At 46.4% G+C, this 46,007-nt stretch carries 52 protein-coding genes and 1 other annotated feature (1 of these 53 running past the window's edge); of the genes, 48 read left to right on the top strand and 4 right to left on the bottom strand.

Going from position 1 to position 46,007, the window contains the following annotated elements:
* Positions 1–965 precede the first annotated feature (965 nt).
* Positions 966–1,742: a BclA C-terminal domain-containing protein gene (locus CS562_RS33580; RefSeq protein ID WP_257219591.1), complete on the top strand. Its 777-nt coding sequence runs from the start codon at positions 966–968 to the stop codon at positions 1,740–1,742.
* 106 nt (positions 1,743–1,848) lie between these two features.
* Here CS562_RS33580 and serA read toward each other — a convergent pair whose 3' ends face one another.
* Positions 1,849–3,444, bottom strand: coding sequence for a phosphoglycerate dehydrogenase (serA, locus tag CS562_RS23855; RefSeq protein ID WP_099858410.1), 1,596 nt, complete (start codon positions 3,442–3,444; stop codon positions 1,849–1,851).
* 200 nt (positions 3,445–3,644) lie between these two features.
* Positions 3,645–3,875, bottom strand: a binding site (T-box leader).
* A 346-nt stretch (positions 3,876–4,221) separates the two neighbouring features.
* On the opposite strand from serA, the gene CS562_RS23850 reads away from it, so the two are divergent.
* From CS562_RS23850 to CS562_RS23840, 3 genes are read left to right on the top strand one after another with little or no spacing between them, the layout of a single operon-like run.
* Positions 4,222–4,815, top strand: a complete 594-nt coding sequence (locus CS562_RS23850) for a CPBP family intramembrane glutamic endopeptidase (protein WP_076288915.1) — start codon at positions 4,222–4,224, stop codon at positions 4,813–4,815.
* Positions 4,812–5,264, top strand: coding sequence for a hypothetical protein (locus CS562_RS23845; RefSeq protein WP_076288916.1), 453 nt, complete (start codon positions 4,812–4,814; stop codon positions 5,262–5,264). The genes CS562_RS23850 and CS562_RS23845 overlap by 4 nt, the downstream gene beginning before the upstream one ends.
* The gene (locus tag CS562_RS23840) at positions 5,252–6,076 is read left to right on the top strand and encodes a metallophosphoesterase (protein WP_099858409.1); all 825 of its coding nucleotides are present in this window, start codon (positions 5,252–5,254) and stop codon (positions 6,074–6,076) included. Before CS562_RS23845 ends, CS562_RS23840 begins: the two co-directional genes overlap by 13 nt.
* A gap of 106 nt (positions 6,077–6,182) precedes the next feature.
* Here CS562_RS23840 and CS562_RS23835 read toward each other — a convergent pair whose 3' ends face one another.
* Positions 6,183–7,124, bottom strand: coding sequence for a polysaccharide deacetylase family protein (locus CS562_RS23835; protein ID WP_099858408.1), 942 nt, complete (start codon positions 7,122–7,124; stop codon positions 6,183–6,185).
* Between the two features lie 94 nt (positions 7,125–7,218).
* Between CS562_RS23835 and CS562_RS23830 the strand changes: the two genes are divergently transcribed.
* The 18 genes from CS562_RS23830 to CS562_RS23750 all read left to right on the top strand — a co-directional run bounded on the left by CS562_RS23830 (position 7,219) and on the right by CS562_RS23750 (position 20,510).
* A complete protein-coding gene (locus CS562_RS23830) occupies positions 7,219–7,575 on the top strand; it encodes a hypothetical protein (RefSeq protein ID WP_076288918.1) in 357 nt (118 codons plus the stop codon).
* 187 nt (positions 7,576–7,762) lie between these two features.
* Positions 7,763–8,377: a genetic competence negative regulator gene (locus tag CS562_RS23825; protein WP_091000230.1), complete on the top strand. Its 615-nt coding sequence runs from the start codon at positions 7,763–7,765 to the stop codon at positions 8,375–8,377.
* A gap of 43 nt (positions 8,378–8,420) precedes the next feature.
* Positions 8,421–9,116: a glutamic-type intramembrane protease PrsW gene (gene prsW, locus CS562_RS23820; RefSeq protein WP_076288920.1), complete on the top strand. Its 696-nt coding sequence runs from the start codon at positions 8,421–8,423 to the stop codon at positions 9,114–9,116.
* Positions 9,117–9,234: 118 nt separating this feature from the next.
* A complete protein-coding gene (locus tag CS562_RS33070) occupies positions 9,235–9,405 on the top strand; it encodes a hypothetical protein (RefSeq protein WP_167666101.1) in 171 nt (56 codons plus the stop codon).
* 122 nt (positions 9,406–9,527) lie between these two features.
* Complete coding sequence (ypeB, locus tag CS562_RS23815; protein ID WP_076288921.1) at positions 9,528–10,874, top strand: germination protein YpeB; 1,347 nt, start codon at positions 9,528–9,530, stop codon at positions 10,872–10,874.
* Positions 10,875–11,029: 155 nt separating this feature from the next.
* The gene (locus tag CS562_RS23810; protein WP_076288922.1) at positions 11,030–11,683 is read left to right on the top strand and encodes a flagellar brake protein; all 654 of its coding nucleotides are present in this window, start codon (positions 11,030–11,032) and stop codon (positions 11,681–11,683) included.
* Positions 11,684–11,752: 69 nt separating this feature from the next.
* Positions 11,753–11,968 (top strand): hypothetical protein, encoded by a 216-nt coding sequence (locus tag CS562_RS23805; protein WP_076288923.1) that lies wholly within the window; start codon positions 11,753–11,755, stop codon positions 11,966–11,968.
* Between the two features lie 112 nt (positions 11,969–12,080).
* Entirely contained in the window at positions 12,081–12,785 is a 705-nt protein-coding gene (gene cmk / locus CS562_RS23800; protein ID WP_063566751.1) for a (d)CMP kinase, read from the top strand.
* Positions 12,782–13,369, top strand: coding sequence for a lysophospholipid acyltransferase family protein (locus CS562_RS23795; RefSeq protein ID WP_063566752.1), 588 nt, complete (start codon positions 12,782–12,784; stop codon positions 13,367–13,369). The genes cmk and CS562_RS23795 overlap by 4 nt, the downstream gene beginning before the upstream one ends.
* A 144-nt stretch (positions 13,370–13,513) precedes the next feature.
* Complete coding sequence (gene rpsA, locus CS562_RS23790) at positions 13,514–14,728, top strand: 30S ribosomal protein S1 (RefSeq protein ID WP_076288924.1); 1,215 nt, start codon at positions 13,514–13,516, stop codon at positions 14,726–14,728.
* A 184-nt stretch (positions 14,729–14,912) separates the two neighbouring features.
* Entirely contained in the window at positions 14,913–16,235 is a 1,323-nt protein-coding gene (gene der, locus CS562_RS23785) for a ribosome biogenesis GTPase Der (RefSeq protein WP_024630683.1), read from the top strand.
* A gap of 11 nt (positions 16,236–16,246) precedes the next feature.
* Complete coding sequence (plsY, locus tag CS562_RS23780) at positions 16,247–16,870, top strand: glycerol-3-phosphate 1-O-acyltransferase PlsY (RefSeq protein WP_076288925.1); 624 nt, start codon at positions 16,247–16,249, stop codon at positions 16,868–16,870.
* The gene (locus tag CS562_RS23775) at positions 16,863–17,903 is read left to right on the top strand and encodes an NAD(P)H-dependent glycerol-3-phosphate dehydrogenase (RefSeq protein WP_076288926.1); all 1,041 of its coding nucleotides are present in this window, start codon (positions 16,863–16,865) and stop codon (positions 17,901–17,903) included. The genes plsY and CS562_RS23775 overlap by 8 nt, the downstream gene beginning before the upstream one ends.
* Before the next feature lie 99 nt (positions 17,904–18,002).
* On the top strand, positions 18,003–18,278 hold the full coding sequence (locus CS562_RS23770) for a stage VI sporulation protein F (protein WP_024630680.1): 276 nt from the start codon (positions 18,003–18,005) through the stop codon (positions 18,276–18,278).
* 171 nt (positions 18,279–18,449) lie between these two features.
* The gene (locus CS562_RS23765) at positions 18,450–18,629 is read left to right on the top strand and encodes a DUF2768 family protein (RefSeq protein WP_053780676.1); all 180 of its coding nucleotides are present in this window, start codon (positions 18,450–18,452) and stop codon (positions 18,627–18,629) included.
* A gap of 83 nt (positions 18,630–18,712) precedes the next feature.
* Positions 18,713–19,330, top strand: coding sequence for a hypothetical protein (locus CS562_RS23760; protein ID WP_099858406.1), 618 nt, complete (start codon positions 18,713–18,715; stop codon positions 19,328–19,330).
* 16 nt (positions 19,331–19,346) lie between these two features.
* On the top strand, positions 19,347–19,700 hold the full coding sequence (locus CS562_RS23755) for a 2Fe-2S iron-sulfur cluster-binding protein (protein WP_099858405.1): 354 nt from the start codon (positions 19,347–19,349) through the stop codon (positions 19,698–19,700).
* Positions 19,701–19,736: 36 nt separating this feature from the next.
* On the top strand, positions 19,737–20,510 hold the full coding sequence (locus CS562_RS23750; RefSeq protein WP_257219590.1) for a hypothetical protein: 774 nt from the start codon (positions 19,737–19,739) through the stop codon (positions 20,508–20,510).
* A gap of 151 nt (positions 20,511–20,661) precedes the next feature.
* Here the strand turns inward: CS562_RS23750 and CS562_RS23745 are convergent, their stop codons facing one another.
* A complete protein-coding gene (locus CS562_RS23745; RefSeq protein ID WP_099858404.1) occupies positions 20,662–21,051 on the bottom strand; it encodes a tautomerase family protein in 390 nt (129 codons plus the stop codon).
* Between the two features lie 451 nt (positions 21,052–21,502).
* Here CS562_RS23745 and spoIVA point away from each other — a divergent pair, with 451 nt between their 5' ends.
* The 5 genes from spoIVA to CS562_RS23720 all read left to right on the top strand — a co-directional run bounded on the left by spoIVA (position 21,503) and on the right by CS562_RS23720 (position 27,403).
* Positions 21,503–22,981 (top strand): stage IV sporulation protein A, encoded by a 1,479-nt coding sequence (gene spoIVA, locus CS562_RS23740; protein WP_076288931.1) that lies wholly within the window; start codon positions 21,503–21,505, stop codon positions 22,979–22,981.
* Between the two features lie 217 nt (positions 22,982–23,198).
* Positions 23,199–24,296, top strand: coding sequence for a sugar ABC transporter substrate-binding protein (locus tag CS562_RS23735; RefSeq protein WP_076288932.1), 1,098 nt, complete (start codon positions 23,199–23,201; stop codon positions 24,294–24,296).
* Positions 24,297–24,409: 113 nt separating this feature from the next.
* Complete coding sequence (locus CS562_RS23730) at positions 24,410–25,927, top strand: sugar ABC transporter ATP-binding protein (RefSeq protein ID WP_099858403.1); 1,518 nt, start codon at positions 24,410–24,412, stop codon at positions 25,925–25,927.
* Positions 25,924–26,910 (top strand): ABC transporter permease, encoded by a 987-nt coding sequence (locus CS562_RS23725; protein WP_063566763.1) that lies wholly within the window; start codon positions 25,924–25,926, stop codon positions 26,908–26,910. Before CS562_RS23730 ends, CS562_RS23725 begins: the two co-directional genes overlap by 4 nt.
* Positions 26,911–27,130: 220 nt before the next feature.
* Positions 27,131–27,403: an HU family DNA-binding protein gene (locus CS562_RS23720; protein WP_024630670.1), complete on the top strand. Its 273-nt coding sequence runs from the start codon at positions 27,131–27,133 to the stop codon at positions 27,401–27,403.
* A gap of 66 nt (positions 27,404–27,469) precedes the next feature.
* On the opposite strand, the gene CS562_RS33065 is transcribed toward CS562_RS23720, so the two are convergent.
* Positions 27,470–27,631 carry a hypothetical protein gene (locus CS562_RS33065; protein WP_175382481.1) on the bottom strand — a complete coding sequence of 54 codons (162 nt, stop codon included), beginning with the start codon at positions 27,629–27,631 and terminating at the stop codon, positions 27,470–27,472.
* 147 nt (positions 27,632–27,778) lie between these two features.
* On the opposite strand from CS562_RS33065, the gene mtrB reads away from it, so the two are divergent.
* From mtrB to CS562_RS23620, 21 genes are all read left to right on the top strand, one after another.
* Positions 27,779–28,000, top strand: coding sequence for a trp RNA-binding attenuation protein MtrB (gene mtrB / locus CS562_RS23715; protein WP_024630669.1), 222 nt, complete (start codon positions 27,779–27,781; stop codon positions 27,998–28,000).
* Between the two features lie 98 nt (positions 28,001–28,098).
* On the top strand, positions 28,099–28,650 hold the full coding sequence (locus CS562_RS23710) for a hypothetical protein (RefSeq protein ID WP_099858402.1): 552 nt from the start codon (positions 28,099–28,101) through the stop codon (positions 28,648–28,650).
* Positions 28,651–28,751: 101 nt separating this feature from the next.
* A complete protein-coding gene (locus tag CS562_RS23705; RefSeq protein WP_099858401.1) occupies positions 28,752–29,615 on the top strand; it encodes a heptaprenyl diphosphate synthase component 1 in 864 nt (287 codons plus the stop codon).
* Positions 29,616–29,630: 15 nt separating this feature from the next.
* On the top strand, positions 29,631–30,359 hold the full coding sequence (locus CS562_RS23700; protein WP_076288936.1) for a demethylmenaquinone methyltransferase: 729 nt from the start codon (positions 29,631–29,633) through the stop codon (positions 30,357–30,359).
* Positions 30,352–31,218, top strand: coding sequence for a UbiA-like polyprenyltransferase (locus tag CS562_RS23695; RefSeq protein WP_063566766.1), 867 nt, complete (start codon positions 30,352–30,354; stop codon positions 31,216–31,218). The genes CS562_RS23700 and CS562_RS23695 overlap by 8 nt, the downstream gene beginning before the upstream one ends.
* A 2-nt stretch (positions 31,219–31,220) precedes the next feature.
* Complete coding sequence (locus CS562_RS23690; RefSeq protein WP_063566767.1) at positions 31,221–31,838, top strand: UbiX family flavin prenyltransferase; 618 nt, start codon at positions 31,221–31,223, stop codon at positions 31,836–31,838.
* 339 nt (positions 31,839–32,177) lie between these two features.
* Positions 32,178–33,152 carry a polyprenyl synthetase family protein gene (locus CS562_RS23685; RefSeq protein WP_053780687.1) on the top strand — a complete coding sequence of 325 codons (975 nt, stop codon included), beginning with the start codon at positions 32,178–32,180 and terminating at the stop codon, positions 33,150–33,152.
* Positions 33,153–33,343: 191 nt separating this feature from the next.
* Positions 33,344–33,787: a nucleoside-diphosphate kinase gene (ndk, locus tag CS562_RS23680; RefSeq protein WP_063566769.1), complete on the top strand. Its 444-nt coding sequence runs from the start codon at positions 33,344–33,346 to the stop codon at positions 33,785–33,787.
* 24 nt (positions 33,788–33,811) lie between these two features.
* Positions 33,812–34,606, top strand: a complete 795-nt coding sequence (locus CS562_RS23675; protein WP_076288938.1) for a CheR family methyltransferase — start codon at positions 33,812–33,814, stop codon at positions 34,604–34,606.
* Between the two features lie 246 nt (positions 34,607–34,852).
* Positions 34,853–36,022 carry a chorismate synthase gene (gene aroC, locus CS562_RS23670; protein WP_063566771.1) on the top strand — a complete coding sequence of 390 codons (1,170 nt, stop codon included), beginning with the start codon at positions 34,853–34,855 and terminating at the stop codon, positions 36,020–36,022.
* Between the two features lies 1 nt (position 36,023).
* A complete protein-coding gene (aroB, locus tag CS562_RS23665; RefSeq protein WP_099858400.1) occupies positions 36,024–37,118 on the top strand; it encodes a 3-dehydroquinate synthase in 1,095 nt (364 codons plus the stop codon).
* A 5-nt stretch (positions 37,119–37,123) separates the two neighbouring features.
* Positions 37,124–37,501 carry a chorismate mutase gene (aroH, locus tag CS562_RS23660; RefSeq protein WP_063566773.1) on the top strand — a complete coding sequence of 126 codons (378 nt, stop codon included), beginning with the start codon at positions 37,124–37,126 and terminating at the stop codon, positions 37,499–37,501.
* A gap of 49 nt (positions 37,502–37,550) precedes the next feature.
* Positions 37,551–37,712: a hypothetical protein gene (locus CS562_RS32660; protein WP_170867816.1), complete on the top strand. Its 162-nt coding sequence runs from the start codon at positions 37,551–37,553 to the stop codon at positions 37,710–37,712.
* A 485-nt stretch (positions 37,713–38,197) separates the two neighbouring features.
* Entirely contained in the window at positions 38,198–39,769 is a 1,572-nt protein-coding gene (gene trpE / locus CS562_RS23655) for an anthranilate synthase component I (RefSeq protein WP_099858399.1), read from the top strand.
* An 86-nt stretch (positions 39,770–39,855) separates the two neighbouring features.
* Positions 39,856–40,878: an anthranilate phosphoribosyltransferase gene (gene trpD, locus CS562_RS23650; protein WP_373561760.1), complete on the top strand. Its 1,023-nt coding sequence runs from the start codon at positions 39,856–39,858 to the stop codon at positions 40,876–40,878.
* On the top strand, positions 40,868–41,659 hold the full coding sequence (gene trpC, locus CS562_RS23645; RefSeq protein WP_076288940.1) for an indole-3-glycerol phosphate synthase TrpC: 792 nt from the start codon (positions 40,868–40,870) through the stop codon (positions 41,657–41,659). Before trpD ends, trpC begins: the two co-directional genes overlap by 11 nt.
* The gene (locus CS562_RS23640) at positions 41,656–42,393 is read left to right on the top strand and encodes a phosphoribosylanthranilate isomerase (protein WP_099858398.1); all 738 of its coding nucleotides are present in this window, start codon (positions 41,656–41,658) and stop codon (positions 42,391–42,393) included. The genes trpC and CS562_RS23640 overlap by 4 nt, the downstream gene beginning before the upstream one ends.
* Positions 42,390–43,589 (top strand): tryptophan synthase subunit beta, encoded by a 1,200-nt coding sequence (gene trpB, locus CS562_RS23635; RefSeq protein ID WP_099858397.1) that lies wholly within the window; start codon positions 42,390–42,392, stop codon positions 43,587–43,589. The genes CS562_RS23640 and trpB overlap by 4 nt, the downstream gene beginning before the upstream one ends.
* A complete protein-coding gene (trpA, locus tag CS562_RS23630) occupies positions 43,586–44,392 on the top strand; it encodes a tryptophan synthase subunit alpha (RefSeq protein WP_099858396.1) in 807 nt (268 codons plus the stop codon). The genes trpB and trpA overlap by 4 nt, the downstream gene beginning before the upstream one ends.
* Before the next feature lie 86 nt (positions 44,393–44,478).
* Entirely contained in the window at positions 44,479–45,579 is a 1,101-nt protein-coding gene (gene hisC, locus CS562_RS23625) for a histidinol-phosphate transaminase (protein ID WP_099858395.1), read from the top strand.
* 27 nt (positions 45,580–45,606) lie between these two features.
* Positions 45,607–46,007: the beginning of a prephenate dehydrogenase gene (locus CS562_RS23620; RefSeq protein WP_099858394.1), read on the top strand. It continues 694 nt past the right edge of the window; only the first 401 of its 1,095 coding nucleotides appear in the window; it begins with the start codon at positions 45,607–45,609; its stop codon lies off the right edge, out of view.

Below are 46,007 nucleotides of genomic sequence, written 5' to 3'. Positions count from 1 at the left end.
GGAAGTACTGGAGCCACGGGAGATATAGGAGTAACCGGGGCGACTGGAGTTACCGGCGATACAGGGGCTGCGGGAGTAACTGGAGCCACAGGTGTCAGTGTAACGGGAAGTACTGGAGCCACGGGAGATACAGGTGTAACCGGGGCGACTGGAGTTACCGGCGATACAGGGGCTGCGGGAGTAACTGGAGCTACAGGTGTCAGTGTAACGGGAAGTACTGGAGCCACAGGAGATACAGGAGTCACCGGAGCGACTGGAGTTACCGGCAATACAGGGGCTGCGGGAGTAACTGGAGCTACAGGTGTCAGCGTAACGGGAAGTACTGGAGCCACGGGAGATACGGGAGTAACCGGAGCGACTGGGGTTACCGGCAATACAGGGGCTGCGGGGGTAACGGGTGCTACCGGTGTTAGTGTAACGGGAGTCACTGGAGCGACGGGATTAACCGGGGCCACCGGGGTTACAGGCTTAACGGGTGCAACAGGAATCGGAATCACTGGTGCAACAGGAGGAAACGGAATAACCGGAGTTACGGGNATACAGGGGCTGCGGGAGTAACTGGAGCCACAGGTGTCAGTGTAACGGGAAGTACTGGAGCCACGGGAGATACAGGTGTAACCGGGGCGACTGGAGTTACCGGCGATACAGGGGCTGCGGGAGTAACTGGAGCTACAGGTGTCAGCGTAACGGGAAGTACTGGAGCCACGGGAGATACGGGAGTAACCGGAGCGACTGGGGTTACCGGCAATACAGGGGCTGCGGGGGTAACGGGTGCTACCGGTGTTAGTGTAACGGGAGTCACTGGAGCGACGGGATTAACCGGGGCCACCGGGGTTACAGGCTTAACGGGTGCAACAGGAATCGGAATCACTGGTGCAACAGGAGGAAACGGAATAACCGGAGTTACGGGAGAGACAGGGATAACCGGAACCACTGGGGGTACAGGAATAACCGGAGCGACGGGAGTGGGTGTCACTGGATCGACAGGAGTCACCGGATCGACGGGAATAACCGGGGCCACCGGGGTTACAGGCTTAACGGGTGCAACAGGAATCGGCGTCACTGGCGCAACAGGAGCAAGTGGAACAACTGGGGTTACCGGAGCAACAGGGGCTAGTGTAACCGGAGGCACGGGCGCTACTGGAGTCACCGGAGTTACTGGGGGAACAGGGGCTACCGGAGCTACAGGAGCCAGTGTAACTGGAAGCACCGGAGCGACAGGCGTTACGGGTGCTACAGGGTCGACTGGAATAACAGGTGCTACTGGAGTGAGCGTCACAGGAGCAACTGGGGCCACCGGGGGTACAGGAGCGACGGGTGCAACCGGAGCCACAGGAACCTCTGTAACATCTAATTCAGCTTTTGGTGAAAACACAAATGGAACCATCGTTGTCATTTTGGGTGGAACACTAATACCATTACCAAACAACCAAAATATAGGCACTGGCATAACCATCAATGGAGCGAATGATACTTTCACTCTTGCCAATGCAGGGCGTTACTATATCTCTTACAAAATAAATCTGACAGCCGCACTTGCTATTCAATCCCGTATATTACTTAACGGGGCAGCAATTCCAGCGAGTGTAGTTTCACCATTGCTTTCCCTGAGTCAGTTACAGTCTGACTTTATTGTGACGGTAACTGCCGGATCTACAATACAGTTCCAACTATTTGGTCTTGTTGGTACCGCTGTCCTCTCTCCACCAGGAGCTACATTAAACATTATTCAATTAAGTTAATGCATGAATTACGCTTTAAAAAAAGAAGTTTGAGTTTATAAAAAGAGGCGAACCCAATAAGGGTTCGCCTCTTTTTTTATCTTATAAGTGAATAGTCCGACAATAATTAATTCAGAACGATTTCAACGGCAGTATTGATTTCCTGAAGAGCTGCAAGTTGCACAAGTACATCTTTTGGAACTTCTTTATCTACAGTCAGAATCATGATAGCCGCCCCACCGATGATTTTACGTCCGACCTGCATGGAGGCGATGTTAACTTCGTTCTCTCCAAGCAAAGTTCCAACACGTCCGATAATACCCGGTTTATCATTATGAGAAATCAGAACTTGGTGACTTTCTGGAGCAATATCCACTGGGAATTTGTCCAGACGCACGATACGCTCTCCATAACCTGCAAGCAGTGTGCCCGCAACACGACGCTCCTCAGCATCCTGATTCGTCACAAGTGTGACGGTAATCAGATTAGTAAATCCTTTCGTCGCCGAAGTTTGGCTAACCACTACATTGAGATCCCGCACTTTAGCCAAATGCATGGAGTTGACAATATTGGCTTCTCCGCCTAAATGCCTTGCGAGAATACCTTTTACAATGTAACGAGTCAAAGGCGAAGTATCCACTTCCGACAGATCTCCAGCGTAGTCAATCCGGATTTCCTGAACTGCATTTTGAGTGATCTGAGCTGCAAAGCTGCCCAGTGTTTCACCAAGTTTAAAGTACGGCTGCAGTTTGTTCATTACAGTTGGAGCTACAGCAGGCATGTTAACTGCGTTTTTGAACGGTTCATTGCGCAGAATATGCAGGACTTGCTCGGATACGTCGATCGCTACATTTTCTTGTGCTTCGACTGTAGATGCACCAAGATGAGGCGTCACAATAATGCTAGGATGATTCAGGAACGGATGGTCAGCAGCTGGTGGTTCGCTCTCGAATACGTCGAATGCTGCACCAGCAACGATACCTTCATCAATTGCTTCTACAAGTGCCATTTCATCAACAACTCCGCCACGGGCACAGTTGATAATACGCATCCCTTTTTTCATCACTTCGAATTGAGGGCGGGAAATCATATGACGTGTCTCAGGTGTTAATGGTGTGTGAACGGTCATGAAGTCGGCATTGCGAATGATGTCATCTACACTAGCCAGCTTAACCTGAAGTTTCTCTGCGCGATCTTGAGTGAGGAACGGGTCGTAAGCCAGAATATCCATTCCGAATGCTTTTGCACGTTTAGCTACTTCGCTACCGATTCGTCCCATACCGAGCACACCCAGCGTTTTATTTCTTAACTCCACACCCAGGAAGGTTTTACGATCCCAAGTACCTTGAATGGTTTTGGCATATGCCTGAGGAATATGTCGTGCCAGTGCCATCATCATGGCAAATGTATGCTCACATGTCGTAATCGTGTTACCGTCAGGGGCGTTAATAACAATGATACCGCGTTGGGTAGCAGCTTCCAAATCAATGTTATCTACACCTACGCCAGCACGTCCGATGACTTTAAGGTTTGTACCAGCTGTCATAATACGATCCGTTACACGAGTCTGACTTCGAACTAAAAGGGCATCATAATCGCCGATAATTGCAACAAGCTCATCTTCGCTAAGACCTGTTTTCTTCTCAACTACAACATCATTTGCATCCACCAGTTGCTGGATACCCAGATCACTAATGGGGTCCGACACTAACACTTTGTACATGGTTTCTTCCTCCTTAGGTATGTGTATCTATATCGTCAAGGTCTCACCTCACGAAAGAGGCATTCCTTAAAACCATTGAAACTCTTCCTTCCAACAACGCGGTGTCGCAGTAGAGGGGGAGGGTGTAGCAAATAGGGCGATTCCCACGTCTGTACTCTAAAATAAATCAAAAAACTCTCAATCCACATACTGCTTGCGCAATAAGGGACGAGAGTTGTCGTGGTACCACCCTAATTCACCGCCGTTTCGCAACGACAGTCTTAGCGGTCAATGAAGACCGAAGAGGATAACGGGTCTAAACCGATTGCACCTACTCCAATTTCAATGCAATAACTCAGGAGCGCTCAAGATCATCTGCCTGCCACCGATTTACACCATCCATCGGCTCTCTGTAAGACAAAGCAACGTCTTTTTTCCATCATCGTGTTTAACGTGACTAATTTTTTCATAATGTATCATGGCTGACATGAGCATGTCAATAGGCTTAAATGTTTTAATTCGATTTGCTAATGTAATTTTCTTCAGTGGGGGAGAAGGCGTACAGATGATAAAAATTGACTTCATTAATCGATTGATATAGCTCGATTACAAGCTGTTTTGTGAATCGGATTTTAACACATTAATGAACTAATTCATTGGATAAAACTCTGTTGAAAAACCGGGACTTGGGGCAGGCCTTGAACCTATTTGGTTTTTTGGCTATCATTTAGTATACTATCCGATTGGACAACGAAATTGTTATCCATCAAATATAAGTCAAGAGGACAGACATAGGCGATGAAAAAATTAAAGTTTCCCAAGTTCAAGATTCAGAAGGCTGAACCACAGCAGCTTACCGAGCGTTTGCTTCTGATCAATCTATACTTTACACAAGGGTTAACTTTGATCATTGGGGTTGTATGGATTTTATTGCAGAAGAGAAATCTTTTTGATGTGCTTGCGTGGCCAGACAGTTACCAGTTTATATGGTGGGGACTTGGTCTTGCTGGCATTATGCTTGTTATGGACTTGGTTCTTTCTTATGTTATTCCTCAAGAAAGCATGGACGATGGTGGAATTAACGAGATGCTGTTTCGCAAGCGTCCAATCTGGCACATTGTATGCATAGCAGCTATAGTTGCTGTTTGTGAGGAATTATTATTTCGTGGAGCCATTCAACATGCGATAGGTCCTTACTGGACAAGTATTTTATTTGCGGTCATCCATATACGCTATTTGCGGCACTGGATTCCGACTGGTTGGGTATTTGTTTCGAGCTATGGATTGGGTTGGATTTATATGCAATCCGGCACATTATGGGCGCCTATATTATGTCATTTTATTATTGATTTGGTGTCTGGATTAGCGATACGTTTTCGGAGGGAATCATGAATCAGCAATTAAGTAGAATGAAGACATACGGCAGTCAGCGCCATCGTCACTCGGATAAGACAGAGACATCTGAGCGTCCTGAAGTTTCTCAAGTTAATCTGGTTGTTGAACCAGCTGCTGCCTCAGAGGTGGGAGGACTCACACCAATTACCTCAGTCTCCATACCAAGATCACAACGTAAGTCTTATACATCATCGCTGGAAAGTCCGGTACTTCCCCGGCGGGCGCCAGCGCGTGCCAACAAAGCAGAAAAACCATCAGAAGAATCCGTTTCCGAAGCGGGCACACTTCCTACGCGGACTGAACTTCATCCGTCTCGTCGTTTGCGCCTCAGTAAACGATTTGTTAATTCGCTCATTTTTATATTTGTTTTGCTTACAATCAGTCTGGTTTGGTGGGGGATTAAAGGAGCGCCTTCATTGGATACTTTCCTTCCATGGCCATGGTAATACTGGCCTGGTTCGTTGCCGTTATTTTGGCCGGGATTGCTTTGATGGTTCATATGTGGCGTGAGGCGCATCTTCATCACATCGTTTCAGAAGAGGTTGAAGTTCCGAATTTGCCCTCTTCTTTTGATGGCAGCAAAATCCTGTATTTATCTGATATCCATAAACGCAAGCTGAAAAAGAATGATCTGGAACATCTTCGCAATCAGGTGGACTGGGTTATCATCGGGGGAGATGTGGCGGAAAAAGGAATTTCATGGCCACTCGTCAGACATAATATGAGCTTGTTATCTTATATTGCCCCTGTTTTTACAGTGTATGGGAACCATGACAAAAGAGCAGGAACTGTGCATCTCGAACGTATATTCCGAGATACGGGTGTTCAACTCTTACAGGATTCTACCACTTACCTTCGTAAAGGCAAAAGCAAACTCTGCCTGGTCGGAGTTGATTATCGTTCACGGCGAGGCGATTCGCTGCTTGCAGAATTGGACACCAAAGATTGCAAGATTGCCATCGTGCATGATCCCTTAGAGGCTCTTCACTTGAATGGACCTGTTGATCTGATATTGAGTGGTCACACTCACGGTGGGCAATTAGTATTTCCAGGCTTTGGCCCCGTCTTTCTTAACAAAGCATACCGCTCCGTATCTAGTGGGTGGTTCTCTCTAAAAAAGGATGGTAATGACACCGAGCAAGAAGGAAAATTGCTGGTTAGCAAAGGATACGGAACCAATCATTTGCCGTTCAGACTTTGTTGTCCCGCAGAAATGCATATTATTACTTTGCGAATGGTCTCAAACAAACAGCCTTGATCCGCATAGGACCAAGGCTGTTTGTTATAACTTTTCAGTTCCTTCGTGTGAGTTTTGGTTCATCAATTAATGATATTAAGCCGAATGCTGGGCAAATAATCGAAGCTCAGCGGGCTTCGAGTTCAATGGAGCGAGGGTCGACAAAAGTGTAGCCTTTCTGTTCAAGTTTGGTTAACAACTCATCCAACGCTTCAACCGTCCATGGCAACTCATGCATCAAAATATTACTGCCGGGATTTAATTGATCCAGTACATTCTGGATAACTTTCTCCGGTTTGTTTTTGGTGCTCTTATCCCAATCTAGTGAACCATTGGACCATGTCATGTATAACATGCCGTTTTTCTTGACTGTGGCCTTTAGTGCATCATTTCCAGAACCGAACGGCGGGCGGAAAAACTGAGGTTCCACGCCAATCGTATCTTTCACAATCTTTTGCACATCGGTTACCTGTTTGGCTGCTGCTGTTGTGGACATTTTTTTCAGGTCTTCATGATCCCACGCATGATTTCCTATTACTTGCCCACGTTTATGAATGATCTCGAGCAACTCGGGATGACTTTTCACTCGGTATCCGTTAACAAAAAATATTGCTTTCGCATTATGTTTATCCAATGTGTCGATTAATCCATTAATCATTTTTTCTTCTTTGGGCCCATCATCAAATGTCAATAATACAACCTTGCTTTCGCTCGTCTTATCGTTGGGTTTGATGTAGTAATTGGCGTTCATGTGATACGTTTTTTCAATATTAACTTCGGCTACTTGTGAATCGGGAGCATTATCAGTTCCTTCTTTTTCTGTCAAAGATGTTTCGTCATTACTTGGTGATGCTTGATCCGTATTCGAGTCCGAGTCCGTTGAGGACGGGGAATCCGTGGTTTGCTTTTCGCTTGTGCCAGTGGAAGTTGGCTCATTCTGCTGCTCCTGCGTTGAAGTAACCGAATCATCATTGGGCTTCGTGGATTCAGGTGTTGTTTCGACTTTGGTTCCACAAGCTGACAACAGCATGCATGCGATCATAATTAAGGCGATGGTGTGTCTAATCATGCTTTCAACTCGCTTTCCTGTATTTATGCGGAATGAGATGAGGCACTCCCGCAAACACTAGTTGTGATTTTAACATTAAAAGGAGGTTGGTGTAATGAAGGCGTCATCCTTTTTCTGGGGTGTTGTAATTGGCGTAGCAGCCAGTTCTTGGCTGTCCAAAGGTAAAATGTCAATGCTGTCTTCCGGTTCATCCCGCAACATGATGAATCAGGCCAAACACAAAATGATGGAGATGACATTCCCGGGCATGGACGGTTTCAGCTCCAAGCCAAACGAACAGAGCGGAGATGCCCACAAAAGCACGCATAAAAAAAGTGCAAATCCGATAACTCCGCAAGAAAAAGAAGAGAACATGAACATGCTCAAAGATTTTATTCGCACCAATCCGGATGTTAAACAAGAAGTTGAGCAAATTTTAACTCAAACAAACACAACAGTACCGGGTTTATAAACACAAACCTCCCATTAGAATCATCCACAGTCCTGTTTTGATGTGGAATGATTCTTTTTTTGTCGATTTTACTTCGTGCATTTGCAGGTATAAAATGATAACATAACTACATAGATTTATTTTCAGCACATATTGTTTTGTGCTTCATAATCTGTTATAAGACTTGCTTATAAAGGGGAGATCCTGTATGAAAATAGAACGATTAAGTCACGATAAGATACGGATTTTCCTGACCTTTGACGATCTGAGCGAGCGCGGAATACAAAAAGAAGATATGTGGCAGGAAATACCTAAAGTTCATGAACTGTTCACTGAAATGATGGACCAGGCCTATTCCGAACTTGGATTTGATGCTACAGGTCCACTTGCTGTCGAAGTATTCGCACTTCCCGCTCAAGGGATGGTTGTCATTGTCACCCGGGGGAAATATGATCCGCAACAATATGGTTCAGGTAATGAGGATGATTTGCCTGAAGAAGTATATGAGATGGAAGTTACACTTGAGCAAAGCGATTCCATCGTCTATGCATTCAAAGATTTTGAAGTGCTGATTGAGGCTGCACATATGTTGCATCAGCACGTAACGGATGCTGGAAGACTTTATTCTTATAAAGACAAATGGTTTTTGCATTTTGAACCGGATGACTTGGATTCCACTAAACATGCAGCATTGATTGCCTTGCTTGCTGAATTCGGTGAAGGATCTTCCGTTACCCCTGCCGTCATGGAAGAGTACGGAAAGGTTGTTATGCCTGAACAAGCGGTTGAGGTTATTTGCACCCACTTCAAGCGTCAGGAGTAAGCTCTCGTTGTAATCGCGTCTTTAGTCAGAGGAGGGAATTTCGGTGCTTTTGTTTTCGGTTTTAGCGGCAGCAGTAGCTCCGGGTCTCGCCTTGTTAACATACTTTTATCTGAAAGACCGTTATGACTCAGAACCTCTTCACATGGTATTTCGAGTCTTTCTCATGGGGATTCTGATGGTATTGCCTGTGATGATTATTCAGCGTGGCATGATGATCTGGCTTGGAGATAATCCTTATGTTGAAGCTATCCTGATTTCAGGTGGTGTTGAAGAGTTCGTCAAATGGTTTGTGATATACCATATTATTTATAACCATACCGAATTTGACGAGCCTTATGATGGGATTCTATACTCCGTTGCTGTTTCACTCGGATTTGCTACAGTTGAGAATGTGTTGTATGCCTTTGCGGGGAATGCTTCCGTCTCAGCTATGTTCATTCGTGCATTGCTCCCTGTATCGGGTCACGCCATGTTTGCAGTAATTATGGGTTATTACATGGGGCGGGCCAAGTTCTCGGATGGTAAGAAAAAACGTTGGTTTCTTATGCTCTCACTCGTTTTACCGTTCTTCTGGCATGCGCTTTACGATGTCATTATGAATACGATGGTGAATCATTGGTTATGGTTCATTGCGCCACTGATGGCGGGTCTATGGTACGGTGCGATGGGCAAGATTACAAGGGCCAACAATCGTTCTCCTTTTCGTTTTGTGAAGCGTGAGGAAGAGATTAAATTATAAAAATACGGACACACTGGTGGACATGGAGCGCAACCTGCGCCTGATGCCCCGGTGTGTTTTTTGTTGCAATAAAATAAAAATTCCCGGGGAAAGACAAATAGAAACGGGGATAAGCGTGATGAGAATCAAAATTAAAATCAGATGCAAGCAATGTGGAGAACGTTTTACGCTGCGAGGCAAGAAGGAACGAGGAAGAATTGAGACTGGTTTTAAACAGTGTTTGTGTGATAATCGCGATCAGTTCGAAATTGAGGAAGATGGCGGCACAACATGGGTACAATTGAATTAAACAGAACGTTTGAGACCACGCGTGATAAGCCCGTCATTGGACAGACTGGAAATCGCATGCATAAGAGGTCTTTCTTCGATCCACAATAGAGGTAGTGGCTTAGAAGAAAGGAGACTCTACCGATGTATAAACGTTTAAGTTCAGTTATGTTTCCGATATTTGCAGTTCTGTTAATCGGTGCTCTCGTATGGGGTTACCAAGAGAACCAGGAGAAAAATGCCATTCTGATCAAGGCAGAGAATCAATATCAGCGTGCCTTTCACGATTTATCTTTTCATATGGACAAATTGCACTCCGAGATTGGGAATACACTGGCAGTTCATGCTACGTCCCAAGGGATGCATCGTAAAGGTCTGATGAACGTATGGCGACTCACCAGTGAAGCGCAGAATGAGATTAACCAATTGCCGCTTACAATGTTGCCATTCAGTGAGACGGAGGAGTTTCTCTCCCGCATCTCTAACTTTGCTTATCAGGCTTCCATGCGTGATCTGACCAATGAACCTTTAAGTGAAAAAGAAATGGGCAACTTGAAAAAGCTGTATGCGAATTCATCCGAGATCACTAAAAATCTGCAGGATGTACAGCAAAAAGTCATTTCTGACCGTTTACGCTGGATGGATGCCGAGTCGGCTATGGCAACCGAAGAGCAAACGATGGACAACACCATCGTGGATGGATTCCGGACAGTCAACAAAAAGGTACAGGAATACCCTGAACTTGACTGGGGTCCTTCAGTCTCCAGCATTTATGCCAAACGTTCGGTGAAAAAGCTGGATGGCTTACCGATGACCAAAGAGCAGATCCAAACTAAAGCTGCAAAGTTCTCCAATGCCGAACACGGCAAGATTCAAATACAGGAGAATGGTAAGGGTACAGACTGGGAATCGTACACAGCTACAATTGATCAATCCAAAGACAGTAAATTGAGTATGGACTTCACGCGTAATGGCGGTCTGCTCATCTCTTACAGTGACACTCGTCCAATCGGAACAAAGAAAGTCACACGTAAGGAAGCTATGGCCAAAGCAGATCATTTCCTTTCCAATAAGGGTTACAAAGATATGAAGGCAGTCAATTATGACGAGTTTGGCAATCTCGGTAATCTGACCTATGTTCGCAAACAAGGCGATACACTGATTTATCCTGAAAAAATGTCTGTTAGGGTTGGCCTTGATAATGGGGATGTTACAGGCTTCCAGGCAAGTGATTTTGTATATGAACATCAGAAAAAGCGGGAGATTCCAAAAGCCACACTCACGGTTGAACAGGCCCGCAAAAAACTGAATCCGGAATTCAAGGAGAGCTATGCTCGCAAATCACTCATTAAGAATGATTACAGCAAAGAAGTTCTGTGTTACGAATTCGGTGGACGCATCAATGGTGCAAAATATAAAATTTACATCAACGCTGATACAGGTATGGAAGAAGCTGTTGAGGAAATCAAACCGGTGAATGAGACCACATAACATCAAGAAACCGGTAGGCTGTTAAATTGCAAATAGATAACTGAACAGGCCACGCAGTGGTCTGTTTTTTGTTGTCCACTATGAGAAAGGTCATGGTATAATAGTCCTTGTACATACGATTACGAAGATAAAAAGCTAAGGTGGCGGTGAACAGCTTGTTTCCCAAAATAAATGAAGTTTTATACATCCAGATTGCCTCTGCAGATGAAAAAGAGGAAAGCAAAGAATATAAATCACGTATAGCTGATGTGGATGACAATAGTTTTCTGATCGAAGTTCCGATGCAGCAGGGAAGCAGCCGGTTGAAACGGTTGTTTTTTGGTGAAGAATTGTCCATTTCTTATATTACGGAAGACGGGGTTCGTCATTATTTCAACACGTATGTGACCGGATTTGAGGAAGATGTAGTACGGCTAGTACGAATTCGGAAGCCGTTGCCGGACGACATTACCAAAATCCAGCGTCGCAGTTTTCTGCGTGTTCATGCAAACCTTGAAATGGCCATCCAGGGTGAAGATCTGACCCGTGCAGTGGGCTTGACTGAAGATATTGGCGGCGGGGGATTGTCCATTTATGGAGAACCCAATTTTGCTATTGCGGAAGGGCAGAAGCTGAAATGCTGGTTGCTTATTCCTTATCGGAATGCAGCAATTGAACATGCTAATTTTGAAGCTGAAGTGGTACGTATCAAAACACTGGAAACAGGCAGACAGCTATGCATGTTAAAGTTTGTGCAGATTACGGATTCGGAAAGGCAGAAGATCATCAAGTTTTGTTTTGAACGGCAATTGGATTATCGATCGAAATAAAGAGGATAATTGTCTGGTATAGCAATGGACAATGCTGGGCACTGTAATGGAAAAACGGAGGTTCTGCTTGTGAACAATCGCCATGCATCCCGCAGATACGAGCGCCTATATTATGTTTTATCCAAGCGAATGGAAAGAAGGGCTCTGAAGCTGATTACAGCTCTTCTTATTCTGCTTGTGTTTTATCAATTATTACTTCTTGTGCCTAATATGAAAAAGAATATGACCTCCATTGATCGTCTGGAAGGAACACCAATTCAGATGCAAACGGTACACGAACAATAACATTAAGGATTTGTCTGTTTTTGCATCCATGTGTATAGTGTGGTATAATTTTGACGATGCAGGCAATGCCTGTTTTTTTATTGAGGCTTATCGTTTGAGGAGGAATGCCCCGTTGGCAAGCCAGAACACATCAGAGAACGGGAAAATGAACGTCGCAATTGACGGACCTGCCGGTGCCGGGAAAAGCACGGTGGCCCGATTGGTTGCAGAGGCGCTCGCGTATATATACGTCGATACTGGCGCGATGTACCGTGCGGTAACCTTGCATATGCTTCGAAAAGGTATTTCACCGGAAGATGTGCCAGAGGTGCTTCAGGAAACCCAAAAGCTGGTCATTGATTTACAACCGGATCCCGACGGACAGAAAGTGTTCTGTAATGGGGAAGATGTAACCTCGGAAATCCGCTCCCGTGAAGTGACGGGAATCGTGTCCCGATATGCGCAAATCGAGGGGCTGCGTACGCAATTGGTGGATACACAGCGGCAAATGGCTTTGCGCAAGGGCGTCGTCATGGATGGACGCGATATCGGAACGACAGTACTGCCCGACGCGGAAGTGAAAATCTTCATGACTGCCAGTGTGGAAGAGCGTGCACTTCGCCGCTTCAAAGAACTGGACCCCTCAGAAGGACTGACGTTGCAGCAACTTGAGCGAGACATTGCCACCCGTGACAAACTGGATGAAAGTCGGGAGATTTCCCCGCTTCGTTGTGCTGAGGACGCTACAGTGCTCGATACAACCGAGATGAGCATCCATGAAGTGGTTGACAAAATCGTGTCTTATTGCACAATGGTCAGAGGAGAGATCGGTCTATGATTTACACATTTTGCAGCACATTACTGCGGATCATTTACACCATTCTTTTCCGCCTGGAGGCAGTTGGACGGGAGAACATCCCGAAAGAAGGCGGCGTACTTTTATGTTCCAATCATATCAGTAACTTTGATCCTCCAACGGTTGGTATCAAGATTCGTCGTCAGGTGCGCTTCATGGCCAAAAGCGAATTGTTTGATATTCCGGTCTTTGGCCGAATTATCAAAGCCGTAGGCGCTTTCCCTGTTAAACGTGGAGGCGTCAGCAAGGAATCCATCAAGACCTCACTCAACATTTTGCGTGGTGGTGAAGTGCTTGGCATTTTCCCTTCGGGAAGCCGACACAATGATGGAGGCATCGGCAAAAAAGGGGCAGCGAGCTTCGCTCTCCGAAGTGGTGCTACAGTTATTCCTACTGCTATTATCGGTAACTACAAGGTTTTTCGTAAGATGAAAGTTGTTTATGGAGCACCGGTGAATTTGGACGAGTTCAAGGAAGATCCTTCCGGCGATGCGCTGGAAAGAGCGACGGAGAAGATTATGTCCAAAATTAATGAAATGGTGCAAACGGGCGTACCGAGCAAGTGAGTAAGGTGACGTCGAACAACTGAGTGCATGTTTCCATTTTTTTGTGGGAAGCTAAGCTATGCATTTAGTTCTGAAAGTGTTTTGAACTCTGCTACAGGCAGGTTTGAATATAATGGGGTTTTTGAATTGAGGAGGGTATTTGACATGTCGGAAGAAATGAAAAATCAAGAAGCAACCCAAGATGAGTTGGATCAATTCGTTTCCTTGAAAAAAGGAGATACCGTAAAAGGAACCATCGTCAAATTGGAAGATAACCAAGCCTATGTGAGCATTGGATATAAATATGACGGTGTAATTCCAATTCGTGAACTGTCTTCCCTACACGTAGACAGCGCGTCTGATGCAGTTGAAGTTGGACAAGAAGTTGAAGCTAAAGTACTTAGCATCGACGACGAGAAAGAAAAACTCGTTCTGTCCAAACGTGCAATCGACAGCGAAAACGCTTGGGATCAATTGCAAAAGCATTTTGAAGACCAAGACGTATTCGAAGTTGTTGTAGCTGACGTTGTTAAAGGCGGTCTGGTAGCAGACGTGGGCGTACGCGGATTTATCCCGGCTTCCATGGTAGAGCGCCATTTCGTTGAAGATTTCAGCGATTACAAAGGACGCACATTGCGTGTTAAAGTGAAAGAGATCGACCGTGAGAATAACAAAGTGATCCTTTCCCAAAAAGACGTACTTGAGCAAGAATTCGAAGCAAACAAAGCTACGGTTATGGCTGGTTTGCAAGAAGGTCAAGTTATCGAAGGTACGGTACAACGTTTGACTCAATTCGGTGCTTTCGTTGATGTTGGCGGAGTAGACGGATTGGTTCACGTATCCGAGCTGGCTTGGACACACGTTGACAAACCATCGGACGTTCTGTCTGAAGGCGATAAAGTAAACGTAAAAGTGCTGAAAGTTGATCCTGAAAAAGGTAAAATCAGCCTGAGCATGAAAGCTGTTCAACCAGGTCCTTGGGAAACAGCTGGCGACAAATTCAACTCTAGCGATATCGTAACAGGTGTTGTAAAACGTCTGGTTGACTTCGGTGCTTTTGTTGAAATCGCTCCTGGTGTTGAGGGACTTGTGCATATCTCGCAAATCTCCCACAAACATATTGGCACTCCGCACGAAGTGTTGAAAGAAGGACAAGAAGTTCAAGTTAAAATCTTGGACATGAATCCTTCTGAGCAACGTGTAAGCCTGAGCATCAAGGAAACTGAAGAAGCTCCTGCTCAAGCGCCAAAATCAGAAAGACCTGCAAGAAACAATGCTCCACGTGAAGAAATCAACAACCCGAACGTTTCCTTGAGCAATCAAGGTCTGAGCATCACGCTCGGCGAGCGCTTCGGTGACAAACTCAGCAAATTCAAATAAGTTATACATGCATGGTTCTTAGTTATATACTGCATATTTTGCTGAACAATAAAAGCAAGATCGGCGAGCCCCAGCGGGTTCGCCGATTGTTTTTATTGCGAGTATAACGGCATGAAACGTTAGCCAAGACAGGCGTTTTTTGCTATGATGATTATCGTAAGTATGGACAGGAGGAGTGGAATGTATGGCAAGACCCGTTGTGGCAATTGTCGGGCGACCGAATGTGGGCAAATCCACCATTTTTAATCGGATCATCGGCGACAGATTGGCCATTGTGGAAGACAAGCCGGGCATTACCCGTGACCGTATCTACGGAATCGGCGAATGGAACGGTAAACCATTTAGCATTATCGATACAGGTGGTATCGAAATCGACGGCGAGGACGTCATTTTAAAATCAATCCGGATGCAGGCAGAGCTCGCCATTGAAGAAGCGGATGTTATTGTATTCATGTGTGATGCAAAAGCAGGGATTACGCAATCTGATGAAGAAGTCGCAGAGATGTTGTACCGCTCAGGTAAGCCTATCGTTGTAGCCGTTAACAAAGTGGATAATATCGGGCGCAGTGAGCTCATTTATGAGTTTTATGGATTTGGATTTGGTGATCCAATCGGAGTATCGGGAAGTCATGGTACAGGTGTAGGTGATTTGCTGGATGCCATCGTTGAGAAATTGCCTGAACTTGAGGAAGAGACTTACGATGACGATGTCATTCGTGTAGCTCTGATCGGACGTCCTAACGTGGGTAAATCTTCATTGGTGAATGCCATTTTGGGCGAAGAACGTGTTATTGTCAGTGATGTTGCTGGTACGACGCGGGATGCGATCGATACACCGTTTGAAAAAGATGGTCAGCGCTATGTGCTGATTGATACAGCAGGTATGCGTAAACGTGGTAAAGTCTATGAGACCACGGAGAAATACAGCGTGATGCGTGCGATGCGTGCCATTGAGCGTGCAGATGTTGTTCTGATTGTAATTAATGGTGAAGAAGGCATTATCGAGCAGGACAAGCATATTGCAGGTTATGCATTTGAAGCAGGCAAAGCCTCCATGTTTGTTGTGAACAAATGGGACGTTGTAGAGAAGTCTGATAAAACAATGAATGAGTTTGAGAAAAAAATTCGGGATCATTTCCTGTTTATGACTTACGCTCCGGTTGTATTTTTGTCAGCCAAGACAAAACAACGCTTACAAAAATTGTTGCCTGTGGTGCAGCGTGTGGCCCAGCAGCACTCGATGCGTGTTCAGACGCATCTGCTTAACGATGTAGTGTCTGATGCAGTGGCGATTAATCCGCCACCAACAGATAAAGGACGCAGAATGAGAATCAACTATGTGACTCAGGTTGCAGTTAAACCTCCGACCATGGTTATTTTTGTGAACGATCCGGAATTGATGCACTTTTCTTATGAACGTTACCTGGAGAATAAAATTCGTGCAGCGTTTGATTTTGAAGGGACGCCAATTCGCATATTTACTCGGAGGAAGTCCGACGAAGGTTAGGGGAGAAGTTTGTGATTTTACAAATCGCAGCGATTGTACTGAGCTATCTGCTCGGTTCAATCAGCTTTAGTGTCCTCCTTGCAAAAGCACTACGGGGGATCGATATCCGTCAACACGGAAGCGGAAATGCAGGGGCTACCAATACTTTGCGGATATTGGGTAAAGGACCAGCAATTCTGGTACTGCTGTTGGATGTACTCAAAGGTATTGCGGCCGTTTGGATTGGGGTTTGGTTCAGCAATGGTTCCGATTGGATTCCTGCACTTAGTGGTATAGCTGCCATTGCAGGACATAACTGGCCGCTGTACTTCCGTTTCCGTGGAGGAAAAGGAATTGCGACAGCGATTGGTGTACTCGTGACTCTTGCACTTATTCCTGCGCTATGCGCCGGGGTATTTGCGATCCTGTCCATCGTATTGACACGATATGTTTCATTGGGTTCCCTTATTTTTGTAGCTTTGACACCGCTCTTCATCCTTGTGTTACCCGGATATTCGATGAGTATCTTCTGGGGAAGTCTGATTATTTGTCTGTTTGCGTTCTGGAGACATCGTACCAATATTGCGAAGCTCGCCAAAGGACAGGAAAATAAATTGGGATCGAAAAACCCTGGAGGGGGAAAACGCGTTGTCTAAAAAAGTTGCTGTTCTGGTTGCTGGCAGTTGGGGTACTGCACTTGCCAGTGTATTGGCTGCCAATCAACTGGATGTGATCATGTGGACACGTGGTGAAGACCAGGCCGCAGAGATCAATAATAAACATACAAACCAACGCTTCCTTCCCGATGCAGAGCTGTCACCTCGTATTCAGGCAACCACGGATATGGCGACGGCAGTTGAAGGGGCTTCTGCTGTGTTAATTGTTGCTCCATCATCGGCGATGCGTTCGGTTGCACATCAGCTTAAGGCCTATTACAAACCGGAAATGTTAGTCATTCATGCAACCAAGGGTTTTGAGACAGAAAGTCTGAAACGTATGTCCACGGTCATTTCGGAAGAACTCGAATGTGAAGAAGGCCGTGTCGTTGTACTTTCTGGTCCAAGCCATGCGGAAGAAGTGGTTAAGCGTTGCCCAACGACGGTTGTTGTGGCATCACTGGATAAAGCTTCTGCCGAGGCGGCTCAAGGTTTATTTATGAATGCTTATTTCCGTGTGTACACGAATCGAGATATGATCGGTGTAGAACTGGCGGGAGCGTTTAAAAATATTATCGCGCTAGGAGCTGGTATGTCAGACGGGCTTAACTTTGGTGACAATGCCAAAGCAGCGTTGTTAACACGCGGGCTTGCCGAAATCACACGCATCGGTGTGGAGATGGGAGCGAATCCGCTCACGTTTTCTGGACTCGCAGGGATCGGTGATTTGGTCGTGACTGCGACCAGTCAGCACAGCCGTAATTGGAGAGCTGGCTCCTTGCTGGGCAAAGGACAGAAGCTGGACGATGTTTTGAATTCCATGGGCATGGTTGTGGAGGGTATTCGGACCACGCAGGCCGCCCACTTTATTTCTCAGAAATACGGTGTGCAAATGCCGATTGCAGATCAGCTTTATCACGTTCTTTTTCAAGAGAGACAGCCGCGGGATGCGGTTGAAGCTTTGATGGGACGTGATCCCAAGACCGAAATGGAAGTCATGACGCTTGAAACATGGGAGCAGTGGCATTCCTGATGGTAGCGTAGGCAGCTTTCCCGAAATGAGAAGCCTCTTCACCTTTTTTGCGGTGCACTCATATTATACACATGAGTATTGCCGGAGGAGGGGAGACGAATGGCTAACAACATTTCCAAGGAAGCGCTGAAAGCGATCAACAAAAAAACAGGGAAATCGATTACGGAAGGTGCCGTCAAGAAATTGGCGAGTACAGTAAAACCGTCCACCATGCAGAATGAAGCTCAATTGCGCCAACTGATCAAGCAAGTATCCGCCATGGCAAAAGTGCCGGTATCTGAGGATACAGTTCAGGATATCGTGAGTGCCGTCAAAAAAAGCGGATTAAACCCAAACAGTATGGAATCATTAATGAAAATGATGATGAAAAAATAATAGATCGCGCCTGCGTGCAGGCGATCAGGCAAGACAAAAAGACGAGTCGGCATCTGCCGGCTTGCTTTTTGTCTTTTTTTTTGGAAAGCTGAGCAATGTTTCGTGTTATAATAGTTGCAATTGTCACAGTGTCAGTGATGAATAACGGACTGAAGGGGAGAACTCTGGATTATGAACGCGATGGACAAGATGTGGCTTTCATTGGTCGCAATCCTTATTATGGGACTATCTGTATTCCTGATTACGTTTGCTCGATCCAAAACGAAAGGTATTGTACGGGGGATTCTTTCTTTAATTGCTTTTCTCATTATGCTGATTGGCTTCTTCGGCGGAATAGCTTCTCTGACTTGATCTTTCTCGCCTGAGAGATAACATCCGCATAAACACATCATAAGAACTGACACAACGAAAACGGATGAAGGGAAGGTGAGCCGATGAGGTCGCATGAAACGGAGGATCGGATAGAGCGCTATCCAGAATTACAAGCGGCTTTGCTGGAAACGGCGAAAGCTTGGGATGCAGAGCCTTATACGTGGCTGCTTGGGGGAAGCTGTGGGTTGTTGCTCCAACAGGTGGAATTACAGCAGGCTCCCAGAGATATTGATGTTTACGCTGACATCACCGCCGCGAAGTTGCTTCATAAATCTGCGCCTGGAATGGTGCTGGACGAGCCTGTCGTAGATAAAACTGGACCTTATGCCTCGCTGCTCAGTCATTATCAGGTAGGGACTTGTGCGTTGGAACTGGTTGGTGGTTTCGAAGTGTGGTCACGTAAAAGTTGGTACCGCATTGAAATTGAGCATATATTGGCCAAGTATGCACCTGAAGCCAAAGTGGGTTCTTACACATTGCGTTTAATGCCGCTTGCTCATGAGCTGTTGTTCAATCTAATGAGAGGCCGTGCCGATCGTTATGAACCCATTGCAAGACAGATCCGGCAGATGCCCAAATCACATCAACCTCTAATGACTTTATTGGGGAAGCAAAATATATGGACAAGCCGATTCAGAGCAGAAGTGGAAGAGCTTGTTGGCTTCGAATGGCCTCAATAGGTTGGGAGGAAGAATGATGGATTACAATATTACATTTTTACCGCAAAATAAAACGATTCGGCTAAAGCCGGGTGTAACACTGCTAAATGCTGCACGTCGTGCAGGGGTGAAAATTGCAACGCGATGCGATGGAAAGGCAGCCTGTCTGATGTGTAAGGTGAAAGTAGATTCGGAACATCTTGCAGCGCTTCATCCACCAACAGATGCGGAGAAGCGTAAGCTAGGTTCCCTGCTGGATGTAGGTACTCGGTTGTCATGTCAGGCAAAGGTGCGGGGATCGGTGATGGTTCATGTTCCGGAGGACCCGCTGAAGGCAGCGATTCGTAAACAATTGGAGCGTCAACAGCAGGAAGAGGACGATTGGTTCTAAGAATACCTGAGTGGAACGATTTCAAGGAGGATACGGATGAACGAGAATATGGCGAAGGTCGCGAAACCAAGAGGGCAGAGGCGTCATTTGCAGAAGATGTCCTGTCTACTCTTGTTCCTATTGTTTGCATTTACAGCAACGGGGTGTATGTATCAATCCCAGAGTAATCCTGATCCCAAAATAGCTTATAGGGAAAGCGTAAGCCGTATTCAAACTGCGGTAGAAGCATTCCAACAGGATCAGGGGATTTTGCCCATGGTCAATGCAGATATAGAAACACCGAAATATGAAAAATTCAGAGTAGATCTGTCCAAGCTGAAACAGCAGGGGTATCTGGATGAAATACCCGGCACTGCGTTTGAAAGTGGTGGGAGCGCTTACTTTCTCATTCAGGATGAAGAAGTGAACCCGACAGTCAAAGTCATGGATCTTCAAACCGTACAGAAAGTAAATGATGTTCAGCGAATGGTCAACCAGTACAAGTCCGTACATAACAATCAACTGCCAAGTGGGGAAGAATTGTATCCGAATCTATACGCTGTAGATATGGAACAAGCCGCACAGGTAGGTGCCCCAGCGGTTACACTGAATAGTGTATATTCGGGTCAGGAACTGCCTTTCATGATGGATGACGAGGGCAATGTCTATGTGGATTATGCTTTTGACATTATGCAGGCTGTAGAGAAGTCAGATAATGCTCCAACAAAAGTGGAAGATATGCGTGAATTCTTGCTGGAGCATTCTTACTTTGTCCCTGTAAAATCGGTCGCCTATACCTGGCAGAATAACACCCCGGTTGCAACAAAGTAATAATGAGCGTTAATTCAATTCGAATGCATGCAATCAATGATTATCCTTAAGGTAAAAAAAGAGATATTCCGCATCACGGAATATCTCTTTCTTGTATGTTGGTTTATAGTTCACATCATAAGGACCATAAACTATATTCAGATTACGTTGTTCAGACCTCCACTTTATAACTCAAGTCAAGTTCATCGCCGGGTAATCCCCGAATACCCCAATGACTACGCGGTGTTTCAAATATGGTGATCTCCACATCATTAGGTGATAACTTCAACTGTTCATTCATTCGTGTGAATAATTGCTGAATAAGTTCTTTCTTGACTTGATCTGTGCGGCCTTCGAACATGCTAATTTCAATAATGGTATATGCTGCTGAACGATCAGAGGGAAAAAGAAAATCATCCGTGTCCATGGGAAAGTAACGTTGAAACTTCTTGTTCTCCGGTAATCCCACAACATCCACCATAACGGAGTGTATAACTTGTGAAAGCTGCGCTTTCAATGGATTCAGGTGCTCACCTAGTCCATATACTTTGATCTGTGCCATGCTCATCTCACCTTTCTCATCTCATTATCTCTGCTCTGCTAAAAAATGCCTTACCCTCACAGTATACCTTCTGCACGGCATGAACGGTACCACGAAAACCAAATCAACGAACCGGCATAAAAGTTTCGGCACGCTCATAAAGTAGATTGAAATAAAGACGCGCAGTCCGAGAGCGGGGCGATTCTCTTAAGGCAACTACCTTGAGAAAAAAACAAAAAATACGCGTCATAATGCTGCATACGGATACATAAGATGATACTAGTCCAATTGCATGTACGAGTTAACGCCGCTTTCGCCGGTTTCATCAGAATGCAACGTTCGGCGGCGGACGACTTCCGGGCACTCACAAAGGCGGCTCTACCGTTGCAGGGATTTCAGTCTTCTGATTGAAAAAACGAAGCGGATGCTCTTTAGCATTTTTCCTTCGGAGTAATTTAGGGAGGGGATTTCATTGGAGAAAGTGGACATTTTTAAGGACATTGCCGAGCGGACCGGAGGGGATATCTATCTCGGGGTTGTCGGCGCAGTCCGGACAGGTAAATCAACATTTATCAAACGTTTCATGGAAACGATTGTACTGCCAAACATCACAAACGAGGCAGACCGCGGGAGGGCAGTTGATGAACTGCCACAGAGCGCAGCTGGCAAAACAATCATGACTACGGAGCCAAAATTCGTACCTAATAACGCGGTTCAAATCAAGGTCGCCGAGGGACTTGATGTCAATGTGCGCCTTGTGGATTGTGTAGGCTACGCAGTGGAAGGAGCCAAGGGATACGAGGATGAGAATGGACCACGCATGATCTCCACGCCTTGGTTTGAAGAACCGATTCCTTTCCAGGAAGCTGCCGAAATTGGTACACGCAAAGTCATTCAGGAGCATTCCACATTGGGTGTGGTGGTCACAACAGATGGCACAATCGCTGAGATTGCCCGGAGTTCCTATGTGGAATCAGAGGAACGCGTTATAGCCGAACTGAAGGAAGTAGGCAAACCGTTTGTACTGGTGATCAACTCCACTCGTCCTCGCAGTGAAGAAGCGCTGCAGTTGCGAAGTGAGCTTGCTGCCAAGTATGACATTCCGGTTATGACACTCAGTGCAGCTACAATGACCGAAGATGATGTGACAGGTGTACTTCGCGAAGTGCTGTATGAGTTCCCTGTACATGAAGTGAATGTGAATTTGCCGAGCTGGGTGATGGTGCTGAATGAAAATCACTGGCTGCGCAGCAACTATGAAAATTCCGTTCGCGATACGGTTAAGGATATCCGCAGATTGCGTGACGTGGATCGGGTAGTTGCTCAGTTCATGGAATACGAATTCATCGACCGAGCCGGTCTGAGTGGTATGAACATGGGGCAAGGTGTGGCAGAAATCGATCTGTATGCACCGGATGAACTATATGATCAGATCCTCGTGGAAGTTGTTGGTATTGAAATTCGAGGTAAAGATCATCTGCTGCAATTGATGCAGGAATTCTCCCATGCGAAGAGGGAGTATGATCGCTTCGCTGAGGCGCTGGAGATGGTCAAAACGACTGGCTACGGCATCGCGGCTCCATCCCTCGCCGAAATGGCATTGGATGAACCAGAACTCATCCGGCAGGGTACCAAATTTGGCGTCCGCTTGAAAGCAACCGCACCATCCATTCACATGATCCGGGTCGATGTGGAATCGGAGTTTGCACCGATTATCGGAACGGAAAAACAGAGTGAGGAACTGGTGAGATACTTGATGCAGGACTTCGAGAACGATCCGATCAAGGTATGGGATTCAGATATGTTCGGTCGTTCACTGCATTCCATCGTGAGAGAAGGCATTCAGGGTAAAATTGCGATGATGCCAGACAACGCACGATATAAATTGCAAGAGACGCTGGGACGTATTATTAACGAAGGTTCCGGTGGATTAATCGCTATAATTCTGTAAGTCCAAAAGGCCGTAGGGGTACCCCTCGCGGTCTTTTTCTTGTTTTATTTACATGATTCTGGATGAACTGGATAAGATACTTTAGTTTCGGATGAAAACTTAGCGAGTTTTAGCTTTAAATTACTAAAACCCATTTACATACTAGGGATTAGCCGTTATATTAATATTCAACTATTGTGATCGAGATCACAGAGAGTGTGAACAGGGGGAGAAAGAGATGAGAGGGAAAAACACAAAATGGGTATGGTTGAGTGTGCTGCTTGTATTTACATTGGCGCTGTCCGCTTGCGGAATTAAAAAAGAACCTGCTTCAACTACAGCTTCCGGCGCAGCAGAGGACAAGCCTCAAACCGAAGCAGTAACAGGCCCACTCAGTGGAAAACGAATTGCACTGATTATGGAATTTAACACAGGTACGTTCTCACAGCAATATGTGCAAGGGGTTAAAGAAGAAATCGAAAAATTCGGAGGACAACTGACTACGTTTGTCGCCGATAATGATAAAGCCAAAATGGTATCGTTGCTCGATAGCGCAATTAACCAGAAATTCGATGCCATTCTAACGGATCATGGGGATTCCTTGCTGACGCCGGGCGTGAAAAAGGCAGTAGAACAAAACATTCCGGTTGTTGTGTTCGATGCAGACATTAGCGTTCCGGGAGCAACAGTGTTGTCCCAGGATGATCAGAAGATGGCTGAGCTTACGCTGGAGCAAATGAAAAAAGATATTAACGGACAAGGCAATATCGTAAAAGTATGGGTAGCCGGTTTTGCACCAATGGAACGTCGTCAAATTGCTTATGGCAAGTTCCTGAAAGAAAACCCGGACATTAAGGAGATTGCAACGTTTGGTTCAGCACAGAATCCAGCGCTGGATACGCAAGCCAAAATGGAAGCGATTCTGAAACAATATCCAAAAGGTGAAATCACGGCGGTATGGACTGCTTGGGATGAGTTCGCTAAAGGTGCAGCACGTGCCATTCAGCAAGCAGGACGTGATGAGATCAAGGTATATGGTATTGACATGAGTGATGAAGATTTGCAGATGATCCAGGATCCGAAAAATCCTTGGGTAGCTTCCGCAGCGGTTGATCCAACAGACATTGGACGTGTTCAGGTTCGTTATGCGTACCAGAAGCTGAATGGGGATGAGACAGAGGATCAAGTGGTTCTCAACCCGGTTTATGTACAGCGCGATGCGCTGCCAGACAAACAAATCTCCACTTCAGAGCTGTCCGAGTATGTTGAGGGCTGGGGAGGAAGTACACAGGGAATCAAGGATTGGATGTCGGAATACGGAGTTACTGCTAAATAAAACAGCGTAACGGAGGCGCGCCACAAGGCGCGCTTTTTCCAACCATGATGTAAATATAACTAATTACATGAGAATAGTGTACTCCCGGAGGGGAGCGATTGGAGGTTGGCGTCATGAGTACTGCACCGATTCTGCTTCAAATGGAACATATCCACAAGCAGTTTGCAGGCATTCCTGCACTGAAAGACGTGGAGTTCTCCGTGAAAGGCGGGGAAATTCATGCGCTGCTTGGTGCGAATGGTGCCGGCAAGAGCACATTGATGAAAATTCTATCTGGTGCCTATCAACTGGATCAGGGCACCATTCAATTAAGTGGGCAAACAATTCATCTGAATTCACCAGGAGATGCTAAAGCGAGTGGAATTCACTGTGTGTACCAGGAAGTGGATGCTGCGCTAGTTCCACAATTGACAGCTGCCGAGAACATTATGCTGGATCAATTGGCGTCGCCGAGTGGAGGTTGGTGGAAAAGCCCGCGGAAACTGCAACAGCGTGCGGCTGAAGCTTTGCAGCAATTAGGAGCGGCTATATCGGTTCACAAAAAAGTAGCCGACCTGACACTCGCGGAGAAGCAGATGATTCTGCTCGCACGTATCCTGATTCAGGATGCCAAGGTCATTATTTTTGATGAACCAACTGCACCGCTGAGCCAGGAAGAAACGGATGCTTTTTTTCGAATCGTTCATTTATTGAAAGAACGCGGAGTGGCATGTATTTTTATTACGCACCGTCTTCCTGAAGTTACAAGTCACTGTGACCGCGTTACCGTTATGAGAGATGGACAACATGTGTTCACGGGTGAGGCAAAAGAGCTTACCATCAATGATTTGGTGACGCAGATGCTCGGAAAACCGTTTGAGGAAGAGTTCCCCAAGACAGAAGCCCCGGTAGGTGAAGTGCTGATGGAAGCAAGAGGACTTCGGCGTGGAGTCCGGGTCAAGGGCGTGGACCTGTCTGTTCGTCGAGGCGAAGTGCTTGCTGTGGTAGGGCTTGTAGGTGCGGGGAAAACGGAATGTTCCCGCTTGTTGATAGGTGCAGATCGGCTGGAGAGTGGAGAGATTCGGCTTAACAATCGTGAACTTCGTCTTTCCCAACCAGCTGATGCTGCGGCTCAGGGCATTGTCTCCGTGCCTGAGGAACGGCGGAAACAGGGGATTTTAATTGAGGAAAACGTAGAACGGAATTTGAGCCTGCCTTTGCTTGCACGTCTTAGTAGATTAGGTTTTGTAAGTCGAAAGCGAGAGCGTGAGAATGCGGAATCTTTGGTGCAGCAGCTCGGTATCAAAACATCGTCAGTGCGGCAGGAAGTGAAGTATTTAAGCGGTGGCAATCAGCAAAAGGTGGCCATTGGCAAATGGCTGAATGCGGACGCAGACGTCTTTATCTTTGATGAGCCGACAAAAGGTGTGGATATCGGCGCCAAAAGTGACATCTTTCGCATCATTAACGAACTGGCTTTGGCGGGTAAAGCTGTTATCTATTTCACGTGTGAACTGGATGAAGGATTGGGCATTGGTGATCGAATTGCAGTCATGTGTGAAGGAACTATCGTAAAGGAATTCAAACGGGGCGAGACTAACCAAGAACAGCTGCTATACTATGCAAGCGGTGGACAAGAGGTGGGAGCATGAAAGATAAATCATTGGATTTTGCGTTCCGTTATGGCGCAATTATCGTTATTATTGGTGTTATAGCATTTTTCGGTATTAAATTGCCTTATTTCTTCACATATAGTAACTTGACCGATATTTTGGGTTCAATCTCTATCGTGACATTTGTGGCGATTGGTGTTACCTTATCTCTCATTGTTGATGGATTTGACCTCTCGGTGGGGGCTACCGTCTCGTTAACTACTGTCGTTACTGCTTCATTGATGATTTGGTATCAGCAGCCGCTGGCAGTTGTCATTATCGTCCCACTAATTATTGGGGCTGTGATTGGTTGGCTTAATTCCTTGCTTATTGTGAAACTGCGTATCCCGGATCTACTCGCTACACTTGCCACGATGTACATTATCGGTGGAATTCATAAAACGTATGCTCAAGGATACACGATCTATAACCATATGCAGTTTCCTGACGGAAGCAAGGCTGCCGGAGAGATGGACCCCACATTTCTGCAGCTTGGGCAGGGAAAATGGCTGGGAATGCCGATTTCGGTCATCCTGCTGCTCATTGCGGTTATCGGTGTGCATATCTTTTTGACCTATACGAAGTATGGGCGCCAGATGTACGTTACGGGGGGCAATGAAGAAGCGGCACGCCTATCCGGTATCAAGGTGAAAAAGGTGCGTACACTCGCTTATGTAGCTGCTGGAGTGTTTGCTGCAATCGGCGGTATTATCTATGCATCCAAAGTAGGTTCAGGGCAAATCGATGCGGGATCACCGTTGTTAATGGAATCCGTGGCTGCTGTGTTTGTCGGATTCTCCGTATTTGGTGCAGGTAAACCAAACGTGATCGGAACATTCATCGGTTCGGTTCTGATTGGTGTTCTGGTGAACGGTCTGACTATGATGAATGTTCAATATTTCACGCATGATATTGTAAAAGGTGGGGTGCTCGTGCTTGCCCTGGCGGTTACATTTTACGTGTTAAACCGCAACCGCACTTGAAATTGTGTGCTGTCTGTATTAGTATAAAATTTGTTCGGCGTCTGAAACAACCTTTGTTTCAGGCGACATTCTGCCAGAAATGACTGTTGACCGCAGGCCGAGATTTCTGTTCATCACGCTCAAGATGTACGTAGATTTTTTGTGTATGAACGTATATTTCGCTATAAAACGGAAACACAGTATAACATTCAGGACATTGATTCAGGAGGTGAAAAAACAAATGAACAAATCAGACTTGATTACACACGTGTCCGAAGCTACTGAATTGTCCAAAAAGGATGTAACGAAAGCGGTTGATGCCGTATTCGAAGCAATCTCTGAGGCTCTTCAAAGCGGAGACAAAGTACAATTGGTTGGTTTTGGGAACTTCGAAGTTCGCGAGCGCTCTGCACGTAAAGGACGCAACCCGCAAACAGGTGAAGAAATCGAAATTCCTGCGAGCAAAATTCCTGCATTCAAACCAGGTAAAGCGCTCAAAGACGGAATTAAATAAGATTTCTACATATTCCATATGTCGACAAAAAGACCGTGACTTGTTCACGGCCTTTTCTTTTGTCCTTTAATTATTTTTCTTCCTGCCATCTTGCGATTCCGGATCATCCGGTTGCTGTGCATAGGCAATCAGAATAAGCTCTTCTCCAGCTGCTGCGGACATATGCTGTTCGGTTTCTTTTAACTGGTGAATATGCTCGTCTGTTAGTGCTGCGGGAATGTACTTCATATAAACTCTCCTTTCTGTGGCAGGGTCACTTGTAGTATGACCTGGGAGTAAAAGATTATTGCGCTCCATCCACATAAGGGCTGGTTGACAAATGAAACAATATTTATCATCATTAACGCTATTGAACTAGGAGAGGGGATGTGCGTGATGGATCATCCAACCGGCAGTGATTATATCGTAATTAAGGCGGAGGAGAACGGTGTTCAGGTGATCGGCTTAACCCGAGGTCAGGATACCCGCTTCCACCATACGGAGAAGCTGGATAAGGGAGAAGTCATGTTTGCCCAGTTTACCAATCATACTTCCGCCATTAAAATCCGTGGAAAAGCCACGCTGATTACGAAGCATGGACAGATTCAGTCGGAATAATGAAAATTGCAGGCATAGCCTGCTTTTTTTCATTGTACAATGAGGTATGAGCCTTTACCGGACAGACTACACTAATAGGTAAGGGCAGGGAGGCATTTATGAAACCGCGGATGATCGTGACTGCTTCACTGCTGGCAACGGTTGCGGCGGTCCTTCTGCTTGTTGCCATACAAACCTTACATATGCGTACCTTGGGCGGTGAAAACGTACAACCCGTTTCTGTGGCGCAGCATCCCGTCCAGCTAACAGAAGACAATCTGGTGGACGTGCTGAGCACCATGAAATTATCGACACCCATTGCCAGGGTGGAGTGGAAACAATCCATTTTGACACTTGATCTAAAGGTTACCGGAACCAGCACAAGTTACACCGAAATCTATGGTAATATGGCTGCTGTGGCAGATTTAGGATTTCGAAGTCTGGATAACGTGGAACAGGTGATGCTGCGTGTTATGGCAGAAGATGAATGGCTTCATAAAAGACATTTGTTGCTCGCTGCCGATTTTCGGCGTGGGGAATGGCCAATGTATGCAATCGAAACGCTTCGAGACTGGAATAGTCCGATCCTCTCGGACGAATTAAAGGACTGGTTTCACATGATGGAGACCGAACTTTGGAAGAAGCAATTCGAAATGTCAAGTCAGGGGTAATAGAATAGCATGATTCAGTGCGTGCCCGATAAACATATGCTATAATATATAAGATTGTAGTGCAGAAATGGTTTAACAATGTAAAGGCTCGGAGGCTGAGAATGAATTCATATCGCGTACCCCAACTAGCAAAGAAATATACGGATTACGACATGATTCGACAACATACGGAAATCCCATCATTTCCGGATAGCCGGGCTCGTCTGCTGCAGGTATTTGTGGGCCGCACAGACGAAAAGGTGCATGATGAGCTATACGCTCTCGCAACCTCGCTCGTTCAGTTGGCCATGGATACGCATGATCGAATCGATACGATATCCGGAGAGCGTAGAGAACTGGAGATGCGTTCACGCCAGCTGAACGTGCTTGCCGGAGATTATTTCAGTAGTCGTTTCTATCAGTTGCTTGCCCATGCAGGTAAAATTGAAATGATCGGTAAACTTAGTGGTGCTGTATCCGAAGTGAATGCACGCAAGATGACGCTGTATGAACGGATGAAAAAGCTTCTCGTTTCGGCTGAAGAATACTTGCGTGAAACAGTACAGCTGAAGATGCAGCTGTTTCTTTCTTTTACAGGCATGATCCGTGATAACGAAGCATCGCTATGGAACGACCTGTTGGCCGAATTCAGCTACTGCGAGACAATTATGGAAGAGCTGCGTCGGATGAATGACGAACAGAGATTTTATCACAGTTATGCTTTCTGGCATATTTACGAGTACGGTAATGACGATGAGCGAAAAATGCTGCGTCAGCCCGAGCCGGATACAAGAGCATGGAGCGGTATGGTGCTGAAGTATCGGATCGGCGAGTTTTTGCTGGACAAGCTTCGTGAGTGTACACACCGTATACAACTGTTGCTGCAAGACGAGGAAGATCAACTGGGCCTGCATGAGATCAATGCAATCCTGGAGCCTTACCTGACGTATTTGCAGCCTTCACATGCGGCAGTTAGGGAAGATTGAGGGGGAGACAGACGAATGGGGAGCGGAGAGACCAAACCTAAAGAAGAATTTGTCCATTCTGTTTTTCAGAGTATAGCTGGTAAATATGACGTCATGAATGATATTCTGAGTTTCCGCAGGCACAAAGCTTGGCGTAAATTTACCATGAAGAAAATGAATATGTCCAAAGGCGATACCGGTCTCGATTTGTGCTGCGGCACGTGTGACTGGACACTTGCCATGGCCCAAGCAAGTGAAACGGGTCACATGCATGGACTTGATTTTAGCAGCAATATGCTGGAAGTTGGACAGACCAAAGTTGATGCTGTAAACCGTCAGAAACAGATCACGCTGGTTCAAGGCAATGCGATGTCACTTCCCTTTGAAGACAATTCATTTGATTATGTCACCATTGGATTTGGACTTCGCAATGTACCTGATCTCAGACAAGTTCTGTCAGAGATGAAGCGTGTAGTGAAACCGGGAGGCATGGTAGTTTGTCTGGAGTTGTCTAAGCCGACATGGCAACCATTTAAAGCTATTTATTATTTTTATTTCGAACAACTATTACCGAACATTGCCAAATTGTTTGCCAAACGTTATGAGCAGTATAAATGGCTGCCGGACTCACTGGCACTTTTTCCAGGGAGGAAGGAACTGGCCGACATTTTTGCAGAAACCGGATTAAAGCAAGTGCAGGCCTATCCTCTGACCGGAGGTATTGCGGCATTGCATATTGGAACCAAGGAGAATCAGCATGTTTAGGAAAATTCGCATCTTTTTAGAAATGATTAAGATTGAACATACGCTTTTCGCATTACCTTTTGCATTTATGGGGGCCATTCTCGGTTCCATGGTAGTGAATGATACATTCCCGACCTGGATGCAGATAATGTGGGTATTACTGGCTATGATTGGTGCAAGAAGTGCTGCTTTTGGCTTGAACCGCATGATTGACCAGGCCATAGACAAGAAAAATCCACGTACCGCAATGAGAGCAATTCCCGCCGGTTTGTTGAAAAATGGTGAGGTCGTTATTTTTATCATAGTATCGTTTGTGCTCTTGTTCTGGGCTTCATCCAACCTTAACGTGTTATCCATGCAGCTGTTGCCGATAGCTGTATTTATGCTGGTATTGTATTCATATACCAAACGTTTCACCTGGTTGTGCCACGTAGTGCTCGGTATGACCATTGGTCTGGCTCCACTGGGGGGCTGGGTAGCGGTAACGGGTACGATGGATTGGACAGCGATTGTACTGTACGTTACGATTGTGTTCTGGACTGCAGGGTTCGATATCATCTATGCATGTCAGGATCTGGATTTTGATCAGGGCGAGGGTCTTCATTCCATACCTTCCCGTTTTGGTCTTAACAAATCATTGCAGATCGCAAAGTTCTTCCACGTGATTACCGCAATCGGTTTTCTTGCTTTGTTATTGTTGACTGATCTGAGCTGGTGGTATGGTGCCGGAATGCTGATTACTTATGGTATCCTCTTCTATGAACACTATATTGTATCGCCAAATGACATGAGCCGCGTGCAGACCGCATTCTTTACAATGAACAGTGTGCTAAGTCTGGTTGTATTTACATTTACTTTAATTGATCTGGCGGTGAAATAAAGATGCAGCAGCCGGACAATAAACGACTAGTTGTCGGAATTACCGGGGCCAGTGGAAGTATATATGGCATCAGATTAATTGAAACGCTGCTTGATCTTGAATACACCGTGCATCTGGTGATCTCCAATGCCGGGTGGCGTGTATTAAAAGAAGAAATGGACTGGGATGTTACGAATCGGGACCGTGTGCTGGAAGAAAAATTCGGCGGCCGTGCGGGTTCCCTGATCTATCATCCCGTTAGTGATATTGGTGCCTCCATCGCAAGTGGTTCTTTCTTGGCAGAAGGCATGATTATAATGCCGTGCTCCATGGGTACTCTTTCATCCATTGCACAAGGTTCGTCGGACAATCTAATGTCCCGGGCTGCAGATGTCATGATGAAAGAGGGAAGAACGCTGATTTTGGTGCCACGTGAGACGCCACTGCATGCAATCCATCTGGAAAACATGCTGAAACTCTCACGGCTTGGTGTCCGAATGATACCAGCCATGCCTGCTTTTTATTACAAACCCCAAACGATGGACGAGTTGATTCTATTTCTGGTGGGTAAAGTGCTTGATAGTCTGCGCATCCCGCATCAACTGTTTACCAGATGGGGAGAACCGGATGAACGGGGATAACTTCTTAGCTTCCTGCAATTTTGAATCTGCTGACCGAATTGCAGGGGCAATTTGTTGTCCCCCAATCCCGGGGTATTGGTGAGCGCTGATGGTGACCTTTGGATGGAACCACAGCCTTGACCCATGCTCCGGCAACTTCTGTACTTATGTTTCAGAACAAGTCGCAGAGTTTAATTCCCGGATGTCGGCCTTGACATTCGAAGAAGAGTAGTACGTCTCAGAAGAACACAAGCAGGAAAGGCAAGCCCTGGTTTTTCGTTATGCCTGCAGGCCCGACTTGCTGGAGGGGAAGGTAAGCATGGATTTATGGACTGACAATACGCTGACACGGGTGAACGAATGAAACTATTGGATATTTTCGGATTGTTAAAAAAAGACATGGACTACATTGAAAAAGAGTTGTATCGCAGTGTTCAGGGAGAACAGAAGCTGCTAAGTGAAACGTCACTTCACCTGCTCAAGGCAGGGGGTAAGCGTTTGCGTCCGGTATTTGTGTTACTCGGTGGGAAATTTGGTACATACGATATTGAACGTCTGAAGCTGGTAGCGGTTCCGTTGGAACTAATTCATTCGGCTTCACTGGTTCACGATGATGTTATTGATAATGCCGCGACACGAAGAGGTAAACCAACGGTGAAGTCCAAATGGGATAATCGGATTGCCATGTACACCGGAGATTACATTTACGGCAAGGCGCTTGAGATGACTGCGGGCCTGTCCGATCCGGCGATACACCGTATTCTGGCCAAAGCGATGGTGCAGATGTCCATTGGTGAAATGGAGCAAATTCGGGACTTTTTCAATACGGGACAAAGTGTACGTAACTATCTCTTACGAATTCGTCGCAAAACGGCGCTTCTTATTGCTGTCAGCTGCCAGCTGGGGGCGCTTGCTACTCGTGCGCCGGAACATGTATCTTCGTTGCTGTACACCTATGGTTACAACGTGGGTATGGCGTTCCAGATACAAGATGATGTACTTGATCTGGTTGGTACCGAGAAGCAATTGGGCAAGCCTCCAGGGAGTGATATGAAGCAGGGAAATATCACGCTGCCTGTACTTTATGCATTGCAGGAACCTAATTTGCGTGAACCTTTGCTGGAGGAGATAACCCGCGTTCAGCACGAGGAGGGACGGGCGAGTGCATCCGATGCAATTGGCATGATTCGCCAAAGTCAAGGAATTGCTAAAGCAGAAGCCCTGGCTGACCGATATATGAAGAAAGCGCTCGATGCTCTGGATCAACTACCTAACATCAAGACCACCAAAAACTTGCGTGATATCGCTCATTTTGTGGTCAAACGTACGCATTAATATGTTTGAACATTAGACTGCTATGGACGGGCATCTTTTCATGAATGCAGTTCCTCGTGTAGCTGTCTCTTACTCAAAAATAACATTTATGTGATATTCCTCATTGGGAGGATTTGGACATGTATGTTACAATCAAAGGGATTGCGTTTACATAATGAAATAACTTTGAACCGTGAGTGAGGAGTGAGCCTATGGATCGTACATTTTTGATGGTGAAGCCGGATGGTGTGCAGCGTGGATTGATAGGGCGTATCGTTAGCCGTCTGGAAGACAAAGGATTTAAGTTGGTGGCAGGCAAGCTGGTGCAGATGTCTGAAGATCAGGCCAAACGCCATTATGCTGAACATGAGGGGAAACCGTTCTTCGATGATCTGGTTCGTTTTATCACATCTGGACCTGTATTTGCTATGGTCTGGGAAGGTGACGACATCGTGGCACTTGCGCGCATCGTAATCGGGAAAACCAATGTGAAGGAAGCGGCTCCGGGTACAATTCGCGGAGATTTCGCCAGCCACACACCGCATAATCTGATTCATGGGGCGGATTCACCGGAAAGCGCCACTCGTGAAGCAGCAAACTTCTTTACTCCGGATGAGCTGGTAACGTACGACAAGAGCATCGCAGCCTGGTTGTAATTTTTTAGCCAGAAGGGTGATACGATGCTGGAGCAGGAACAACTACTAGACCCGGATTACGCCGGATTTATTCGGAAAATCAAAGAGAGCACAGGCATTGATCTTGCTCAATACAAGGAAGGCCAGATGAAAAGACGGCTGACCACACTTCGTAACAAAAACGGATTTCATACGTTTTCTATCTTTTTTGATGCCATGCAAAAGGACAAGTCCTTGTTTTATGAGTTTCTGGATCGCATGACCATTAACGTCTCGGAATTTTGGCGTAACCCTAATCGCTGGGAAGTACTGCGGGATGAAATCCTGCCTGAGTTACTAGGTCCGAAGCGTGGCGTTAAAGTGTGGAGTGCCGCTTGTTCTACAGGCGAAGAACCGTACACGCTAGCGATGATTCTGGACACGATGGGCATTCTTAAGGGAAGCTCCATTACGGCAAGTGACTTGGATGAAGGTGCTCTCGCTAAAGCCAAGGAAGGGCGTTATATGGAACGCTCGCTTAAAGATGTTCCGAAGGAAACAGCCAATCGATACTTCAAGCAGGATGGCTTGGTGTACCGTATTGATGAACAACTGAAAAGTTCAGTTAAGTTCATGAAGCAAAATCTGTTACTGGATCGTTTTGACGAAGGATATGATCTGATTGTGTGTCGTAATGTCATGATCTATTTTACCGAGGAAGCCAAAAACCTGTTGTATCACAAGTTTGCAACAAGTTTGCGTCCAGGTGGTATTTTGTTCGTGGGCAGTACGGAACAGATTTTTTCCCCGGGACAATATGGTCTGGAGACAGCGGAAACATTCTTTTATCGCAAAAAATAATTTTAATTATTTCATAACCGTCTGGCGTGCACATGTATATGTGTCCAGGCGGTTATTTGCATAATGAATGAATGGATACTTCTTACAGTCGTCGACATCTCAATCAATCACCATTCGAGTCCAATCCAGTTTAGGACAAGAAACGACCAGTTTTCTTGTCAAAGCCGGTCAGCTATACTATAATAAGCAAAGAAATTATGGGATTTTAGCAATGTGAAGTTTAACAGTTTAAAGGGGGAACGTATTATGAGTTTACGCTATTTAACCGCAGGGGAGACGCACGGACCCCAATTAACCGCAATTATTGAAGGATTGCCAAGCAATCTGAATATTGACTTTGAAGAACTGAATTTTCAGCTTCACCGCCGCCAGAAAGGATATGGCCGTGGACGTCGCATGCAAATTGAGAAGGATCAGGCCAATTTCGTTGGTGGTATCCGTCACGGATATACAACAGGTGCTCCTGTAGCATTGGTTGTTCAAAATAATGACTGGAAACACTGGCAGAATATTATGAATATTGAGCCGATTGAAGGCAGTGACGAAGAGAAACGTCGCGTTCATCGTCCACGTCCGGGACATGCTGATTTGAATGGTGGGCTCAAATATAACCTGAAAGATTTGCGTAATGTACTGGAGCGTTCCAGTGCCCGTGAAACAACGGTGCGTGTAGCATGTGGTGCTATTGCACGTCAATTCCTTGCTGAATTCGGAATCAAAGTAGCTGGACGTGTGTTGCGTATCGGAGAAATTGAAGCTCCTTATCAAGATCTGCCGATCGATGAACTGATCGAAGTGACAGAAGCTTCTTCCGTGCGTGTAACCGATGCTGAAACCGAGAAAAAGATGGAAGCCTACATTGATCAGATCAAGCAGGAAGGCGACTCCATCGGTGGAATCGTGGAATGTATCGTTGAAGGTGTACCTGTAGGGCTTGGTAGTCACGTGCAGTATGACCGTAAACTGGATGCACGGATTGCTCAGGGTGTAATGTCCATTAACGCATTCAAGGGTGTGGAAATTGGTATTGGGTTCGAAGCTGGAACGATTCGTGGTTCTCAGGTGCATGATGAAATCGTGCATAGTGAAGAGCGTGGTTATCACCGAGCTACCAACCGTTTGGGCGGATTCGAGGGCGGAATGACTAACGGTATGCCAGTTGTGGTACGTGGGGTTATGAAACCTATTCCTACGTTGTACAAACCGCTTCAAAGTGTGGATATCGATACAAAAGAAGCATTTACAGCCCAGGTTGAGCGTTCTGATGCATGTGCTGTTCCGGCAGCTAGCGTCGTAATGGAGCATGTGGTAGCCTGGGAAATTGCAAAAGCTTTCCTTGAGAAATTTGGCGGAGACTCCATGGAGGAAATTCGCGCTAACTTTGCTAACTACAATAATCAACTGGAGAATTACTAAGATGCGCCAGCTGACGGTGCAGTTGGAGGAACGCTCTTATCCAATCCTAATTGGCAGCGGCCTGTTGGCTCAAGCACCTCAATATTTTGAGCAATATGGCTTAACCAAAAAAAGCCCCTTACTCATTATTACTGATGAGCATGTGGCACCCAAATACTTGTCCAATCTGGAAAAAACGCTGAGTACGGCTGGTTTTACAGTCGTCTCCGCAATTGTTCCATCGGGTGAAACATCGAAATCCCTTTCGGTATATCAGGATATGATGACTGTCGCCATCGAAGGCAAACTGGATCGCAGTTCGGCGATTGTTGCTCTAGGCGGGGGTGTAGTAGGGGATCTGGCTGGTTTTGTTGCTGCTACATATATGCGTGGAATCAAGTTTGTACAGGTGCCTACGACGATCCTTGCGCATGACAGCAGTGTTGGCGGCAAGGTAGCTGTCAATCATCCGCTGGCTAAAAATATGATCGGTGCATTCCATCAGCCAGAGCTGGTACTCTATGATGTGGATACTCTTCAAACCTTACCGCCACGTGATGTCTCGGCTGGTTTGTCAGAGATGCTGAAGCACGGACTGATTCGGGATGAAGCTTTTGCATACTGGTGTGAGGAACATGCAGATGAGCTGCTTGCTCTTGATCCAGAAGCTCTGGGATATGGCTTGGAACGAGGCTGTGGTATTAAAGCAGAGATTGTGTCACGTGACGAACGAGAAAATGGAGAACGTGCATTGTTAAACCTGGGTCATACGATTGGTCATGCTATTGAAGCGATTGCTGGTTACGGCGAATTTCTGCATGGTGAAGCCATCTCGATTGGTATGGCGGGCTCGGCATTGCTCGGCGAGAAGTTGGGAGCTCCAGCAGGACTCTATGACGACACGGTTCGCATGTTGCGTTCATTGCGCCTTCCGGTGACGATGCCAAAACATCTGGATACGGATGCATTAATGGATGCAATGATGCACGACAAAAAGTTCCGTGAGGGCCATATGGTCTTCATTATTCCTGACCGGATCGGCGCTGCCAGAATTGTAAAGGATGTACCGGTTACGGCAGTACGCGAAGTCATTGAAATGCTCAAGAAGGGAGATTAAAAGCGATGGTTACTCGGGGAATTCGCGGGGCTACTACGGTCACGCATAATAACGAAGAACATATTTTGAAAGAAACGGCTGTACTTTTGCAGGAAATCGTGGATCGTAACGAGATCCAACCCGAAGATATTTGCAGTGTCTGGATTACGATGACTGGAGATCTGGATGCAGCTTTCCCAGCAAAGGCAATTCGCCAGTTGGATGGCTGGGAGCTTGTACCTTTGATGTGTGCATTAGAAGTTCCGGTTGCAGGCGCCTTGCCACAGTGCATCCGTTTTATGGTACATGTTAACACTGCAAAAGGTCAGAATGAAATCAACCATGTGTATCTTAACGGTGCACAGTCTCTGCGTCCCGATTTGGCGGCACCTTCCAATTCGTAAGATTAGAGTGGTTGTCAAATCATTCGGAATGATGTATAGTGAGAACCAGTTGAGTAGAGTAGAGATTGAGCTGAGAGCAGCTGAGATGAGTGGAGTATATAGCAGAGTCCAGCGGGTGGTAACCGGAGTAACAGAAGCCGGTCAACTGATTCGCGGTACGTCGAGCTACGGAATTATTAGAAACAGGATGAAGGAATGCAAACGTGTCTAGCGACATCGTTTTGTTTAGGTATAACACGACCGATATCCTCTTGCATTTTATGAAAGAATGAGTGCTCTGGGTGAGAATTAGTGTATGCCGGTACATTTCCTTGTATTTGATGGATTGATATTACATCCATACAACAGCCTGTGTGATAATTCGGTAAGGATGCATGTATAGGGACTTGTTATTTATGAAGCACCAACCTGTTGAAACAGCTTATAACCAAACCTCTACCTGATGGTAGAGGTTTTTTTTGTATATTGAATTGTTTCTTCTACCCATATAGGTTCAACTAAACTTTTTACACAAAAACGGAGAGGACAGAAATAACCTGAAGAAGCGGAGCGTTCGCCTTTATCACCGGATTTTCCCTTTAGAAGGGGAATCAAAAAATCTGGGGATAACAGCAATCGGCAGGGTGTTCTGTCATCGGAGTGCTCAGTGTAAACCTCTTTAGTTGAACTTATATAAATCTGAAAGGACGTGATCTGATGATAACGCCAAACGTTAATCAAGTACTGAAAATGTCGAATGAATATAATCTGATTCCGGTAGTCAAACGGATTCTGGCAGACATGGAGACCCCGATTCGGATTTTCCGCCGTTATGCTGACAACGACCGGGCATTTCTGCTGGAAAGTGTGGAGGGGGGAATTCAATGGGCGAGATATTCCTTCATCGGTACAGATCCGTTCCTGATGATCTCGGCCAAAAAAGGGCGGATCGTGGTAGAAGAAGCGGGACAGATTCGAGAACTGCCAGGCAAGCCGATTGAAGAGCTCAAAGCGCTGCTGCGTAAGTATCGCAGTCCGAAAGATGATGAACTGCCGCCATTTACAGGCGGGGCCATTGGTTTCTTTGGATACGATCTGCTGCAATATTATGAGAAGCTTCCGGCCCACGCGCTGGATGATCTGAAAATGGATGATATTCGCTTCATGTTCTGTGACCAGATTATTGTGTTTGACCATGTGAAGCAGCAGATGCTACTTGTGGGCAATGTACATGTGAAAGACGGTGCAACGGATGATAATATCCGTCAAGCTTATGCTTTAACTTCTGAGAAGCTGGAACAGGCGGCTGAACGCTTGCAGCAGCAAGGACCAGGGGAAAACCTGAATCCGCGTTCCATTCCAGGAGACGTGGAACTGGGGGATATTCGATCCAATCTCACGAAGGAACAGTTTATCGGAAATGTAGAGCAAGCCAAAGAGTACATTCGGGCAGGAGATATTTTTCAAGTGGTATTATCCCAACGTTTCCATATAGATACCGAAGTTTCTCCGCTGCATGTATATCGCGTGCTTCGGACGTTGAATCCATCACCCTACATGTATTATCTGAAGATGGACGATGAAATTATTGTAGGGACTTCACCGGAAGCGTTGGTAAAAGTGGATGGAAACCGCGTAGAGACACGGCCGATTGCGGGGACTCGTCCAAGAGGAGCTACGGAAGCAGAAGATCGTGCATTAGCGGCAGATCTGTTGCAGGATGAGAAGGAACGTGCGGAACATCTGATGCTTGTTGATCTGGGGCGTAATGATCTGGGACGTGTGTCTAACTTCGGAAGTGTGAAATGTGACATGTTCATGGAGATTGAACGATATTCCCACGTCATGCATATGGTGTCCAACGTTACAGGTGAGCTTAGAGAAGACAAGGATTTCTTTGATGCATTTCTTTCATGTTTGCCAGCGGGGACGGTATCCGGTGCGCCGAAGCTGCGTGCGATGGAGATTATCGCGGAACTGGAAAAAGAAGCGCGGGGTGCTTATGCAGGTGCTATCGGTTATCTTGGTTTCTCAGGAAACATGGACTCCTGTATTACAATTCGAACGATTATCTTCAAAAAAGGAAAAGCTTATGTGCAGGCTGGAGCCGGAATTGTATGGGATTCGGTGCCTGAGAATGAATATGAAGAAACAGTAAATAAAGCCAAAGCGCTGCTGAAAGCGATTCGCACAGCAGAAGCGATGTTTCCTGCCAAAGAGAAGGATCACACCTTGAAACTTGCCAACGCCGATTATTTTGTTACCCCAGCCACTGCTGCACAAAACTGAGAGAGGAGAGACCGGAAATGAATATGAACCCAGTCATGAATGAAGAATCAGAGCGATTTGTAACTAAAGATAGTCATGCGGAAGGGATGAAGAATGGCCTTGCCAAAATTTTGGAGGGAAGCCATCTGGAGCAGGCAGAAGCGCGCGACTTAATGTACTCCATCATGAGAGGTGAGGCCACTCCGGCTCAAATCGGAGGTTTGCTTATGGGCTTGCGGATGAAGGGGGAAACGGTGGATGAAATCACGGGGTTTGCCGAAGCCATGCGTGGACAGGGCGGACGGATTCTAACCGACGGCAATGGACTGCTGGACACCTGTGGAACAGGTGGTTCAGGTATTCATAAGTTCAACATTTCAACGGCATCGGCCATCATTGCTTCAGCAGTTTCTGTCCGGGTGGCGAAGCATGGTAATCGCTCTGCCTCAGGTAAAGCGGGCAGTGCGGATGTACTTGAAGCATTGGGCGTGAATATTCATCTGGACGGAGAGCAGGCGAGACAATGTCTCGATGAGATCGGAATCTGTTTTTGTTTTGCTCAGGTGTATCACCCTTCTATGAAACATGCTGCTGCGCCAAGAAAAGAGCTGGGTGTGCGTACGATCTTTAACATGCTCGGACCTCTAACCAATCCTGCGGGAGCGGATCGACAATTGCTTGGTTTATACGACCGCAGCCGGACACCGATGATCGCTGAAGTGCTGAATCGTCTAGGGCTGAAAAGAGCTTTGGTCGTAGCGAGTCATGATGGACTGGATGAAATCAGCATCTCTGCACCTACACAAGTATCCGAACTGCGTAATGGTGAAGTGCATACGTATGACATTGATCCACGTGATATGGGATTATCGTTACATCCGCTGGAATCGGTTCTTGGAGGAGATGCGGCCCAGAACGCCGAAATTATTAAAAGGATCTTCCAGGGAGAACGGAGCGCATACCGTGATGTCGTTCTGTTGAATGCCGGGGCGTGCATCTATGTATCCGGTCTAGCGAATACCATTGCAGAAGGTGTGTTGATGGCGAAAGAAGCTGTAGACTCGGGCAAGGCTGCCGGGAAGCTGGAACAGTTAATTCATACAACGGAGGCGTACAGTCATGTATCTTGATCGAATCGTAGCAACCAAACATAAAGAAGTTGAAGTTCTCGCACAAACATTTCAGATGGACGATGCGCTGAAAAAGATAGAGGCATTACCCAATACTCGTGGATTCGAACGTGCTTTATCAGAGAGACGTAACCGTAAGCTGGGTCTCATTGCCGAAGTGAAGAAAGCTTCTCCATCCAAAGGACTGATTCGTCCTGATTTCCATCCAGTAGAAATTGCTTCCGCATACGAACGGGCTGGAGCAGATTGTATATCCGTATTGACCGACGTTTCTTATTTCCAGGGAAATAGCGAATACTTGCAGGCCATTCATGAAGCTGTGAACATACCGTTACTGCGCAAGGATTTTATTATAGATGAACGACAGATTGCCGAGGCAAGGCTGCTTGGCGCGGATGCCGTTTTGCTGATTGCGAGCATTCTGACACCCGAACAAATGCGTCAATATCTGACATTTGCCAAAAGTCTGGGTCTTGATGCATTAATTGAAGTCCATGATCGTGCTGAACTGGAGCAAGTACTTGATATTCCTCAGGCAACACTTGTAGGCATCAACAACCGCAATCTGAAAACGTTCGAAACGAGTCTGAACACCACATTGGATTTGATGAATTTGATTCCGGAGGGTGTAACATTAATCAGTGAAAGTGGAATTGACGGTCCTCAGCCATTGGAATCTCTTATTGAGGCAGGTGTGCATGGTATCCTTGTTGGGGAGCATCTGATGCGCAAAGACAATGTTGAGGCTGCGGTATATGAACTGATGGGACCAAAAGCATGAATGCATTCAATCATGACGGCGCAAGCAGCAGAGACGTGGATCTGCGAAACCAGCCGGCAGCGGCTGTAAAAATATGTGGACTTCAGGACGTTGAAGTGCTAAAATCGATGATAAACTTGCCTGTGGATTACGTTGGTGTTGTTTTTGCCCCATCCCGTCGCCGTATTACACCTGAACAGGGTGCGGAGCTAAGAACGGTTCTCTTGGACTGGACGATGTTCGATCGGCCGAAGCTGGCGGGTGTTTTCGTGAATCCCACGCTCGAAGAGCTGGAAAGCATCATGCAGATTTCACGCCTGGATGTCATTCAGCTGCACGGACAGGAATCGCCGGAATTTTGTGAACAGGTGAAACAGCGCTTCGGTATCGAAGTGTTCAAGGCTTTCTCTTTTCCAAAAGATGAAACAGGTTCATTAGCTGACGATATTGCCTTAATGGCACTTGATCCATATAAAAATGTGGTGGACGCCATATTGCTCGATACGTTTGACCCGCTCTATGGAGGGGGTTCCGGTAAAACCTTTGCCTGGGAACGAATTCCATTCTACGCCGAGTGGGCAAGAAAACATGGAATCGCGTTGTTCGTGGCAGGAGGTTTACAGCCGGATAATGTGCAACAACTGATACAGACATATGCACCGGACGGCGTCGATGTATCCAGCGGCGTAGAGTCCGAAGGTGTGAAGGATATTGCGAAAATAACAGCATTTGTAGAAAGGGTGAAGCAGGCATGACACATCAATTGCCGGATCAACACGGGCGTTTCGGTCCCTTCGGAGGCCGCTTTGTACCTGAGACACTAATGAACGCTCTGATCGAACTGGAGGGAGCGTATAGCCACTTCTCCGAAGATGAGGAATTCAACAAGGAACTGAATTATCTGTTAAGCGAGTATTCTGGTCGGGAAACGCCTTTATACCATGCAGAACAATTGTCCCGCCGCTTGGGTGGACCCAAAATTTATCTGAAACGTGAAGACCTGAACCATACAGGAGCGCATAAGATCAATAACGCTATTGGACAGGGATTGCTGGCTAAACGGATGGGGAAAAAGAAAGTCATTGCCGAAACAGGTGCAGGACAGCATGGCGTTGCCACGGCAACAGTTGCTGCATTGCTGGGGCTTGAATGTAAAGTGTTTATGGGTGAAGAAGATACGCAGCGACAACAATTGAACGTATTTCGGATGAAGCTGCTTGGAGCAGAAGTCATTCCGGTGACATCTGGCACGCGTACATTGAAAGATGCGGGTAATGAGGCGCTTCGCTACTGGGTTAGTAATGTGGAAGATACCTTCTACGTGCTTGGATCCGTAGTCGGTCCTCATCCGTACCCAATGATGGTACGTAACTTTCAGCGAGTGATCGGTGATGAGACACGGCGCCAGATTCAGGAGATTGAAGGACGGTTGCCGGATGTGATTGTTGCAGCTGTAGGCGGCGGAAGTAATGCAATCGGTATGTTCTATCCGTTTATTGGCGATCAGGATGTGAAGCTTGTTGGAGTTGAAGCAGCTGGTAAAGGGGTGGACACCGAGTTCCATGCGGCTACGATGAGCAAAGGGACACATGGTGTATTCCAGGGTTCGATGAGTTATCTGCTGCAAGATGAATATGGACAGGTTCAGCCAGCCCATTCCATTTCAGCGGGACTTGATTATCCGGGTGTTGGTCCTGAGCATTCCTATCTCAAAGATATTAAACGTGCCAAATATGTTCCGATTACGGACCAAGAGGCATTAGATGCCTTGCAGTTGCTGAGCCGAACAGAAGGCATTATTCCGGCTTTGGAGTCAGCCCATGCTGTTGCGCAGGTCGTCAAGCTTGCGCCTGAACTCAGCGCTGATGATATCGTTGTGATCTGTCTTTCCGGTCGTGGTGACAAAGACGTTGAATCCATTATGAAATACACAGGAGGGGACTTGGCATGAACCTGATGGACCAGACCTTCCAACAATTGAAAGAACAGAACCGGACAGCACTTATTCCATTTCTTACGGTTGGAGATCCAGATGTGGACACCACGGTGGAGATCATTAAGGAACTGGAACAGGCTGGAGCGGACATTTTGGAACTCGGTGTTCCCTATTCTGATCCGCTCGCAGATGGACCGGTAATCCAGCGTGCTTCCGAGCGTGCATTGAAAAGTCAGATCACAATTCGGACTTGTATGGAGACAGCAGCAAGAGCGCGTGCTGCGGGTGTGAAACTACCTTTTGTACTGTTTACCTACTATAATCCGGTGTTACAGACGGGACTGGATGTATTTTTTGACGAGTTGATCAAACATGAGATCAGTGGCATGATCATCCCGGATCTTCCGATTGAGGAAGCGGAGGACATGCGACGCCGTGCGGATGCTGTAGGTGTGCATTTGGTTCCGCTCGTAGCCCCTACGTCCAACGCGAGAATCGAGCGTATTGTTACGGGAGCACGTGGTTTCATCTATTGTGTCTCTTCTCTGGGTGTCACGGGAGAGAGAGCTTCCTTTTTCGATGGAGTAGAGAGCTTCATTGAAACTGTAAAGAGCCTGACAGATCTTCCGGTCGCTGTTGGCTTCGGCATTTCCAGTCACGAGCAGGTAGCTCGTTTCTCCCGCATCTGTGATGGTGTTGTTGTTGGTAGTGCTATCGTTCGTCAGGTGGAAGAAGCTATACCTCTTCTTGGAAATCCGGATACGCGTCAGGCGGGACTGTTGCAAATTCGCAACTTTGTGGCACAATTAAAAGGATAGGGATTCAATGATGTTACATCCCCAGGGCATGCTCAGCACAGGCTGAGGCATGTCCATAACTATTTCAATAACAGGAGGCGGTCGGGTTGAAACCGAAGTCCCAGATTGTCAATCTGCCTGTATATAAACCGGGCAAACCGATTGAAGAAGTGAAACGTGAACTGGGTTTGGAGCAAGTGATCAAGCTGGCCTCCAACGAAAATCCATATGGAAGTTCGCCTGCTGCGCTTGAGGCAATCACTAGAGAGCTAGTCAATGTAAGCATTTATCCGGATGGAAGTTCCACGGAACTGACTGAAGTGCTGGCGAAGCATCTGGGAGTGGAACGGGATAATCTAATCTTTGGTTGTGGATCGGATGAGATCATTGCGTTGATCACTCGTGCATTCTTCCTCCCGGGAGACGAGAACATCATGGCTGACCAGACGTTCTCTGTATACAAAAGTAACGCTGACATCGAAGGTGCTATCAGCATTGAAGTACCGCTCAAAGATGGAACTCATGACCTGACTTCCATGCTGGCGCAAATCAATGATAAGACGAAAGCAGTCTGGGTGTGTAACCCCAATAATCCAACCGGTACAATTATCTCTGAGCAGGAATTGACGGCATTTATGGATCGTGTACCTTCTCATGTGATGGTTGTGCTGGATGAAGCTTACTATGAATTTGTAACGGATGAGGCGTATCCACAAAGTGTTCCTATGATTGAGCGTTATCCTAACCTGGTTATTTTGCGGACATTCTCCAAAATCTATGGATTAGCTTCATTGCGTATTGGATACGGTATTGCACGCCCAGAAGTAATCGATCTGATCAACCGTGTGCGTGAACCGTTTAATACTTCACGATTCGGTCAGGCTGCGGCGAAAGCTGCACTTGAGGATCAGGCTTTTGTCCAAGAATGTGCGGAGCGTAATGCAGTAGAACGAGCGTATTTGCAAAATGAATTCACACAGTTAGAACTGCCGTTTTTCCCTTCGCAGGGTAACTTCATCATGGTTGATCTGGACATGCCATCTGCAACGGCGTTCCAGTCGCTTTTGAAACAAGGCATTATCGTTCGTCCTGGATTCCATGTATATCCAACATACATTCGTGTGTCCGTCGGAACATCAGAACAGAACCGTGCGTTTGTCACGGCACTGAAGAACACGCTGGCTGAGAAGGCGGTAGCACGCCCTTAAATCTGGCGATGAAAAGAGTGAGGACCCATGAATCTAAAAATTGCAATGATCGGTGTAGGGCTCATCGGCGGTTCACTGGCGCTTTGCTTCAAAGGCAAGCCTGGTGTAACGGTGATGGGCTATGCCCACCTGCCTGAACTGAAGGACAAGTACATAGCGAGTGGTGTAGTGGATGATGCTACGCTCTCTCTGGAGGAAGCGGTACAGGATGCCGACTTTATTTTTTTGTGCGTACCTGTTGGGCTGCTCGAATCCTATTTTGGACAATTGGCCAAGCTTCCCTTGAAAAAGGGATGTATCATTACGGACGTAGGAAGCACAAAGGCATCCATCGCAGCTTGTGCTGAGCATGTCCGCATGAGTGATGCATACTTTATTGGCGGTCATCCGATGGCCGGATCTGAGCGTGCAGGTGTGGATGCAGCCTC

Source organism: Paenibacillus sp. LK1 (assembly GCF_002750415.1).
GTDB lineage: Bacteria > Bacillota > Bacilli > Paenibacillales > Paenibacillaceae > Paenibacillus > Paenibacillus taichungensis.
The sequence above is the reverse complement of the archived record's forward strand: the minus strand, read 5'-3'. Positions and strand labels throughout refer to the sequence as shown.

Bases quoted from the DNA above. Each gene is read 5' to 3' on its own strand.
- rpsA (WP_076288924.1), top strand. From the start codon at position 13,514: ATGTCGGAAGAAATGAAAAATCAAGAAGCAACCCAAGATGAGTTGGAT.
- serA (WP_099858410.1), bottom strand. From the start codon at position 3,444: ATGTACAAAGTGTTAGTGTCGGACCCCATTAGTGATCTGGGTATCCAG.
- mtrB (WP_024630669.1), top strand. From the start codon at position 27,779: ATGGATCATCCAACCGGCAGTGATTATATCGTAATTAAGGCGGAGGAG.
- CS562_RS23850 (WP_076288915.1), top strand. From the start codon at position 4,222: ATGAAAAAATTAAAGTTTCCCAAGTTCAAGATTCAGAAGGCTGAACCA.
- CS562_RS23705 (WP_099858401.1), top strand. From the start codon at position 28,752: ATGAATTCATATCGCGTACCCCAACTAGCAAAGAAATATACGGATTAC.
- trpE (WP_099858399.1), top strand. From the start codon at position 38,198: ATGATAACGCCAAACGTTAATCAAGTACTGAAAATGTCGAATGAATAT.
- der (WP_024630683.1), top strand. From the start codon at position 14,913: ATGGCAAGACCCGTTGTGGCAATTGTCGGGCGACCGAATGTGGGCAAA.
- CS562_RS23750 (WP_257219590.1), top strand. From the start codon at position 19,737: ATGAACGAGAATATGGCGAAGGTCGCGAAACCAAGAGGGCAGAGGCGT.
- CS562_RS33070 (WP_167666101.1), top strand. From the start codon at position 9,235: ATGAGAATCAAAATTAAAATCAGATGCAAGCAATGTGGAGAACGTTTT.
- CS562_RS23735 (WP_076288932.1), top strand. From the start codon at position 23,199: ATGAGAGGGAAAAACACAAAATGGGTATGGTTGAGTGTGCTGCTTGTA.
- CS562_RS23745 (WP_099858404.1), bottom strand. From the start codon at position 21,051: ATGGCACAGATCAAAGTATATGGACTAGGTGAGCACCTGAATCCATTG.
- aroB (WP_099858400.1), top strand. From the start codon at position 36,024: ATGCGCCAGCTGACGGTGCAGTTGGAGGAACGCTCTTATCCAATCCTA.
- CS562_RS23710 (WP_099858402.1), top strand. From the start codon at position 28,099: ATGAAACCGCGGATGATCGTGACTGCTTCACTGCTGGCAACGGTTGCG.
- CS562_RS23830 (WP_076288918.1), top strand. From the start codon at position 7,219: ATGAAGGCGTCATCCTTTTTCTGGGGTGTTGTAATTGGCGTAGCAGCC.
- ypeB (WP_076288921.1), top strand. From the start codon at position 9,528: ATGTATAAACGTTTAAGTTCAGTTATGTTTCCGATATTTGCAGTTCTG.
- aroH (WP_063566773.1), top strand. From the start codon at position 37,124: ATGGTTACTCGGGGAATTCGCGGGGCTACTACGGTCACGCATAATAAC.
- trpA (WP_099858396.1), top strand. From the start codon at position 43,586: ATGAACCTGATGGACCAGACCTTCCAACAATTGAAAGAACAGAACCGG.
- CS562_RS23825 (WP_091000230.1), top strand. From the start codon at position 7,763: ATGAAAATAGAACGATTAAGTCACGATAAGATACGGATTTTCCTGACC.
- CS562_RS23690 (WP_063566767.1), top strand. From the start codon at position 31,221: ATGCAGCAGCCGGACAATAAACGACTAGTTGTCGGAATTACCGGGGCC.
- CS562_RS23730 (WP_099858403.1), top strand. From the start codon at position 24,410: ATGAGTACTGCACCGATTCTGCTTCAAATGGAACATATCCACAAGCAG.
- CS562_RS23840 (WP_099858409.1), top strand. From the start codon at position 5,252: ATGGCCATGGTAATACTGGCCTGGTTCGTTGCCGTTATTTTGGCCGGG.
- CS562_RS23770 (WP_024630680.1), top strand. From the start codon at position 18,003: ATGGCTAACAACATTTCCAAGGAAGCGCTGAAAGCGATCAACAAAAAA.
- CS562_RS23755 (WP_099858405.1), top strand. From the start codon at position 19,347: ATGGATTACAATATTACATTTTTACCGCAAAATAAAACGATTCGGCTA.
- CS562_RS33065 (WP_175382481.1), bottom strand. From the start codon at position 27,631: ATGAAGTACATTCCCGCAGCACTAACAGACGAGCATATTCACCAGTTA.
- CS562_RS23685 (WP_053780687.1), top strand. From the start codon at position 32,178: ATGAAACTATTGGATATTTTCGGATTGTTAAAAAAAGACATGGACTAC.
- aroC (WP_063566771.1), top strand. From the start codon at position 34,853: ATGAGTTTACGCTATTTAACCGCAGGGGAGACGCACGGACCCCAATTA.
- CS562_RS23765 (WP_053780676.1), top strand. From the start codon at position 18,450: ATGAACGCGATGGACAAGATGTGGCTTTCATTGGTCGCAATCCTTATT.
- CS562_RS23720 (WP_024630670.1), top strand. From the start codon at position 27,131: ATGAACAAATCAGACTTGATTACACACGTGTCCGAAGCTACTGAATTG.
- CS562_RS23640 (WP_099858398.1), top strand. From the start codon at position 41,656: ATGAATGCATTCAATCATGACGGCGCAAGCAGCAGAGACGTGGATCTG.
- CS562_RS23795 (WP_063566752.1), top strand. From the start codon at position 12,782: ATGATTTACACATTTTGCAGCACATTACTGCGGATCATTTACACCATT.
- CS562_RS23700 (WP_076288936.1), top strand. From the start codon at position 29,631: ATGGGGAGCGGAGAGACCAAACCTAAAGAAGAATTTGTCCATTCTGTT.
- CS562_RS23760 (WP_099858406.1), top strand. From the start codon at position 18,713: ATGAGGTCGCATGAAACGGAGGATCGGATAGAGCGCTATCCAGAATTA.
- trpD (WP_373561760.1), top strand. From the start codon at position 39,856: ATGAAGAATGGCCTTGCCAAAATTTTGGAGGGAAGCCATCTGGAGCAG.
- CS562_RS23725 (WP_063566763.1), top strand. From the start codon at position 25,924: ATGAAAGATAAATCATTGGATTTTGCGTTCCGTTATGGCGCAATTATC.
- CS562_RS23845 (WP_076288916.1), top strand. From the start codon at position 4,812: ATGAATCAGCAATTAAGTAGAATGAAGACATACGGCAGTCAGCGCCAT.
- trpC (WP_076288940.1), top strand. From the start codon at position 40,868: ATGTATCTTGATCGAATCGTAGCAACCAAACATAAAGAAGTTGAAGTT.
- trpB (WP_099858397.1), top strand. From the start codon at position 42,390: ATGACACATCAATTGCCGGATCAACACGGGCGTTTCGGTCCCTTCGGA.
- CS562_RS23675 (WP_076288938.1), top strand. From the start codon at position 33,812: ATGCTGGAGCAGGAACAACTACTAGACCCGGATTACGCCGGATTTATT.
- ndk (WP_063566769.1), top strand. From the start codon at position 33,344: ATGGATCGTACATTTTTGATGGTGAAGCCGGATGGTGTGCAGCGTGGA.
- CS562_RS23695 (WP_063566766.1), top strand. From the start codon at position 30,352: ATGTTTAGGAAAATTCGCATCTTTTTAGAAATGATTAAGATTGAACAT.
- CS562_RS23835 (WP_099858408.1), bottom strand. From the start codon at position 7,124: ATGATTAGACACACCATCGCCTTAATTATGATCGCATGCATGCTGTTG.